47 protein-coding genes and 1 pseudogene (2 of these 48 only partly in view) are annotated in these 56,441 nt (G+C 71.6%); 23 read left to right on the top strand and 25 right to left on the bottom strand.

Annotated elements, in window-relative coordinates; translation table 11 throughout:
• Together ACZ7GZ_RS01330 and ACZ7GZ_RS01325 are read right to left on the bottom strand one after the other, a co-directional pair.
• Positions 1–761, bottom strand: partial view of a metal ABC transporter ATP-binding protein gene (locus ACZ7GZ_RS01330; RefSeq protein ID WP_471019706.1) — the 5' portion only. The gene continues 7 nt to the left of window position 1, outside the view; only the first 761 of its 768 coding nucleotides appear in the window; its start codon is at positions 759–761; the stop codon falls past the left edge of the window.
• A gap of 20 nt (positions 762–781) precedes the next feature.
• The gene (locus ACZ7GZ_RS01325) at positions 782–1,741 is read right to left on the bottom strand and encodes a metal ABC transporter substrate-binding protein (RefSeq protein WP_471019704.1); all 960 of its coding nucleotides are present in this window, start codon (positions 1,739–1,741) and stop codon (positions 782–784) included.
• A 170-nt stretch (positions 1,742–1,911) separates the two neighbouring features.
• On the opposite strand from ACZ7GZ_RS01325, the gene ACZ7GZ_RS01320 reads away from it, so the two are divergent.
• On the top strand, positions 1,912–3,294 hold the full coding sequence (locus ACZ7GZ_RS01320) for a glycine--tRNA ligase (RefSeq protein ID WP_471019701.1): 1,383 nt from the start codon (positions 1,912–1,914) through the stop codon (positions 3,292–3,294).
• A 66-nt stretch (positions 3,295–3,360) separates the two neighbouring features.
• Here the strand turns inward: ACZ7GZ_RS01320 and ACZ7GZ_RS01315 are convergent, their stop codons facing one another.
• Positions 3,361–4,476, bottom strand: a complete 1,116-nt coding sequence (locus ACZ7GZ_RS01315) for an endonuclease/exonuclease/phosphatase family protein (RefSeq protein ID WP_471019698.1) — start codon at positions 4,474–4,476, stop codon at positions 3,361–3,363.
• Positions 4,477–4,708: 232 nt separating this feature from the next.
• Between ACZ7GZ_RS01315 and ACZ7GZ_RS01310 the strand changes: the two genes are divergently transcribed.
• From ACZ7GZ_RS01310 to ACZ7GZ_RS01300, 3 genes and pseudogenes are all read left to right on the top strand, one after another.
• Positions 4,709–5,320, top strand: a complete 612-nt coding sequence (locus ACZ7GZ_RS01310; RefSeq protein WP_471019696.1) for a LysE family translocator — start codon at positions 4,709–4,711, stop codon at positions 5,318–5,320.
• 80 nt (positions 5,321–5,400) lie between these two features.
• On the top strand, positions 5,401–6,423 hold the full coding sequence (locus ACZ7GZ_RS01305) for an aldo/keto reductase (protein WP_471019694.1): 1,023 nt from the start codon (positions 5,401–5,403) through the stop codon (positions 6,421–6,423).
• Positions 6,424–6,449: 26 nt separating this feature from the next.
• Positions 6,450–7,065: pseudogene (locus ACZ7GZ_RS01300) on the top strand (TetR/AcrR family transcriptional regulator).
• On the opposite strand, the gene ACZ7GZ_RS01295 reads toward ACZ7GZ_RS01300, so the two are convergent.
• The 3 genes from ACZ7GZ_RS01295 to ACZ7GZ_RS01285 form a co-directional block, all read right to left on the bottom strand.
• Complete coding sequence (locus ACZ7GZ_RS01295) at positions 7,046–7,456, bottom strand: hypothetical protein (RefSeq protein WP_471019692.1); 411 nt, start codon at positions 7,454–7,456, stop codon at positions 7,046–7,048. The pseudogene ACZ7GZ_RS01300 and the gene ACZ7GZ_RS01295 sit on opposite strands and share 20 nt — an antisense overlap.
• Before the next feature lie 110 nt (positions 7,457–7,566).
• Positions 7,567–7,791, bottom strand: coding sequence for a hypothetical protein (locus ACZ7GZ_RS01290; RefSeq protein WP_471019689.1), 225 nt, complete (start codon positions 7,789–7,791; stop codon positions 7,567–7,569).
• 94 nt (positions 7,792–7,885) lie between these two features.
• The gene (locus tag ACZ7GZ_RS01285; RefSeq protein ID WP_471019687.1) at positions 7,886–9,313 is read right to left on the bottom strand and encodes an MFS transporter; all 1,428 of its coding nucleotides are present in this window, start codon (positions 9,311–9,313) and stop codon (positions 7,886–7,888) included.
• A gap of 271 nt (positions 9,314–9,584) precedes the next feature.
• Here ACZ7GZ_RS01285 and ACZ7GZ_RS01280 point away from each other — a divergent pair, with 271 nt between their 5' ends.
• On the top strand, positions 9,585–10,475 hold the full coding sequence (locus ACZ7GZ_RS01280; RefSeq protein ID WP_471019685.1) for a helix-turn-helix transcriptional regulator: 891 nt from the start codon (positions 9,585–9,587) through the stop codon (positions 10,473–10,475).
• 216 nt (positions 10,476–10,691) lie between these two features.
• Here the strand turns inward: ACZ7GZ_RS01280 and ACZ7GZ_RS01275 are convergent, their stop codons facing one another.
• Together ACZ7GZ_RS01275 and ACZ7GZ_RS01270 are read right to left on the bottom strand one after the other, a co-directional pair.
• On the bottom strand, positions 10,692–12,134 hold the full coding sequence (locus tag ACZ7GZ_RS01275; RefSeq protein WP_471019682.1) for an MFS transporter: 1,443 nt from the start codon (positions 12,132–12,134) through the stop codon (positions 10,692–10,694).
• A gap of 96 nt (positions 12,135–12,230) precedes the next feature.
• Positions 12,231–13,649, bottom strand: a complete 1,419-nt coding sequence (locus ACZ7GZ_RS01270) for an MFS transporter (protein ID WP_471019681.1) — start codon at positions 13,647–13,649, stop codon at positions 12,231–12,233.
• Between the two features lie 107 nt (positions 13,650–13,756).
• On the opposite strand from ACZ7GZ_RS01270, the gene ACZ7GZ_RS01265 reads away from it, so the two are divergent.
• Together ACZ7GZ_RS01265 and dusB are read left to right on the top strand one after the other, a co-directional pair.
• The gene (locus tag ACZ7GZ_RS01265) at positions 13,757–14,632 is read left to right on the top strand and encodes a helix-turn-helix transcriptional regulator (RefSeq protein WP_471019679.1); all 876 of its coding nucleotides are present in this window, start codon (positions 13,757–13,759) and stop codon (positions 14,630–14,632) included.
• A gap of 52 nt (positions 14,633–14,684) precedes the next feature.
• A complete protein-coding gene (gene dusB, locus ACZ7GZ_RS01260; RefSeq protein ID WP_471019677.1) occupies positions 14,685–15,815 on the top strand; it encodes a tRNA dihydrouridine synthase DusB in 1,131 nt (376 codons plus the stop codon).
• Here dusB and ACZ7GZ_RS01255 read toward each other — a convergent pair whose 3' ends face one another.
• The 3 genes from ACZ7GZ_RS01255 to ACZ7GZ_RS01245 all read right to left on the bottom strand — a co-directional run bounded on the left by ACZ7GZ_RS01255 (position 15,816) and on the right by ACZ7GZ_RS01245 (position 21,272).
• The gene (locus ACZ7GZ_RS01255; protein WP_471020171.1) at positions 15,816–17,384 is read right to left on the bottom strand and encodes an alkaline phosphatase family protein; all 1,569 of its coding nucleotides are present in this window, start codon (positions 17,382–17,384) and stop codon (positions 15,816–15,818) included. It lies immediately after the preceding gene.
• Positions 17,385–17,727: 343 nt separating this feature from the next.
• A complete protein-coding gene (locus tag ACZ7GZ_RS01250) occupies positions 17,728–19,665 on the bottom strand; it encodes an amylo-alpha-1,6-glucosidase (RefSeq protein ID WP_471019674.1) in 1,938 nt (645 codons plus the stop codon).
• Positions 19,662–21,272, bottom strand: a complete 1,611-nt coding sequence (locus tag ACZ7GZ_RS01245) for an MGH1-like glycoside hydrolase domain-containing protein (protein WP_471019671.1) — start codon at positions 21,270–21,272, stop codon at positions 19,662–19,664. Before ACZ7GZ_RS01245 ends, ACZ7GZ_RS01250 begins: the two co-directional genes overlap by 4 nt.
• 131 nt (positions 21,273–21,403) lie before the next feature.
• On the opposite strand from ACZ7GZ_RS01245, the gene ACZ7GZ_RS01240 reads away from it, so the two are divergent.
• The 6 genes from ACZ7GZ_RS01240 to ACZ7GZ_RS01215 all read left to right on the top strand — a co-directional run bounded on the left by ACZ7GZ_RS01240 (position 21,404) and on the right by ACZ7GZ_RS01215 (position 29,924).
• Complete coding sequence (locus tag ACZ7GZ_RS01240) at positions 21,404–22,624, top strand: ROK family protein (RefSeq protein ID WP_471019669.1); 1,221 nt, start codon at positions 21,404–21,406, stop codon at positions 22,622–22,624.
• Positions 22,625–23,029: 405 nt separating this feature from the next.
• Complete coding sequence (gene ppdK, locus ACZ7GZ_RS01235) at positions 23,030–25,750, top strand: pyruvate, phosphate dikinase (RefSeq protein WP_471019666.1); 2,721 nt, start codon at positions 23,030–23,032, stop codon at positions 25,748–25,750.
• Between the two features lie 714 nt (positions 25,751–26,464).
• Positions 26,465–26,722: a hypothetical protein gene (locus tag ACZ7GZ_RS01230; RefSeq protein ID WP_471019663.1), complete on the top strand. Its 258-nt coding sequence runs from the start codon at positions 26,465–26,467 to the stop codon at positions 26,720–26,722.
• Between the two features lie 35 nt (positions 26,723–26,757).
• Positions 26,758–26,955 carry a hypothetical protein gene (locus tag ACZ7GZ_RS01225; protein WP_471019660.1) on the top strand — a complete coding sequence of 66 codons (198 nt, stop codon included), beginning with the start codon at positions 26,758–26,760 and terminating at the stop codon, positions 26,953–26,955.
• 11 nt (positions 26,956–26,966) lie between these two features.
• Positions 26,967–27,647 carry an ABC transporter ATP-binding protein gene (locus ACZ7GZ_RS01220; RefSeq protein WP_471019657.1) on the top strand — a complete coding sequence of 227 codons (681 nt, stop codon included), beginning with the start codon at positions 26,967–26,969 and terminating at the stop codon, positions 27,645–27,647.
• A 330-nt stretch (positions 27,648–27,977) separates the two neighbouring features.
• Positions 27,978–29,924 carry an FtsX-like permease family protein gene (locus ACZ7GZ_RS01215; protein WP_471019655.1) on the top strand — a complete coding sequence of 649 codons (1,947 nt, stop codon included), beginning with the start codon at positions 27,978–27,980 and terminating at the stop codon, positions 29,922–29,924.
• A 56-nt stretch (positions 29,925–29,980) separates the two neighbouring features.
• Here ACZ7GZ_RS01215 and ACZ7GZ_RS01210 read toward each other — a convergent pair whose 3' ends face one another.
• Positions 29,981–30,655 carry a TetR/AcrR family transcriptional regulator gene (locus tag ACZ7GZ_RS01210; RefSeq protein ID WP_471019652.1) on the bottom strand — a complete coding sequence of 225 codons (675 nt, stop codon included), beginning with the start codon at positions 30,653–30,655 and terminating at the stop codon, positions 29,981–29,983.
• Between the two features lie 68 nt (positions 30,656–30,723).
• Between ACZ7GZ_RS01210 and ACZ7GZ_RS01205 the strand changes: the two genes are divergently transcribed.
• A complete protein-coding gene (locus ACZ7GZ_RS01205) occupies positions 30,724–32,256 on the top strand; it encodes an MFS transporter (protein ID WP_471019650.1) in 1,533 nt (510 codons plus the stop codon).
• The gene (locus tag ACZ7GZ_RS01200) at positions 32,253–32,651 is read left to right on the top strand and encodes a cupin domain-containing protein (protein WP_471019647.1); all 399 of its coding nucleotides are present in this window, start codon (positions 32,253–32,255) and stop codon (positions 32,649–32,651) included. The genes ACZ7GZ_RS01205 and ACZ7GZ_RS01200 overlap by 4 nt, the downstream gene beginning before the upstream one ends.
• 80 nt (positions 32,652–32,731) lie before the next feature.
• Here the strand turns inward: ACZ7GZ_RS01200 and ACZ7GZ_RS01195 are convergent, their stop codons facing one another.
• A complete protein-coding gene (locus tag ACZ7GZ_RS01195; protein ID WP_471019645.1) occupies positions 32,732–33,262 on the bottom strand; it encodes a DUF4232 domain-containing protein in 531 nt (176 codons plus the stop codon).
• Between the two features lie 206 nt (positions 33,263–33,468).
• On the opposite strand from ACZ7GZ_RS01195, the gene ACZ7GZ_RS01190 reads away from it, so the two are divergent.
• From ACZ7GZ_RS01190 to ACZ7GZ_RS01180, 3 genes are read left to right on the top strand one after another with little or no spacing between them, the layout of a single operon-like run.
• On the top strand, positions 33,469–34,746 hold the full coding sequence (locus ACZ7GZ_RS01190) for an ABC transporter substrate-binding protein (protein WP_471019642.1): 1,278 nt from the start codon (positions 33,469–33,471) through the stop codon (positions 34,744–34,746).
• Positions 34,743–35,645, top strand: coding sequence for a carbohydrate ABC transporter permease (locus ACZ7GZ_RS01185; RefSeq protein WP_471019639.1), 903 nt, complete (start codon positions 34,743–34,745; stop codon positions 35,643–35,645). The genes ACZ7GZ_RS01190 and ACZ7GZ_RS01185 overlap by 4 nt, the downstream gene beginning before the upstream one ends.
• Positions 35,638–36,471, top strand: coding sequence for a carbohydrate ABC transporter permease (locus ACZ7GZ_RS01180; RefSeq protein ID WP_471019637.1), 834 nt, complete (start codon positions 35,638–35,640; stop codon positions 36,469–36,471). The genes ACZ7GZ_RS01185 and ACZ7GZ_RS01180 overlap by 8 nt, the downstream gene beginning before the upstream one ends.
• A 6-nt stretch (positions 36,472–36,477) precedes the next feature.
• On the opposite strand, the gene ACZ7GZ_RS01175 is transcribed toward ACZ7GZ_RS01180, so the two are convergent.
• The 8 genes from ACZ7GZ_RS01175 to ACZ7GZ_RS01140 all read right to left on the bottom strand — a co-directional run bounded on the left by ACZ7GZ_RS01175 (position 36,478) and on the right by ACZ7GZ_RS01140 (position 45,648).
• Positions 36,478–37,257, bottom strand: coding sequence for an SDR family NAD(P)-dependent oxidoreductase (locus ACZ7GZ_RS01175; RefSeq protein WP_471019634.1), 780 nt, complete (start codon positions 37,255–37,257; stop codon positions 36,478–36,480).
• A 74-nt stretch (positions 37,258–37,331) separates the two neighbouring features.
• Positions 37,332–37,916 (bottom strand): TetR/AcrR family transcriptional regulator, encoded by a 585-nt coding sequence (locus tag ACZ7GZ_RS01170; RefSeq protein ID WP_471019631.1) that lies wholly within the window; start codon positions 37,914–37,916, stop codon positions 37,332–37,334.
• Between the two features lie 61 nt (positions 37,917–37,977).
• Positions 37,978–38,328, bottom strand: coding sequence for a nitrite reductase small subunit NirD (nirD, locus tag ACZ7GZ_RS01165; protein ID WP_471019629.1), 351 nt, complete (start codon positions 38,326–38,328; stop codon positions 37,978–37,980).
• Positions 38,325–40,937, bottom strand: a complete 2,613-nt coding sequence (nirB, locus tag ACZ7GZ_RS01160) for a nitrite reductase large subunit NirB (RefSeq protein ID WP_471019626.1) — start codon at positions 40,935–40,937, stop codon at positions 38,325–38,327. The genes nirD and nirB overlap by 4 nt, the downstream gene beginning before the upstream one ends.
• The gene (locus tag ACZ7GZ_RS01155) at positions 40,937–42,151 is read right to left on the bottom strand and encodes an NAD(P)/FAD-dependent oxidoreductase (protein WP_471019624.1); all 1,215 of its coding nucleotides are present in this window, start codon (positions 42,149–42,151) and stop codon (positions 40,937–40,939) included. Before ACZ7GZ_RS01155 ends, nirB begins: the two co-directional genes overlap by 1 nt.
• 224 nt (positions 42,152–42,375) lie before the next feature.
• Positions 42,376–43,014, bottom strand: a complete 639-nt coding sequence (locus tag ACZ7GZ_RS01150; RefSeq protein ID WP_471019621.1) for a class F sortase — start codon at positions 43,012–43,014, stop codon at positions 42,376–42,378.
• 199 nt (positions 43,015–43,213) lie between these two features.
• Positions 43,214–43,723: a hypothetical protein gene (locus ACZ7GZ_RS01145; RefSeq protein ID WP_471019618.1), complete on the bottom strand. Its 510-nt coding sequence runs from the start codon at positions 43,721–43,723 to the stop codon at positions 43,214–43,216.
• Positions 43,724–43,995: 272 nt separating this feature from the next.
• The gene (locus ACZ7GZ_RS01140; protein WP_471019615.1) at positions 43,996–45,648 is read right to left on the bottom strand and encodes a M4 family metallopeptidase; all 1,653 of its coding nucleotides are present in this window, start codon (positions 45,646–45,648) and stop codon (positions 43,996–43,998) included.
• A gap of 139 nt (positions 45,649–45,787) precedes the next feature.
• On the opposite strand from ACZ7GZ_RS01140, the gene ACZ7GZ_RS01135 reads away from it, so the two are divergent.
• Positions 45,788–46,231 (top strand): gamma-glutamylcyclotransferase family protein, encoded by a 444-nt coding sequence (locus ACZ7GZ_RS01135; RefSeq protein WP_471019614.1) that lies wholly within the window; start codon positions 45,788–45,790, stop codon positions 46,229–46,231.
• A gap of 94 nt (positions 46,232–46,325) precedes the next feature.
• Here ACZ7GZ_RS01135 and ACZ7GZ_RS01130 read toward each other — a convergent pair whose 3' ends face one another.
• The 4 genes from ACZ7GZ_RS01130 to ACZ7GZ_RS01115 all read right to left on the bottom strand — a co-directional run bounded on the left by ACZ7GZ_RS01130 (position 46,326) and on the right by ACZ7GZ_RS01115 (position 51,576).
• Positions 46,326–47,156, bottom strand: coding sequence for an arylamine N-acetyltransferase family protein (locus tag ACZ7GZ_RS01130; RefSeq protein WP_471019612.1), 831 nt, complete (start codon positions 47,154–47,156; stop codon positions 46,326–46,328).
• Between the two features lie 57 nt (positions 47,157–47,213).
• Positions 47,214–49,307, bottom strand: a complete 2,094-nt coding sequence (locus tag ACZ7GZ_RS01125; protein ID WP_471019611.1) for a molybdopterin oxidoreductase family protein — start codon at positions 49,305–49,307, stop codon at positions 47,214–47,216.
• A gap of 116 nt (positions 49,308–49,423) precedes the next feature.
• The gene (locus ACZ7GZ_RS01120) at positions 49,424–50,893 is read right to left on the bottom strand and encodes a membrane-associated oxidoreductase (protein ID WP_471019609.1); all 1,470 of its coding nucleotides are present in this window, start codon (positions 50,891–50,893) and stop codon (positions 49,424–49,426) included.
• A gap of 2 nt (positions 50,894–50,895) precedes the next feature.
• Positions 50,896–51,576 carry a SanA/YdcF family protein gene (locus ACZ7GZ_RS01115; protein WP_471019607.1) on the bottom strand — a complete coding sequence of 227 codons (681 nt, stop codon included), beginning with the start codon at positions 51,574–51,576 and terminating at the stop codon, positions 50,896–50,898.
• A gap of 155 nt (positions 51,577–51,731) precedes the next feature.
• Here ACZ7GZ_RS01115 and ACZ7GZ_RS01110 point away from each other — a divergent pair, with 155 nt between their 5' ends.
• From ACZ7GZ_RS01110 to dnaG, 4 genes are all read left to right on the top strand, one after another.
• Positions 51,732–52,586: a sirohydrochlorin chelatase gene (locus tag ACZ7GZ_RS01110; protein WP_471019604.1), complete on the top strand. Its 855-nt coding sequence runs from the start codon at positions 51,732–51,734 to the stop codon at positions 52,584–52,586.
• A gap of 39 nt (positions 52,587–52,625) precedes the next feature.
• On the top strand, positions 52,626–53,894 hold the full coding sequence (locus tag ACZ7GZ_RS01105) for a deoxyguanosinetriphosphate triphosphohydrolase (RefSeq protein WP_471019603.1): 1,269 nt from the start codon (positions 52,626–52,628) through the stop codon (positions 53,892–53,894).
• A gap of 104 nt (positions 53,895–53,998) precedes the next feature.
• Complete coding sequence (locus ACZ7GZ_RS01100) at positions 53,999–55,270, top strand: NAD(P)/FAD-dependent oxidoreductase (RefSeq protein WP_471019601.1); 1,272 nt, start codon at positions 53,999–54,001, stop codon at positions 55,268–55,270.
• Between the two features lie 41 nt (positions 55,271–55,311).
• On the top strand, positions 55,312–56,441 hold the 5' portion of the coding sequence (gene dnaG / locus ACZ7GZ_RS01095; protein WP_471019598.1) for a DNA primase. The gene runs 778 nt beyond the window's last position; 1,130 of the gene's 1,908 nt are visible here — the first part of the coding sequence; its start codon is at positions 55,312–55,314; its stop codon lies beyond the right edge, outside the window.

The raw sequence follows: 56,441 nt of genomic DNA, 5'->3' as shown, positions 1-56,441 counted from the left end.
AGCAGTCCCGTGCGGATCGGTTCGGCGCCCGCGGGTGCGTGCGGGTGTACGTGGTCGTGGCCGGGCAGGGCATGCTGGCCGACCGCGCGGGGCGGCGGGCCGTCGTGCAGCACGCAGCCGTCGCGCAGGACGACCGCCCGGTCGATCAGGGGTTCCAGCGGCCCGAGTTCGTGCAGGACCAGCAGGACCGTCGTACCGGCGGCCACCTGCTCCCGGAGCGTGTGCGCCAGCACCTCCTGGCTGGCCAGGTCGACGCCCGCCATCGGCTCGTCCATGATCAGCAGTTCGGGTTCGGCGACCAGCGCACGGGCGATCAGCACCCGCTGGTGCTGGCCGCCGGACAGGGCGTTCACCGGGTCCTTGGCGCGGTCCGCCATGCCGACCAGTTCCAGGGCCCGGTGCACGGCCGCCCGGTCGGCCTTGCGGAAGACGCCGAAGCGGGTGCGGGAGAGGCGGCCGGAGGAGACGATCTCGGTGACCGTCGCGGGGACGCCGCCGGCGGCCGTCGTGCGCTGCGGTACGTAGCCCACGCGCGCCCAGTCGCGGAAGGAGCGGCGCGGGGTGCCGAACAGCTCGACCGTGCCGCCGCTGACCGGGACCTGGCCGATGATCGTGCGGACCGCCGTGGACTTGCCGGAGCCGTTGGCGCCGAGCAGTGCGACGACCTCGCCGCGGCCGACGGTGAGGTCGATGCCGCGCAGCACGGGACGCGCGCCGAGTTCGGCGGTGACCCCGCGCAGGGCTATGACGGGCTCTGCCATGATCCTGCCTTCCCTGTCGGTCACTTGGCGCCCAGGGCCTGCTGGAGCGCCTTGAGGTTGGCCTGCTGGACGGAGAGGTAGTCCCTGCCGCGGGACTTGGTGGTGATGCCCTCGAGCGGGTCCAGGACGTCCGTCTTCAGGCCGGCGTCGTTCGCGATGGTCTTCGCGGTCTTGTCGCTGACGAGCGTCTCGTAGAAGACGGTGGAGACGCCGTCGGCCTTGGCCATCGTCTCCAGGTCCCTGACCCGGGCGGTGCTGGGCTCCGACTCGGGGTCGAGGCCGTTGATGGCCTCCTCGGTCAGGCCGTAGCGCTCGGCGAGATAGCCGAAGGCGGCGTGGGTGGTGACGAAGACCTTGGTCTTCGTGTGTGCCAGTCCGTCCCTGAACCGCTGGTCCAGGCCGTTCAGCTGGCCGACCAGGGCCGCGGTGTTCTTCTTGTAGTCGGCCGCGTGCTCCGGGTCGGCCTTCTCGAAGACCTTGCCGACGCCCTCGGCGACCTGGGCGTAGCGCACCGGGTCGAGCCAGATGTGCGGGTCCTTGCCCGCCGACTCCTCGCCTTGGTGGCTGTCGTGCGCGGCCGCGTGGCCGCCGACCTCGTTGCCGTGGTCCTCCAGCGTGGTCAGGGAGGCCGCGTCGATCTTCGTCTTCACCGGGGACTGGGCCACCGCGTCGTCGACGGAGGGCTGGAGGTTCTTCAGGTACAGGACCGCGTCGGAGTCCTCGAGCCCCGCGATCTGCCGGGGGCTGAGCTCCAGGTCGTGCGGCTCCTGGCCGGGGGAGGTCAGACTGGTGACGTGGACGTGGTCCCCGCCGATGCGCTCGGCGAGGAAGGCCATGGGATAGAAGGACGCTACGACGTCGAACTTGCCGGTGTTCGCCGCTTGTGCCGTGTCCCCGGAGCAGGCGGTGAGGGTGCCGAGGCCGAGGGCGGTCACGGCGGTGACCGCGGCGGCGGGTATGAGGCGTCGTCGTACGTTCATGACAGTCATTTTCAACAAATATGGAAACCGTTGTCAACAAGGCCTGCCGGGGCTGCTTAACAGGGGCCGATTTGGCCGTGGGGGAGCCTGCGCCGGTAACCTGAATCATTCGCAAGCTGGAAGCATCTCGCTTCAACGCCAGTCGCCGTAATCGTCATGAAGAGAGCACCGTGGCCGCCGACAAGATCGACACCATCGTCAGCCTGAGCAAGCGCCGTGGCTTCGTTTTCCCGTGCAGTGAGATCTACGGCGGACAGCGCGCCGCCTGGGACTACGGACCGCTGGGTGTCGAGCTCAAGGAGAACATCAAGCGCCAGTGGTGGCGCTACATGGTGACGTCGCGCGAGGACGTGGTCGGTATCGACTCGTCCGTCATCCTGGCCTCCGAGGTCTGGGTCGCGTCCGGCCACGTCGCCACCTTCACGGACCCGCTGACCGAGTGCACCGCGTGTCACAAGCGGTTCCGCGCCGACCACCTGGAAGAGGCGTACGAGGAGAAGAAGGGCCACGCCCCGGCGAACGGCCTGGCCGACATCAACTGCCCGAACTGCGGCAACAAGGGCCAGTTCACCGAGCCCAAGCAGTTCTCGGGTCTGCTGTCGACGCACCTCGGCCCGACCCAGGACTCCGGCTCGGTCGCGTACCTCCGCCCCGAGACCGCCCAGGGCATCTTCACCAACTTCGCCCAGGTGCAGACCACCTCGCGCCGCAAGCCGCCGTTCGGTATCGCGCAGATGGGCAAGTCCTTCCGCAACGAGATCACGCCCGGCAACTTCATCTTCCGCACCCGCGAGTTCGAGCAGATGGAGATGGAGTTCTTCGTCAAGCCGGGCGAGGACGAGAAGTGGCAGGAGTACTGGATGGAGCAGCGCTGGAACTGGTACACCGGCCTGGGCCTGCGCACTGAGAACATGCGCTGGTACGAGCACCCGAAGGAGAAGCTCTCCCACTACTCCAAGCGCACCGCCGACATCGAGTACCGCTTCCAGTTCGGCGGCAGCGAGTGGGGCGAGCTGGAGGGTGTCGCCAACCGCACCGACTACGACCTCGGCGCCCACTCCAAGGCCTCCGGCCAGGACCTCTCCTACTTCGACCAGGAGGCCGGCGAGCGCTGGACGCCGTACGTCATCGAGCCCGCGGCGGGTGTCGGCCGTACGATGCTGGCCTTCCTGCTCGACGCCTACGTCGAGGACGAGGCGCCGAACGCCAAGGGCAAGATGGAGAAGCGCACGGTGCTGCGGCTCGACCACCGCCTGGCCCCGGTGAAGGTCGCGGTTCTGCCGCTGTCCCGCAACCCGGAGCTGTCCCCGAAGGCGAAGGGTCTCGCCCAGGCGCTGCGGCAGAACTGGAACATCGAGTTCGACGACGCCGGTGCGATCGGCCGCCGTTACCGCCGCCAGGACGAGATCGGTACGCCGTACTGCGTGACCGTCGACTTCGACACGCTCGAGGACAACGCCGTCACGGTGCGCGAGCGGGACTCGATGAAGCAGGAGCGCGTGTCGCTGGACCAGATCGAGGGGTACCTGGCTCAGCGTCTGCTGGGCTGCTGACCTTCGGCCTTCGGCCTTCGCCCACCGCCCACCCGGCTCGCTCGGGTGGGCGGTGGGCGTTCTGGGTCACAGGTTCAGGTCCACGTACAGCGCCGCGTGGTCGGATGCCTCGTCGGTCTTCGACGTCACGCTGTCGAAGTGGTTCGGGTGCGCGAAGATGCCCCGCGTCTCCAGGCCCACCTTCTGCACCTTCGACCACAGGTCGGGCGGAAGCAGGATGTAGTCCAGCTTGTCCCGCTTCGAGTGGCAGGTGCCGTGGGTGCCCGGGTCTCCCTGGTAGGAGGAGTGGCTCATCACGTCGCGCAGTGCGGGTGTGCTGTCCAGCAGCACCCCGACGGGCTTGCTGTCCGGGAAGTCGTTGAGGTCCCCGGCGACCACGACGTTCGGGGTGCGCTTCAGCGCGGCCCGGTAGATCTCGGCGACCCGTTCCGCCTGGGCCAGGCGCAGCTCCGGGTCGTCGTTGAACTTGCTCTTGAGGTGGTTGCCGAGGACCACCAGGCTCTCCCCGCCGCCGAGTTGGATCTCGTACTCGGGGCAGTCGCGGCTGAACAGGGGCTTCGTCGGGTCCGCCGGGTCCGGGTCGAAGAGGTGCGGCCGGATGGAGGTGATCGGGAGGCGGCTGAGGATCCCGATGTCGATGCCCCGCGGGTCGTTGCCGTCGATCAGCAGACCGAAGGGGTACGGCTGCCGGCCCAGGCCCAGGACATGCTGGTTGAAGCGCTCCAGGGTGAGCCGGTCCTCGACCTCGGGCACCAGCAGGACGTCGGCGTTGACCTCTCTGACCACCCGCCCGGTGTTCGTCACCGCCGCCATGTCCAGGTCGTCCTGCCCGAGTTCGGCCCAGCCGGCCCACGCGCCGCGGCCGCCGGCGCGGATCGGCAGCTCCGTGGGGTGGGACCCCGGCGCAGGCGTGTCGAAGAGCCCGCTGCCCTTCCCGGGGCGGTTCTGGTTGACGTAGATGAGCGGGGGGTTGTCGGGGTCGCTGCTGTAGGCCTGGTACGCGAGGATGAGGTCGGCGATCTCCTTCTTGTCCGACTCGCTGTACGTCGCCTTGTCCAGGAGAGCGACCAACTTGTCGAAATCGTCGAGGACCTGCTTCCGCTGTGCCGCGTCGGACAGGCGGAAGACGGAGGGGCGGCGGAAGAGGTTCTCGGTGTTGAAGGTGGCGATACGGACGGCCATGGCAGGCCTCCTTCGGGCGGCGCGAGGACACCGCACGACCGGCGGCAGGCGCCGCCGAAGTGACTGCTCGCCGACAACTCCCATTGTCCGAGGGGCGGCGAACCGTGTCCAACGGAGTCGATCCCCCTCGTGCCGGCTGTTTGCCGATGGGGTCGCCGCTCACCGATTGGTCCCGTGAACCGCTCGGCGTTTGGCCCTGTCTCCCGGGCCGCGCCGGCGGCAGGGTGACCCCATGAGCCTCACCTTCCTCCTCACCGCCCTCGTCGTCGTCGCCACCCCCGGCACCGGTGTCGTCTACACCCTCGCCGCCGCCCTCTCGCACGGCCGTCGCGCGAGTGTCGTCGCGGCCTTCGCCTGCGCGCTCGGGATCGTGCCCCACGTGCTGGCCACGGTCACCGGGCTCGCCGCGCTGCTGAACGCGAGTGCGACCTCCTTCCAGGTCGTCAAGTACGCCGGTGTCGCCTACCTGGTGTACATGGCGTGGGCGACGCTGCGGGCCAAGGAGGCGATCACCGTCGAGCAGCACATCCCGCCCCGCTCCTCGGCGCAGGTGATCGTCCGGGGTGTGCTGACCAATCTGCTCAACCCCAAGCTGACGATCTTCTTCCTCGCCTTTCTGCCCCAGTTCGTGAACCCGGCCGACCCGCACGCGCTCCCGCGCATGCTCGGGCTGAGCGGTGTCTTCATGCTGCTGACGTTCCTCGTCTTCGCCCTGTACGGCGTCCTCGCCGCCTCCGTGCGCAGCCACGTCGTCTCGCGGCCGAAGGTCATGGCCTGGCTGCGGCGGAGCTTCGCCGGGTCCTTCCTCGCCCTCGGCGCCAAGCTGGCCTGCACGGCCCGGTGAGCCCAGGGCCGGGCCGCACGTCCGACAGATATGGAATGACAGATATTGAAATCTGTCAGCTGTCATGGCAAGGTGAGGGCATGACGATGCGAACCCGAACCCTCGGAACCACCGGACCCCAGGTCTCCGCCCTCGGCCTCGGCTGTATGGGCATGTCCGCGCTGTACGGCGAGGCCGACCGCGCGGAGTCCGTCGCGACCATCCATGCCGCCCTGGAAGCGGGCGTCACCCTGCTGGACACCGGCGACTTCTACGCCATGGGGCACAACGAGATGCTGATCGGCGAGGCCCTGCGCACCGCCCCGGCCGCCCGCCGCGAACAGGCCCTGGTCAGCGTGAAGTTCGGTGCCCTGCGCGACCCGCAGGGCAACTGGAGCGGCTACGACGGCCGCCCGGCCGCCGTGAAGAACTTCGCCGCCTACTCCCTGCAGCGCCTCGGCGTCGACCACATCGACGTCTACCGGATCGCCCGCCTCGACCCGGACGTGCCGATCGAGGAGACCGTCGGCGCGATCGCCGAACTGATCGAGAAGGGATACGTCCGGCACGTCGGCCTCAGCGAGGTCGGCGCCGACACCGTCCGGCGGGCCGCCGCCACCGCCCCCGTCTGCGATCTGCAGATCGAGTACTCGCTCATCTCCCGCGGCATCGAGCGGGACATCCTGCCCACCACCCGCGAGCTGGGCATCGGCATCACCGCCTACGGCGTGCTCTCCCGCGGCCTGATCTCCGGCCACTTCACCCGCGACCGGCAGCTGGCCGCGAACGACTTCCGCGCCCACTCGCCCCGCTTCCAGGGCGAGAACCTCCAGCACAACCTGAACCTGGTCGAGGCCCTGCGCAAGATCGCCGAGCAGAAGGGTGTCAGCGTCGCGCAGATCGCCATCGCCTGGGTGCTCTCCCAGGGCCTGCGGCAGGACACGACCATCGTGCCGTTGGTCGGGGCCCGCACCCGCGAGCGGCTGGCCGAGTCGCTGGGCGCGCTGGACGTCACCCTGGACGCGGCCGACCTGACGGCGATCGAGGAGGCCGTACCGGCGGACGCGGCGGCCGGCGACCGCTACCCGGCCACGCAGATGGCACACCTCGACAGCGAGCGCTGACCGGGACGCCGGGTACGGTCTAGGGCATGGCACCGACCAGCGAGACCCTGACCGCCGAGCGCATCCTCGAAGCGACCGAGGAGGTGCTGCGCCGCCACGGCCCGGCCAAGGCCACCGTGGTCGACGTGGCCCGCGCGCTCGGCGTCAGCCACGGCAGTGTCTACCGGCACTTCCGCACCAAGGCGGCGCTGCGCGAGGCGGTCACCAAGCGGTGGCTGGACCGGACGTCGGAGAAGCTGGCCGTCATCGTCGCCGGGGACGGCACTCCCGAGGAGCGGCTGCGGGCCTGGCTGGCGGCCCTGTTCGAGGCCAAGCGGCACAAGGCGGGCGACGACCCCGAACTCTTCGCCACCTACACGGTGCTGACCGACGAGAACGGCACGGCGGTCGGCGAGCACATCGCCGACCTGACCGCGCAGCTGACCCGGATCATCGCGGCAGGGGCCGGGGGGGGGGGGGGGGCCGCCGCCCCCCCCCCCCCCCCCCCCCCCCCCCCCCGCCGCGGCCCGGGCCGTCTTCCAGGCCACCGGCCGTTTCCACGACCCCTGTCACGCCCGGGAATGGACCGCTCCCGGCGTCGACGAGGAGTTCACGGCCGTCGTGGACCTGCTGATACGGGGGCTCAGCTCACCGTCACGCTGACGGTGGGCGAGTAGACCTTTCCGGACATGGTCACGCTGGCGACGCGCACCTTCTCCGTGCCCGGGGTGCTGAGCGTGGCGGTCAGGGAGTATGAGCTGCCGTTCTTGGTCTTGGAGGTCACCTTCAGCGGGATCCACTTGCCGGACTTCTCGTGCTGGAGCACCAGCGGGGAACCGACCTTCAGGCCGGTGGTGTTGCCGGAGAACTTCACCGAGTCACCGGCCTTCACCGAGGTCTTGTCGGCCGTGATGGTGATCGTGGCCTTCGCGGGGCTGACGATGGGCGTGCTCCCGGCGGCGAATGCTCCGGACGTTCCGCCGGAGAGCAGTGCCACGGAGAGTGCGCCGGCGCCGAGCGCGCGGCCGTAGCGGTGGCGGAGTACCGAGGTCATGTTCGTCTCCTGTCGCTCGATGAACCTTTCCCAGGCTGAACCGGCTTTGCGGAAGCGGCCACTCGAACGGGTAAGAGAGCAGGTCAAACAGGGTTTGGAGATCCGGCGTCCTACTTCGGCGGCTGCCGGGCCGTCGCCGGGTCGACCGTCGCCTGATGGGCCTCGGTCAGATGTTCCTCCGCCTTCAGCCAGGGCAGGAACTGGGCACCCTTGTGCCAGCCGCAGGTGTCGCAGCTGACCGTGCGCTGCACCCCCGTGCGCTGGACCCGCACGACGTGCTCCCGGCCGTGCTGGTCCCAGCGACTCACCTTGCTCGTGCCGGCGTTGTGCGGCATGTTCCCTCCCCGGGCTCGGCACACAGGAGTGTGCGGCAAGAGCAACGTCAACGGGGGCGGCTTCACCCGGGATTGTCCAAGCCGTGTCCTCGGCTCAGCCGACCTCGCGGGGCAGGCGCAGGCTGAGCAGGCCGGTCAGCGCGATCCCGGCCAGCTGCACCAGCAGCGTGGTGACCAGCGCGTCCCGCATGCCCAGGCTCTCTGAGAGGGTGAGGAACAGGGTGCCGAGCGTGGCCACGCCGAGGGCGAGCGCGGACTGCTGGGTGGTGACCATCACACCGCTGCCGACACCGGCCCGGGCCGGCGGCACCTCCGACATCACGAGCCGCATCACGTTGGGCAGTTGGAGTGCCTGTCCGGCGCCGGCCACGGCCGCACCCGGCAGCAGCGAGCCGACGTCCAGATGCGGCCAGTCCCGCCAGGCGGCCAGCACGATCAGCAGCACGCCCACGCCCTGCACGACGGAACCGGCGGTGACGACCCGGCTGCCGTAGCGGCCGATCAGCCGGGGCCCGGCCAGGGAGACGAACAGGAACGCCACAGCCATCGGTGCGAGGGCCAGCCCGGCCGGCACCGGCCCGAGCCGGGCGCCCTGCTGCAGCGCCAGCGCGATCACGAACATGAACCCGCTGAAGCCGATGGAGAACGGCACCATCAGCACCAGGCCGCGCCGCAGCGAGGCCAGCGCCAGCAGGCTCGGCGGGACCAGCGGGGTCCGGCCCGCCCGGTCGGCCCGCCGCTCCACGGCCCAGAACGCGCCGGCGGCGAACGGGAACGCGCCCAGCGACAGCCACGTCCACAACGGCCAGCCCGCGGCCCGTCCCTCGGTGAGCGGGGCGAGCAGCGTCAGCAGGGACACCGCGAGCAGGAGTGTGCCGGGGCCGTCCACGGGTTCGGGGTGCTGCGAGCGGGTCTCGGGTACGACGCGCACGGCGAGGACGAGACCGAGCACGACCACGGGCACGTTGACGAGGAACACCGACCGCCAGCCGGTCCCGGCGACATCGGCGGCGACGAGCACCCCGCCGAGTATCTGCCCCGTGACCATGGACAGTCCGGCGGTGGCGCCGTACAGGCTCATGGCCTTCGCGCGGCGTGCGCCGTGCGTGGTGGCCTGGATGGTGGCGAGCACCTGCGGCAGCATCGCGGCGGCCGAGGCGCCCTGCGCGACCCGTGCCGCGACCAGGCTCCAGGCGTCGGGGGCCAGCCCGCAGGCCAGCGAGGTCAGTCCGAACGCGGCCATGCCGCCGAGGAACAGCCGGCGCCGCCCGAACAGGTCCCCGAGCCGCCCGCCGAGCACCAGCAGCACGGCGTAGGCGACCCCGTACCCGGCCACGACCAGCTCCAGCACGGCCTCGCCGGCGGCGAGATCGGCGCCCATGGCCGGCAGGGCGACGTTGACGATGAAGAAGTCGACCAGCGGCAGCGCCGCGGCCAGCAGAACGGAGAACAGCCCGAGCCCGCCGAGTGCGGGCGGTGCGGCCGTCGCGGGAACGGCCCGGGTGGTGACGGTTTCACTCATGGCCATGAGCCTGCGCCACCGCCGAGACTGGTACCAGAGTGTCCTGATCCTGGTAGAAGAAGTACCCGGCAACAGGATGAGGGGGCGGGGCCGGGCCGCGCTTCCTCGCGCAGGCGGGCCTTTCCGTGGTATCGGCGTCCGGACAGCTGGACCGGCCGTTGGGTAGGCCGAGCGGCAGCTCTCCTCGACGGCCCAGGCTGGTACCAGGGCGTCCTGATCCTGGTGGAAGGACCACCTGGCAACAGGATGAGGATGCGGGCACCCTGGAGCCATGACGACGACGGCCACCGCCCGGGAGACCACCGCACAGCCGACCCGGGGCTCGGAGATCCGGCGGCACGAGCTGGCCGCGTTCCTGCGCAGCCGCCGCGAGCGCATCGCCCCCGAGCAAGTGGGCCTGCCGCGCGGCGCCCGGCGCCGCACCCCCGGCCTGCGACGGGAGGAGGTCGCGCACCTCTCCGCGGTCGGCGTCACCTGGTACACCTGGCTCGAACAGGCCCGTGACATCCAGGTCTCGGTGCAGGTCCTGGACGCCCTGGCCCGCACCCTGATGCTGGACGCCAGCGAACGCGCCCACCTCTTCCAGCTGGCCGGCGCCGCCGATCCGACCCCCGCGGCGAGCTGTCCGAGCGTCACTTCGGCGCTGCGCGAGATGCTGCGGCAGCTGGAGCCGATCCCGGCCTGCATCCAGAACAGCCGGTACGACATCCTCGCCTACAACCGCACCTACGGCCGCCTCCTGTGCGACCTGGACGCGCTGCCGGCGGAGGACCGCAACTGCATGGTCCTCGTGTACACGAACACGGAGTGGCAGGCGTCGGTCGTGCATCTGGAGGAGACCCAGCGCCTGATGGCCGCCCGGCTGCGCGCGTCCCTGGCCGGCCACCTCGGCGAGCCGGCCTGGAAGATGCTGCTGAAACGGCTGGAGGAGTCCCCGAAGTTCCGCGCGAACTGGGAGCGTTACGAGGTGATGGGCGTCCGCTCCAAGACCAAGGAGTTCCTCAACTCCCATGTCGGTCACCTCAAGCTGGAGCACACGGACCTGTGGCTGGGCCCCGAACTGGGCGCCCGCATGGTGACGTACTCCCCGGCCGACGAGGAGTCCCGCGAGAGGCTGGAGAGGCTGTACGACATCGCCCTCGGCACCGCGGCCGGGGTCTGAGCCGCCCTCGGCACCGCGGCCGGGGTCTGAGAGGCAGAGGGGGAGGCGGGGGGCGCTGCCCCGCAAGGAGCCCGCCGCATCGCCGTCGACGGCACGGCCTACCGCCGGCGCCAGTGTCACCGGCCGGCCTCTGCCGGGTTCCGGCCCGTGCGCCGTGCGCGTTCGCCGTCGAGCACGCGGACCCCACGGCCGACACCGCCCGCCCGGACGGGCGCGTCAGGACGCTCCGACCGGCTGGCGGATCTCCGTCGACTCCAGCTTCTCGGCTGTGCGTTCCGCGGTGCGGTGGGCCCAGTGGCCGCTGGTGAGGAGGCCGAGGAGGAGGACGGCCAGGCCGCAGGCGGTGAGGATCCACCAGCCGGGGCGGGCCGCCGAGACGAACACGGACTTGTACGACGACGTGCCGATACCGGAGGCCAGGACCGCGCCGACCACCGCGACGCCGAGGGTCTGGCCCAGCTGCCGGCTCGTGGAGGCGACCGCGGCGGCGACCCCGGCCTGGGCGCGCGGCATGCCGGAGACGGCCGTGTTGGTGATCGGGGCGTTCACGAAGCCGAAGCCGATGCCGAAGAGGACGTAGCCGACGAGGAGGGTGGCGTTGGACGTCTCCGCCTCGAAGGCCGCGAAGAGGACGCAGCTCGCCGTCATCGCCGTACCGGCCACCAGGAGGGGCAGGCGCGGGCCGCGGCTGCCCACCAGACGGCCGGACAGGGGCGCGCACAGGAACGTCGGCGCGGCCATCGGCAGCATCCACAGGCCCGCGTGCAGGGCGTCCAGGTCGCGGACGTTCTGCAGGTAGAGCGTGGACAGGAACAGGAAGCCGCCCAGCGCCGCGAACGCGCTGACCGCGATCACCGTGGCGCCGCTGAACGGAGCCGAGCGGAAGAAGCGCAGGTCGATGAGGGGCTCGGGGCGCCGGGGCTCGTACCGGAGCAGGCCGAGGAGGGCCACGAAGGCGATCGCCATGAACGGAGCCACCGCGGTCCAGCCGGCGTCCGGGGCCGCGATGATCGCGTACGTCAGCGAGCCGAACAGGGCGATGACCAGCAGCTGGCCGACCGGATCGGGGCGGCGTGCCTTCGGTGCGCGGGACTCCGGGACGAAGCGGAGGGTGAGGAGGAGGGCGGCGAGACCGACCGGGAGGTTGACCCAGAAGATCGCGCGCCAGCCCACCGACTGGACGAGGAGGCCGCCCACCAGCGGGCCCGCCGCCATCGAGATGCCGACCACCGCACCCCACGCGCCGATCGCGCGGGCGCGCTCACGGGCGTCGGTGAAGGTGTTGGTGATGATCGACATGGCGACCGGGTTGAGCATCGAGCCGCCGATCGCCTGCACCATGCGGAACACCACCAGCAGGGTCAGGGTCGGCGCGAGGGAGCACAGCAGTGAGCCGGCGGAGAAGACCACCAGACCGGCCATGAAGACCCGCTTGCGGCCGATGCGGTCGGCCGTCGAGCCCGCGAGCATCAGGAGCGAGGCGAGCACCAGCGTGTAGGCGTCCAGGGTCCACTGCAGGCCGGAGGTGGTGGCGTGCAGGTCGCGCTGCATGGAGGGCAGTGCCACGTTCAGCACGGTGTTGTCCAGGCTCACGATCAGCAGGCTCATACAGCAGATCGCGAGCACCAGCAGACGGCGGTGGTGGGTCAACTCGGGCATGGATGCGATCGTACGCCTATGTCGATAGTGCGTCTAACTAATAGTGTGCCTAATTAATGCGCACTACACGATCATCGTGGGGACTCCTGGCCGCGGCTATCCCAGTACCCGGGGCAGCCGCAGGCCAAGCCACCCCAGCCCCAGCAATCCCGCCGCCTGCACCGCCAGCACCACCGCCAGCGCCTGACGCATGCCGAGACCGGGAACGAGGGACAGGAACAGCGAACCGAGCGTCGCCACCCCGACCGCCAGGCACGACTGCTGCAGCGTGGCCGCGAGCCCACTGCCCGCACCCGCCAGCCGCGCCGGGATCGCCGCCAGCAGGATCCGGTAGTAGAGCGGCAGCTGCAGGCCCTGGCCCAGCCCGCACAGCACCAGGCCGGGGGAGAGCGCGAGCGGGCTCAGACGGGGCCAGGGGCCCAGGAGCGCGGTCGCCGTCACCGTCACCAGACCCACGATGTGCACCGCCGCGGCCAGCGTCACCGTCCGCCCGCCGAACCGCCGCGCGGCACGCGGCGCCAGCATCGACGCGGCGAACTGCGCCACCCCCATCGGCACCAGCGTCAGCCCCGCCCGCAGGGCCCCGTACCTCAGGCCCTGCTGCAGGGTCACCGCGCTCACGAACATCCAGCCGGCGAAGCCGACGAACACCGGCAGCCCCAGCAGCAGGCCCCGGCGGACCTCCGGGGCGGTGAGCAGGGACGGCGGCAGCAACGGGCTGGCGCCGGCCCGCTCGCCGTGCCGCTCCACGCCGTAGAACCCCGCCGCGAGCAGCGGCGCCGCGCACAGCAGCAGCACCGACCACAGCGGCCAGCCCGCCGCCCGGCCCTCGGTCAGCGGCAGCAGCAGCGCGATCAGCGCGGCCGCCAGGAGCGCCGTACCGGCGAGGTCACCGCGCGCGGGCCGCTCGGCCCGGCTGTCCGGTACCGACCGCAGCGCACAGACCAGGGCGGCGACGGCCACCGGCACGTTCACCAGGAACACCGCGCGCCAGCCGGTGCCCGCCGGATCCGCGGCGACCAGCACCCCGCCCAGCACCTGCCCGAGCACGACGGACACCCCGCCGACCGAGCCGTACAGGGCGACCGCCCGGGCCCGCCGCTCACCGGACGTCGTCGCGTGGATGGTGGCCAGCACCTGCGGCAGCAGTGCCGCCGACGCGGCGCCCTGCGCGGCCCGCGCCGCCACCAGCCACCAGGCGTCCGGCGCGAGCCCGCAGGCCAGCGAGGTCAGCCCGAAGGCGGCCACGCCCCACAGGAACATCCGCCGCCGGCCGTAGGTGTCGCCGAGCCGGCCGCCGAGGACCAGCAGCACGGCGTACGCCACCGCGTAACCGGCCACCACCATCTCCAGCGTGGCCGCCGGGGCGTGCAGATCGTCCTCGATCGTCGGCAGGGCGACGTTGACGACGAAGAAGTCGATCATCGGCAGCGCGGTCCCGAGAAGGAGCGTGAGGAGGCCGAGGGCAGTGAGGCCGCGGGGCGGGGCTGCCGTCCGCAGAGAGGTCGTCGTCATGGTCACGCCCCGACTCTCCGGCAGCTCCCAGCCGGGTACCAGGCGGTGGTCATCCAGGTACCGGCACCAACTGGAATCCGGGTACGACGGGACGGCACCCTTGGCGCATGACCATCGCAGCGCCGGAACACCGCACGGAACAGCCCAGGGCGCAGCACATCCGGCGCCGGGAACTGGCCGCCTTCCTGCGCAGCCGCCGCGAGCGCGTCACCCCGGAGCAGGTCGGCCTGCCGCGCGGCCCGCGCAGGCGCACCCCCGGCCTGCGCCGCGAGGAGGTCGCCCAGCTCTCCGCCGTCGGCGTCACCTGGTACACGTGGATCGAGCAGGCCCGCGCCACCCATGTCTCCGCGCAGGTACTGGACGCCGTCGCCCGCGCCCTGCTCATGGACCCGACCGAGCGCGCCCACCTCTTCGCCCTCGCCGGGACCGCGGACCCGCGCATCGACCCCGAGTGCCCGGTCGTCCCCGCATCCGCGCGGAAGGTCGTCGAACGGCTCGCGCCCTACCCCGCCTCCCTGCAGAACGCCCGCTACGACGTCCTCGCCGCCAACCGCCCCTTCGCCCAGCTCTTCGGCGACCTCGCCGAGCTGCCCGTGGCCGACCGGAACTGTCTGTGGCTGCTGACCACCAGCGAGCGCTGGAAGCGGGACTTCCTCGACCGGGACGAGATGCTGCGCGACCTGATCGCCAAGTACCGGGTGGCCATGGCGGAGCACGTGGCCGAGCCCGTGTGGAAGGAGCACCGGGACCGGCTGCTGGCGGCCTCCGAGGAGTTCCGCGCGCTGTGGGAACGGCACGAGGTCGCGCCGCTGTCCCCGCACGTCAAGCGGTACCGGCACCCGGTGGTCGGCCTGGTCCGCCTGGAGCACCGCACCATGTGGCTGGCCCCGCAGTCACCGGCCCACCGGGTGATCGCGTACATCCCCGCCGACGAGGAGACCGAGCAGCGGCTGGAGCGGCTGGCGGAGCTGGCGGACGCGTGAGGGACAATGGGGGTTCGCCCCTGTGCCGTAGATCCGTCCCGGAGCCCTGACGATGACCCACCCGCTCTCCATCGGCCCGCACGCCGTCGTACCGCCCGTCGTGCTCGCACCCATGGCGGGGATCACCAACGCGCCCTTCCGCACCCTGTGCCGGGAGTTCAGCGGCGGCAAGGGCCTGTTCGTGAGCGAGATGATCACGACCCGGGCGCTGGTCGAGCGCAACGAGAAGACCATGCAGCTGATCAGGTTCGACGCGAGCGAGCAGCCGCGCTCGATCCAGCTGTACGGGGTCGACCCGGCGACGGTCGGCAAGGCCGTCCGCATGATCGCGGAGGAGGACCTCGCCGACCACATCGACCTGAACTTCGGCTGCCCGGTCCCGAAGGTCACCAGGAAGGGCGGCGGCTCGGCCCTCCCGTACAAGCGGAACCTGCTGCGGGCGATCCTGCGCGAGGCCGTCTCCGGCGCCGGTGACCTGCCGGTGACGATGAAGATGCGCAAGGGCATCGACGACGCTCACATCACCTACCTCGACGCCGGCCGTATCGCCGTCGAGGAGGGCGTCACGGCGATCGCGCTGCACGGTCGTACGGCCGCCCAGCACTACGGCGGCACCGCCGACTGGGAGGCGATCGCCCGGCTGAAGGAGCATGTGCCGGAGATTCCGGTGCTCGGCAACGGCGACATCTGGTCGGCCGAGGACGCCCTGCGGATGGTCCGCGAGACCGGGTGCGACGGGGTGGTCGTCGGGCGCGGGTGCCTGGGGCGGCCGTGGCTGTTCGCGGACCTCGTGGCGGCCTTCGAGGGGCGTACGTCCTTCGCACGCCCGGCCCTGCGCGAGGTGGCCGACGTCATGGTCCGGCACGCCACCCTCCTCGGCGAGTGGATCGGCGACGAGTCCAAGGGCGTCGTCGACTTCCGCAAGCACGTCGCCTGGTACCTGAAGGGCTTCGCGGTCGGCTCGGAGATGCGCAAGCGGCTCGCGATCACGTCCTCGCTGGCGGAGCTGCGGGCGGGGCTGGACGAGCTGGACCTCGACCAGCCGTGGCCGTCCGGCGCGGACGGGCCCCGCGGCCGTACGTCCGGCAACAACCGGGTGGTGCTGCCGGACGGCTGGCTGAAGGACCCGTACGACTGCGCGGGCGTGAGCGAGGACGCGGAGCTGGACACCTCCGGCGGCTGATCAGCCCTTCTTCGGGTGCGGGGTCGAGCCGTATGCCGTCAGGAAGCGGTCGCGGAACGCGCTCATCTTCCAGACCGGGGCGTTGTGGGCCGGGCGCAGGCCGTCCGTCCACCCCCACCCGGCGAGCTTGTCCAGCACCTTCGGGTCCTTGGCGACGATCGAGACCGGCACGTCACGGCTGGCGTGGTTGCCGCTGACCCGGGCGATCGGCTGGTGGTCGCCGAGGAAGACCAGCACCGTGTCCTTGGAGCCGTAGCGCTCCAGCCACTGGGTCAGCGCGGTCACCGAGTACTGGATCGACTTGCCGTACTCCTGGCGGGACTTGGTGGTGTCCGCTATGACGTCGGCCGGCTTGTTGCCCGTGGCCTGGATGCCCTTGAAGACCGAGCCGTCGCCCAGCTGGTCCCAGCCGACCATCTTCGGGATCGGCGCCCAGGGCTGATGGCTGGAGGTGAGGATCAGCAGGGACATGCGCGCCTTGCCGTCGGCGGGTTTCCTGCTGTGCACCCGGTCCTGGTACTGCTGCAGCGCGTACTGGTCGGGCATGGTGGACCAGCTGAACTTCGGTCCCTTGTAGCCGAGTTCGAAGGCGTTGTAGACCTTGTCGAGGCCGTACCACTTCTGCTCCGGCCACGCCTTCTGGACACCCGGCATGACCCCGACCGTGTCGAACGCGCCGGTCTTCTTGAACGCCTCGGTGAGGCTGAGGTGGTCGCTGGCCATGACCGTGCGGTAGCGCTGCTGGTTGCTGATCCACAGGCCGGACATGGTGGTGGAGTGACCGAGCCAGCTGCTGCCGCCGTAGGTCGCCGAGGTCAGCCAGCCGCTCTTGGCATGGAACCCGGCCTTGGCCAGCGCCTTGGTGCGGGCGTCGAGCGTGCCGTCCACACCGGGCGCCATGATCGGGTCCTCGATCGCGCTGCGGCCGTAACTCTCGATGAACGTGAAGACCATGTCCTTGCCGCGCAGATCCGGGACCAGCTGGCTGCCCGGGGTGTTGCCGAAGGCGTCGACCCTGGCCACCTTCCGGAACTCCGCCTCGTCCTTGAGGGTGTCGGAGATGCGCCGGGCCTGGGTCTTCAGCGCCGTGGCGGTGGTGTCGGAGGCGACCGGCACGCCGGAGACCTGCAGGCCGAGCGAGGTGCAGGTGATCCAGACGACGCCCGCGACCAGCGTGCCCCGGGTCGCGACACCGGGGTGCCGGGCGAGCAGGTTGCTCAGCCGGACCATGGCCAGCGCCAGCAGCACGCACAGCAGCAGGACCGCCGCGATCACACCGGCCACGGCGGCGAGGGTCTCCGTACGGCCCAGGGAGTCCTCCAGATACGACTCCGCGTCACCGAACAGGCTCCAGTCGAGGATCACGTTGAAGGGGCGGCCGAGGTACTGGTTGAAGCCCATGTCGAGCGCGTTCAGCACCGTCATCGCGGCCAGCGCCACGCCGGACACGGCAGCCAGCACCACCCGTGGCCGGCGCGGCAGCGCGAGCATCACCGCCGCGCCGATGACGGCTTCGGCCGGTAGACGGAAGAACTTCCCGGGCCCCAGCCGCACAACCGAGTCCGGCATCACGAGCGCGGCGACGACGAGCGCGGCGGCGAGCACGGTCACGGTGACGGACACGGCTCGGGTGGCCGTGGGATGAGCCTCGCGCCACCGCCGAACGCGCGCCGACAGGGCGGTCCAGGGGCGCCGGAGGGGCCGGGGGCCGGGCAGGGGGGCCGGGGAGTGCTCCGGCCCGCCCTCTTCGCCTTCCGCTACGGCTGATTCGCGCGTGCTCACGTCCTGAGACAACCCGGCGTCCTTCCCTGCGAGACCGATCCGCCCTCCCGTACGGCGACTCCCCGGCCCCTGTTCAGGGCACTAAGCAAACACCGGGCAAATAGCGCCCCCCGACGACACCCCGACGGCCCTAGACCCCGCCCACCGCCGTCAACAGAGCAAGCGGTGCCGCAGCCGACCGGCTCTCCCGCACACACGCATGCGGATACGGCACCGGCTCCGGATGCGTGTCCCGGCCGTACCCCGCCAGCACCTCCGGCAACCGGTACCCCGCCACCGCCGCCGCATCCACCAGCGCATGCGCCACCGCCCGGGCCTCGTCGTGCAGCCCGTACCGCGCAAGCCCCAACGTGATCAACGCGTTGTCATGGGGCCACACAGAGCCCCGGTGATACGACAGCGGGTGGTACGCCGCCTGCCCCGCGGCCAGCGTCCGCACCCCCCACCCGGAGAAGAAGTCCGGCTCCAGCAGCCGTCGGCCCACCACCTCGCCGTACTCCTTGTCCAGCAGCCCGGACCACAGCAGATGCCCGGCGTCGGAGGCCAGCGCGTCGATCTGGTGGCCCTCCCCGTCCAGCGCGAGCGCCGGGAAGGAGTGCTCCTCCATCCAGAAGTCCCGCTGGAAACGGTCCCGGAGATCGGCCGCCGCCTGCTCCAGCAGGGCCGCGTACGTCTCGTCGCCCCACGCCGAGCGCGCCAGCCACGCCCCGCGGCGCAGCGCGTCGTACGCGTAGCCCTGCGCGCCCGCCGCCATCACGGCGCCGGTGGGCCGGCTGCCGTCGGCGCAGCAGATCGCGCCGGGGGAGTCCTTCCAGTTCTGGTTGGCGAGGCCGCCCTCGTCGGCGCGGTAGACGAGGTAGCCGCGCGAGGTCAGGCCGCCGTGGTCGAGCATCCAGCCGATGGCGGCCCGGGCGTGGGGCTCCAGCCGGCGGGCCGGTCCGGTGTCCCCGGTCTGCTCGGTGTACGCGCCGAGCAGGACCAGGAACAGCGGGGTCGCGTCGACCGAGCCGTAGTACCGCCGGAACGGCACCTGCCCGAAGTGCGCCAGCTCGCCGTGCCGTACCTCGTGGACGATCTTGCCGGGCTGGGCGACCGGGGACAGGCCGGCGCCGGTCGCCTGGGTCGCGGCGAGGGCGGGCAGCGTGGCGGCGGCCAGTTCCGGGCGGTACGGCAGCGCGAACAGGGAGGTGAGCAGGGCGTCCCGGCCGAGGAGGGCGAGGAACCAGGGGGCGCCGCCGGACGGGACGCGCAGTTCCTCGCCGTCCGGTCCGGTGGCCGGCACCTGGAGCGCGGCCAGGTCGGCGAGGCCCCGCGCGCAGGCCTCCGCCAGCTCCGGCCAGCCGGTGGGGAAGGCCACACCCTCCATGAACTCCGCTTCCGCACTGCGGAGTTGTTCGTTCACAGCCGCGGGATCGCGGGGCACGCGCAGGGCGCGCCGCTCACCGTGCGGCCGGGCGATGACGCGCAGCACCAGCTCGGCCGTGCCGTGCGGCGCCAGGGCGAGGGTCCACACCAGGCGGCGGGCGCCGGTGCCGGTCTCCTCCACGGCGTCGGGGGCGGGGTCGGCCGTGATGGTCGTACAGGACCGCCATTCGGCGCGGCGGTACGTGAACTCGATGCCGTCGTCGAGGACTTCGCGGGAGCGTACGGCGCCCGCCTTGGCGTAGGTGCGGTGGTCGGAGCGCAGCTCGAACTGGTCGGTGAAGTCGGCGTCGGCGGTGATGGCGAGGCGGACCGTCGTCGGCACCGGACGGTTGCTGGTCACCCGGAGCGATTCGACGAAGGAGCTGTCGCCCACGGCCTGCCGGCGGAAGAGCGTGTGCGCGGGGGGTTCCTGCCGGCCGCCGCGCGGGACCAGCACACAGCGGGCCGCGTCGGCGTCGGCGACCGGGGTGAGCACCTCGGGCACGGCGCCGTCGACGGTGAGCTGCCAGCGGCTGAGGTGCCGGGCGTCCCGTACGAACAAGCCGTCCGGGGAGCCGCTGCCCCGGACCCCGCTGATGTCGCCCCGGTCGCCCACGGCGGCGAACGTCGTCCCGTGCACGAGCAGATGATGCCGGTCCGTCATCCCCGGTCGCCTCCTTCGTCTTTTCTGTCGAACGTGCCGGTGGCCGGCTTGGACACGCCCTCGCGGGCGCCCTTGAGAAGCTCTTGGTGCAGCTCGTGGTGCAGGTCGAGGGCGAGCGCGGCGGTCCAGCCGAAGCCGGTCGCACCGCAGGCCTCACCGGTGCGGGGGTCGACGTACTCCGCGAAACCGGTGGCTTCGGCGAGGTGCAGCACGGCCGCGCGCAGGGCGTCGGCCCGCTCCCGCTCGCCGTGCACGCGCAGGCCCCGCTCCAGCAGCCAGCTCGTGTTGAACCAGGCCGGGCCGCGCCAGTACCGGTGCGGGTCGAAGGCCTCGCCGAGGAGGTCGTAGCTGGGCACGAGCCGGGTGCGGTCGCCGAGCCCGAAGTGCGGTCCGCACAGGGTGCGGACGAGCGCGGCGGCGATCTCGCGCGGCAGGCCGGGGAGGAGGAGCGGCACCAGACCGGAGACACTCCGCTCGCGGATCAGACCGAAGGTGCCCGGTGCGGAGGCCGGTCCGGGGCCGTGTGCTTGTGGGGCCGGTCGGGGGCCGTGTGCTTCCGGGGCCGGTCCGGGGCCGTGTGGCCGCCGGGCCGGCCCCGGGCCGTCGCCCGGGCCGGCTCCCGCGCGGACCGGGCTCCCGTCCCGCGCGGCGGCCCGCAGGTCCCGGCACAGGAACATGCCCTCCGCCGGGTCCCACAGCCGCTCCACCAGCGCCGCCGTCAGCCGTTCGGCGCGCGCGTGCCGGGCGGTGCCGGCCGCGCCCAGCTCCTCGGCGATCCGGGCCAGCGCGTGTTCGGAGGCGATGAGCAGGGCGTTGAAAGCGGGGTCCTCGACGGTGAACTCCCCGCCGCGATCGGCGTACCCCGCGTCCCGGTAGTCGGCGGCCAGCCGCACGTACCGTCCGTAGTCCAGATCCGTCGGCCGGTCCTCGGGCGCGCCGTGGTCGAGGTCGGCGCGCCGGAAGGAGCGGGCCGGGGCGGGCGTGACCCGGGCGAGCGGGGCGTCCCAGCAGGGGCTGTTGTCCATGCCCTGCTCCCACGGGTGGACGACCGACACCAGCCCCGCGCCGCCCAGGTCCCGCCGGTGCAGCAGATAGCGGTGCCAGGCGGCCAGGCGCGGGTAGACCCGGGCCAGGAAGCCGCGCGCCCGGGACAGACCGGGGTCGGCGCGGTGCACCAGCCAGGCCGCCAGCGCGTGCACCGGTGGCTGCACGATGCCCGACGTCTGTACGGTGCGCGGGGCGCCGGCCGTGCGGCCGGCGGTGACGGAGCGCCAGAAGTCGGGGCTGGGGAAGTAGGCGTCGAGCGGTACGGAGGGATTGAACACGATGTGCGGGACGCGCCCGTCGGCCCACTGGGCGGCGAGCAGCGTCTCCAGCTCGGTCTGGGCCCGCAGCGGTGCGAGGTGCCGGAGTCCGATCGCGATGAATGCGCTGTCCCAGGACCACTGGTGCGGATACAGGTTCCGGGAGGGGACCGTGGAGCGGCCCGTCCAGTTCGCGTCGAGCACCCGGGCCGCCGCGACGCGCAGCGACGTGCCGGGGGCCGGGGGGCCGTATGCGCTCTCGTACTCCGTGGGACGGGCGGTGAGCTGCGTGCTGCGATCCACTCGGGGCTCCCCGAAGACGAAGACACCCGGCCGGCCCGGCCGGGTTCGGTGGCAACGACCGTAGAGTTACGTCTATTTAACACGCAAAACTCACTATGTAATGCAGACTTGGGAAACACAAGGGGGTGCGCATGACCGGACGTCCGGGAAGGACCGTCAGAGCCGGCGGCCAGGCCGGCGCAGGAGAACTGCTCGAACTGGTGCGCACCGGGCGGGCCGTGACACGCGGTGCTCTCCAGCAGGCGACCGGACTGTCCCGCGCGACCGTCGGCCAGCGCCTGGACCGGCTGTTCCGGGCCGGCTGGCTGCGCGAGGGCGCCGGCGGCCCGGTCGGCTCGCCGCTCGGCGGCCGCCCCTCCATCACCCTGGAGTTCGACGGCTCCCATGCCGTCGTCCTCTCCGGTGACCTGGACACCCGGCACGCCCGCGTGGCCGTCCTCACGCTGACCGGCGACATCCTCGCCGAACACTCGGGGACCCTGGTCGTCGAGGAAGGACCGGAGGCCGTGCTCGGTGAACTCGGCTACCGGTTCGCCGAGTTGCTGGAGAAGGCGGGCCATGCGGCGGCGGACGTCTGCGGCATCGGACTCGCCGTTCCCGGCCCGGTGGACAGCGGGACCGGCCGGGTGGTGCAGCCGCCGATGATGCCGGGCTGGGACGGCTACGACATACGCGGCCGCCTCTCCCGCGCCTTCACCGAGCACACCGGAACCGGCCCGGTCCCCGTCCTCGTGGACAACGACGCCAACCTGATGGCCTACGGCGAACAACGCGCCGGGCACCCCGACTGCGCGGCCTTCGTACTGGTCAAGGTGTCCACGGGCATCGGCGCCGGGGTGGTCGTGGACGGCGCGATCTACCGGGGGATCGACGGCGGCGCGGGCGACATCGGGCACATCCGGGTCGGCACGGACGCGCTGTGCCGCTGCGGTTCGTACGGCTGTCTCGCCGCCGTCGCGAGCGGGGGTGCCGTGGCCCGGCGGCTGGCGGACAGCGGGGTGCCGGCCGCCTCCGGCGCGGACGTACGGGACCTGCTGGCCGCCGGGCACCCGGGGGCGGCGGCGCTGGCCCGGGAGGCGGGCCGGCAGGTCGGGGACGTCCTGGCCACCGTCGTCACCCTGCTCAACCCGGGCGTGCTGATGATCGCGGGCGATCTGGCCGGGACCCCCTTCCTCACCGGGGTGCGCGAGCTGCTCTACCAGCGGGCGCTGCCGCGCTCCACGGCCCACCTCGACGTCGTCACCTCCCGGCTGGGGGAGCGGGCGGCGCTCATCGGAGCGGGTGCGCTGGTCGTGGAACACCTCTACGCGCCGGAGCGGGTCGAGGAGCGGCTGCTGGCGCTGGGCGTGTGACGTCGGTTTTTTCGCCCTGACCAGCGTCCGCATGGTGAAATGCGGCGCACTGTGGCAGCGTGATTCTCGCCACCCTTGATAAGGGTTGCGCTCAGATGAGCGGATCTTGGGCGACTGCACTTCTCCAAAGGGTGGCACTCGGTGCCACCCGCCGATCGTTCATCGACCGAAATCAGGCGTGCCGAGGGCCGCTCATCTGAGCGGAAAAGCCGCTCTTGGGAGGTGTATGCGTTCAAGAAGTGAAAACATGCGCCTGTCTCGGCTTGCCAAGCTTTGACTTTCGATCCGCTGGCGGACGAGTGGTTACAGGCGTATGACGCGCAAGTGGACGTACCCATGCGCCTTCGATCTGGGTATGTTCCTGGCCGTCAGGGCAGCCACCGTGGCCTCAAGGAGTCGAGACCCGTGTCGGAAAACAAAGAACCCCACGTAGTGAAGTTCGTTTACGACTTCACCGAGGGCAACAAGGACCTCAAGGACCTCCTCGGCGGCAAGGGCGCCAACCTCGCCGAGATGACCAACCTCGGTCTGCCGGTCCCTCCCGGCTTCACCATCACCACCGAGGCCTGCAAGGTCTACCTGGAGAGCGGTGCGGAGCCCGCGGCACTGCGTGACGAGGTGAGTGCGCACCTCGACGCCCTCGAGTCCCGCATGGGCAAGAAGCTCGGCCAGCCCGACAACCCCCTGCTGGTCTCGGTCCGCTCGGGCGCCAAGTTCTCCATGCCCGGCATGATGGACACGGTCCTGAACATCGGCCTCTCCGACAAGTCGGTGCAGGGCCTGGCCAAGCAGGCCGGCGACGACCGCTTCGCCTGGGACTCCTACCGCCGCCTGATCCAGATGTTCGGCAAGACCGTCCTCGGCGTCGACGGCGACCTCTTCGAGGAGGCCCTCGACAAGGCGAAGGAGGCCAAGAAGGTCACGGTCGACACCGACCTGGAGGCCGCCGACCTGAAGAAGCTGGTCACCACCTTCAAGAAGATCGTCAAGAAGGAGGCGGGCCGGGACTTCCCGCAGGACCCGCGCGAGCAGATGGACCTCGCCATCAAGGCGGTCTTCGACTCGTGGAACGGCGACCGCGCCAAGCTCTACCGCCGCCAGGAGCGCATCCCGCACGACCTCGGTACCGCCGTCAACGTCTGCTCGATGGTCTTCGGCAACCTGGGCCCGGACTCCGGCACCGGCGTGGCCTTCACCCGTGACCCCGCCTCCGGCCACCAGGGCGTCTACGGCGACTACCTGCAGAACGCCCAGGGCGAGGACGTGGTCGCGGGCATCCGCAACACCGTCCCGCTCGCGGAGCTGGAGTCGATCGACAAGAAGTCGTACGACCAGCTCATGCAGATCATGGAGACCCTGGAGAACCACTACAAGGATCTCTGCGACATCGAGTTCACCATCGAGCGCGGTCAGCTCTGGATGCTCCAGACCCGCGTCGGCAAGCGCACGGCGGGCGCGGCCTTCCGCATCGCGACCCAGCTGGTCGACCAGGGCCTGATCGACGAGACGGAGGCGCTCCAGCGCGTCACCGGCGCCCAGCTGGCCCAGCTGATGTTCCCGCGCTTCGACGAGCAGGCGAAGGTCGACAAGGTCGCGCGCGGCATCGCCGCATCCCCTGGCGCCGCGGTGGGCAGGGCGGTCTTCGACTCCTACACCGCCGTCAAGTGGTCTCGCTCGGGCGAGAAGGTCATCCTGGTCCGCCGTGAGACGAACCCGGACGACCTGGACGGCATGATCGCGGCGGAGGGCATCCTCACCTCGCGCGGCGGCAAGACGTCCCACGCGGCCGTGGTCGCGCGCGGCATGGGCAAGACCTGTGTCTGCGGCGCCGAGGAGCTGGAGGTCGACACCAAGCGCCGCAGGATGACCGTCCCCGGCGGCCACGTCGTGGAAGAGGGCGACCTGATCTCCATCGACGGCTCGTCCGGCAAGGTCTACCTGGGCGAGGTCCCGGTCGTCCCGTCCCCGGTCGTGGAGTACTTCGAGGGCCGCATGCATCCCGGTGCCGACGACGCTGACGAGCTGGTCGAGGCGGTCCACCGCATGATGGCCTTCGCCGACCGCAAGCGCCGCCTGCGGGTGCGCGCCAACGCCGACAACGCGGAAGACGCCCTGCGCGCCCGCCGCTTCGGCGCCCAGGGCATCGGCCTGTGCCGCACGGAGCACATGTTCCTCGGCGAGCGCCGCGAGATGGTCGAGAAGCTGATCCTCGCCGACACCGAGGAGGAGCGCGAGGCGGCCCTGCGGGAGCTGCTGCCGCTGCAGAAGAAGGACTTCGTCGAACTGTTCGAGGCGATGGACGGCCTTCCGGTGACGGTCCGTCTCCTCGACCCCCCGCTGCACGAGTTCCTCCCCGACATCACGGAACTCTCGGTCCGCGTGGCCCTGGCCGAGTCCCGCCAGGAGCCGCACGAGAACGAGCTGCGCCTGCTCCAGGCGGTGCACCGTCTGCACGAGCAGAACCCGATGCTGGGTCTGCGCGGTGTACGCCTGGGTCTCGTCATCCCCGGCCTGTTCACGATGCAGGTCCGCGCGATCGCCGAGGCCGCCGCGTCCCGCAAGTCGGCGAAGGGCGACCCGCGCGCGGAGATCATGATCCCGCTCGTCGGTACGGTCCAGGAGCTGGAGATCGTCCGCGATGAGGCCGACAAGGTCATCGCGGAGGTCGAGGCGGCGACGGGCACGCAGCTCAAGCTCGCCATCGGCACGATGATCGAACTCCCGCGGGCGGCCCTGACGGCCGGCCAGATCGCCGAGGCGGCGGAGTTCTTCTCCTTCGGCACGAACGACCTGACGCAGACGGTGTGGGGCTTCAGCCGGGACGACGTCGAGGCGTCCTTCTTCACGGCGTACCTGGAAAAGGGAATCTTCGGCGTCTCCCCCTTCGAGACGATCGACAAGGACGGCGTGGGTTCCCTGGTGAAGTCGGCGGCGGAGGCGGGCCGCCGCACCCGCCCCGACCTGAAGCTCGGCGTCTGCGGCGAGCACGGCGGTGACCCCGAGTCCGTCCACTTCTTCCACGAGGTCGGCCTGGACTACGTCTCCTGCTCCCCGTTCCGTATCCCGGTCGCCCGCCTGGAGGCGGGCCGCGCGGCGACGAACTCGGCGGGCAGCGACCACCGCTAGGCCCTCCGGGCCACTTGACCCCGGAGCCGCCGCTGGTCCCCGACCCTCACCGATCGGCGGCGGCTCCGGCGCACGAAGGAGAGGCGGCACCCTGTGCGGGGGTGCCGCCTCTCCGTGCATCGTCTGCGGCGAGTGTCAAGCTACGTCGCTGACCAGGCAATGTGGTGCTTGTTGGCGTTGGTTGCCGTTGGACCGGTCCGAAGCCGTTGTGCCCTCCAGGTGCGGTGTCGTCACCGCCCACCTGAGCGAAGACATGATCCGCATCCTCCACGGCCGAGAACTGATCACCACTCTCCGCCGCGTGACCAGGAAGGAGGTGGCGGTCCGCAAGTCCGGCGAACACAACCGCCGGAAGATCGTCTAGGCCAGACGTCAAGCATCACCCGATCCCGACCCGTACGCGCCCCCGGCTGACCTGCCGCGTGAACCTACACGGACGCCCCCGTACGCAGCACGTGCCCAGGCGCTGATGTCCGGCGGCAGGCACTTCGCGCTCGGGTGCTGGGTGCCGAAGATGCCACGATGCCGAGAGCGGGCCCGCGCTTGGCGACCTCGGCTGCGGTCGGTGTGGGTCGCGTCTTCCTGCTCCCGCTCCGCATCCCTGTCGCCCGCCGGGCGGGGCCTGCGGGCACGCGATGCGTGGCTTGTTTCGGCCGGTGTCCTGTTTTGGATCACCTGATGTGGTGGTCGGACGGGGACGTAAGGATTCGGCACGTGATCGCGACGCTACTTTCTGTAACTCCGGCTGCAGGTGGGCTGTCGGGGACACAGGAGAGGTGGCGTATGAACAGGGCAGTAGTGGGCCTGGTGGCGGCGGGGGTCTTCTTCGCGGGGGCGGGGACGGCGTTTGCGTCGTCGTGGCAGCGGCTGCCCGATCTGGCGGTGAAGAGGAGCGTGGCTCTCGAGGGAGGCCACTACCGGTTCAACCCGGCGGTGCGGAACCACGGTTCTTCGAGTGGACCGGATATCTGAACGACGTTGCTCCCAGCGACGGTCACAACGGATATGTGCAAGTCCGAGTCGAAGGCCATGACTGGACCCGCTACTACGGCAAGCAGGGCCAGAGGGTGTACCTGCACCACTCCAACTGGGACGGTGCCCAGCGGTACACGAATGACGCGTATCTTCGCGTCTGCCTCGACAGGGGAACGCTCCGGCCGGACAACTGCTCTCATGAACTGCACTTCATGGGTCACAACGGCTGAGTGGATTCACGATGTCCGAAGTCCTTGCTGCACAGGGAGTCCATCTCTCCTACGGCTCGTCGCAGGCCGTGAAGGGAGCGAACGTCACGCTCCGGCGCGGCGAGATCGCCGCCGTCACCGGTCCCAGTGGGTCGGGGAAGTCCTCCCTCCTTTACTGCCTCGCCGGTGTCCTGCCTGTCAGTCACGGCGAAGTCCTTTTCGAAGGGCGTGTGTTGGGCGAGCTCAGCGATGGTGAACTGAGCTCGCTGCGGCGCGACCGGTTCGGCTTCGTCTTCCAGTACGGCGAGCTTCTGCCCGAACTGACCGTGGAGGAGAACGCGGCGCTGCCGCTCCGGCTGGCCGGGCGCCGCAAGGCGGAGGCGTTCGCTGCCGCCCGGGACGTGCTCGGCCGGCTGGGTCTCGAAGAACTGCGGGACCGCCGCCCTTCGCAGGTGTCGGGGGGACAGAGCCAGCGGATCGCCGTGGCACGTGCGCTCGTGCACCAGCCAGCAGTTGTCTTCGCCGACGAGCCGACCGGTTCACTCGACAGTGCCAACGCGCAAGCGGTGCTGCAGGAGTTCCTCACACTGGCCCGTTCCCAGCGGGCGGCCGTCGTGCTCGTCACACACGACACCGATGTCGCTGCCCGAGCCGACACCAGATACACCATGGTCGACGGCGTCCTCACACTGCAGGGACGGTCGGCCCGGTGAAGGAACTCGGCTTGGGGCTGCGGCTGTTGCTGGGTAGTGGACGCGGAAACCGGGCCCGCTTCGCGCTCATGGCGCTGGGCGGCTCGATCGGCGTGTGCTGCCTCGCGATCGTGCTCGCGATCCCCGGCATCCTCGCGGCGCAGGACGGTCGCGTCGCGGCCCGTCAGCCAGTGGCCGCACATGGTGTGTCCGCCGCGGAGAAAAACACTCTCCCGCTGTGGCTGGAGCGGACCGACCCCTACGGTTCAAGGCCCCTCACCCGCATTTTCATGGCCCGCGGAACCAGGGCGTTTGAGCCGCCACCGGGGTTGAAAGCCATCCCCGCTCGCGGTGAAGTCTTCGTGTCCCCCCCGGCTGCACGAACTACTCCGCGCCGAGCCAGGCCTGGCGCAACGCCTGCCTGGCCGGGAAACAGGGCTCATCGGCGCGCAGGGGCTCGCACGCCCCGAGGAACTGGTCGCCTACGTCGGCATGGGTCGTGGCGAACTGCCGGACGGCTGGTACTTCTCCGGGTTCGGGACGAGCCGGGCACCGACCAGGACCGTGGAGCCGTCCACGCTCGACATCCTGCGCTTCACGATGGCCGGCATCGTTCTGCTGCCCCTCGCGGTGTTTCTCTCCGTGTGCGCTCGCCTGTCCGCCGCCGAGCGGGCCCGCAGGCTGGCCGCTCTTCGTCTGCTGGGGATGAGCGCCAAGGAGGTGCAGAGGGTCAACGCCGCAGAGACGGTAGCGGCGGCCGGACTCGGCGCCCTCCTCGGGCTGGGTGAGTACTGGGTCCTGAACCAGCTCGTCTCCCGGGTGGGACTCCCCCGATTCACGTGGTACCCGAGCGACGGGGCGTTGACCGGCTCGACGCTCATGGCATGCCTGGTGGGGTGCCCGACGCTCGCCTGGTTCGTGGCGCGGGCAAGTGCGCGGAAGGCCGCGGCCAATCCGCTGGCCGTGCGCAGGACAGCAGTGGAGAAGCGGCCTTCCGCCTGGGGTTTTCTCCCTCTGGTCGCGGGGACCGGTATCGCTGCCGGATACTGCCTCGCCGGCGCCACCGGGCACGCTCCCCAGGGCACAGGGCCGTCTTCGGTGCTTATTCCGTCGGCTGTCCTTCTCATCGGTGTCGGCCTCGTGACGACCTTGCCGTCCACGTGCCGGTACGTCGCCCGGCGAGTCGCCCGGTCCACCGGCTCTGTCGCCCTCGGGCTCGCCATGCGGCGCAACGAGGCCGAGCCGGGTGGGGCACTCCGGGTGGCGGCGGGCCTGGTCGTGTTGGTGTTCGCGGCTTCTTTGGCCCAAGGCATCCTGATCGAGCTGGATCAGGTCAGCAAGAACACATCCCCGATCCAGGACTACGACATCCGCTACGCGCAGCTGACCACCGCCCAGCGGCAATCCCTCGAGCGACTGCCGGGCGTTCGCGCCCATGTCGTCACCATGGAGTCGTCGCTCGTCGGTGCGTCCGAGATGGCCTGGTCCCCCCGCGTTGTCCTGGCCACGTGCGCCCAGCTTCGGGCGGTGACGTCGCGGGTCGGTGAGTGTACTGACCGGCAACCCTCGCGACTGTGGGGCACCACGGGGCCTCAGGGCGCACCGGCCGAGGCTGGAGGGAAGCTTCTTCTCCCGCTGGGCCGCGGCTATCGCAACGTGACGATCACGGTTCCGAAGCGAACGGTCCGGTACCGCGAGTTCCAGGACGCCTGGGTCCTCGGCGGTCAGTCGATCCTCGTTCCACCTTCCGAACTGCCCCCGGGCGCACGTCCTGAGAGCGCAACCTTCACATTGGTCAGCAACTCCGACCCGGACACAGTGCGCAGAGTCCTCGACGGCATCGGTCATGTCGCTCCGACGATCGACGTGATTCCTCAGGGACTGAACATCACGGCTCTCCAGCAGATCGCGGTCGTCAAGACGCTCCTCGGCCTCGGCATGGTCCTCGGCGCCGTCATCGCCGTTGCCGCCTACGTCGTCGCCACCACCGACCGCGCAGTGGAGCGGCGCCCCCAGGTCACCGCGCTGGCCCTGCTCGGCGCCCGCCCGCGCACGCTGCGGGCCGTGCAGATCACCCAGGTCCTCCTGCCCCTGACGGTGGGACTGCTGCTCGCCGTCGTGACGGGCAAGATGGCCGAGTCGAGTTATCTGGTCACCGGTGGCGGCACGGTGTTCTGGGACGGTGCCGGGCTTCCGCTTCTGCTCGTCGGCACCCTGTGCGTCGTAGCCGTGGCCGCGCTTGGCTCATTGCCCCTCGTCGGGCGGCGCATCGATCCGGAATTGATCCGGCGGGACTGAGCGCCAGCGGCAGTGTGGGGCGGTGCCCGGTGCGGGTGCCGCCCCCGGGGTGTTGGTCAGGCCGTGTCGGAAAGGAGGCCGTTCACCAGGGCGCGCAGACCGGGGGCGTACGTGTCCTCGGCGGTCAGCGGGGCCCAGCGGCCGGCGACCTCCGCCAGGCGGGGCAGTTCGGCCGGGTCGAGGTCGGCGAAGACGCGGTCGCGGTAGGTGGGGCGGTCGTCGGTCGCGCGCCGGCGGGTGGCGGTCGCGCGGACCACGATCTCCCCGGCGGTGTAGTACCAGATCGTCCGGTAGCCGTGCACGGCCTGCTCCAGGGGCAGCCCGCAGTCCGTCAGACCGTCCACTATCTGCTCGACGAACCACAGCGCGGACGTCGACATCAGGTCGTCCGCCGTCAGGACGTCCACGGCCCAGGGGCAGGCGGCCAGCACCTCGTGGATCGCGGTCGCGGCGGCGATGACGCGTTCACGCGGGTCGGTGGGGGGAGCGGACGGGCGGCGCAGGTGCTGCGCGGCGTAGTCGTCCAGGAGCAGGAGGAGCAGTTCCTCCTTGTCGCGGACGTGGTGGTAGAGCGCCATGGGCGTGCTGCCGATCTCGGAGGCGAGCCTGCGCATGGTCAGCCGGTCCACGCCTTCCTCCGCCACGACACGGAGTGCCGTCCGGATGATGTCCGTACGGGAGATACGGGCAGGTCGGCCGGTGGTCTTGCGGGGTGCAGGCGGTGGCGGCATGGCTCCCATCATGCCCTCGTCATCCCCGGGCAATCGACAACGGGGCCTGATCGCGCTAGTTTTCTTACATGTATAGAAACTTACGAGGCAGCCCTGCGGCCGTGCTCGCTGCCGCTGCCGTAGCCCAGTTCGTCGTCGCTCTCGACATGGCCGTGGTCAATGTCGCGCTTCCAGCGATCCGCACCTCCCTCGGCTTCGCCCCGCTCGACCTGGCCTGGGTCGTGCATGTGTACGCGCTCACCTTCGGTGGGTTTCTGCTGCTCGGCGGCCGGGCCTGCGACCTGTACGGCCCGCGTCGGCTGTTCGTGGCGGGGCTGGTCTGCTTCGGTGTCTGCTCGCTCGCCGGTGGACTCGCCCAGGAACCCTGGCAGTTGGTGGCCGCCCGCGCGGGGCAGGGCGTGGGTGCCGCCGCCACCGCGCCCGCCGCGCTGGCTCTGCTGACCACCACCTTCACGGACGGCCCCCGGCGCGTCCGCGCCCTCGGAGTGTGGAGCGGGATGAACGCCGTGGGCGGCGCACTGGGTGTGCTCGCGGGCGGAGTGCTCACCGAGTACGCGGGCTGGCGCTGGGTGATGCTGGTCAATCTGCCCATCGTGGCGACGGCGCTCGCGCTCGTCCGCGTGGCCGTACCGACCGGGCCGGGGCCGGTCCGGCGCGAGCGGCTGGATGTGCTCGGAGCACTGCTGGGGACCGGTGGTACGGGGCTGCTGGTGTTCGGTGTCGTACGGACCGATGTCCAAGGGTGGGCGTCACCGAGGACGTTGACGACGCTCGGCGGCGCCGCCGTGCTGCTGGTCGCGTTCGTCCTCGTCGAATCCCGGGTCCCCGTCCCGCTGTTGCGGCTCGGCCTGCTGCGCAGCCGCTGGGTGGTCGGTGCCGATCTGCTGGTGTTCCTCGCCGCGGCCGGGCAGTTCACCGCGTTCTATTTCGTCTCCCTGTACCTCCAGCAGGTCCTGGGCCTCGGCGCCGCCGCGACCGGTGCCGCGTTCCTGCCGTTCTGCGCGGGCTCGGTGGCGGCCACCGTCGTCGCAACCCGCATCGCCGCGGCCCGCTCGCCCCGCGCCGCCCTGGTGCCGGGCGCCCTGCTCGCCGCCGCGGGCATGGCCTGGTACTCCCGGATCAGCCCGCACGGCGGCTTCCTCACCGACGTGCTCGGGCCGTCCCTGCTCACCAGCGTCGGCATCGGGCTGCTCTTCGCGCCGGCGGCCGCCGCGGCGACGACCGGTGTCCGGCCCGGCGAGGCCGGGATGGCCTCCGGACTGTTCAACAGCGCACGCCAGCTCGGTGGTTGCATCGGTGTGGCCACCCTGGCCACGGTCGCCGCACACCGCACGGGCGCGGCCTCCGGCCCCGGCGCGCTCAACGACGGCTACGCCCTCGGCCTGGCCGTCACCGCCGCCCTCTTCCTGCTCGCGGCGGCCGTGGCGATCTGCGTGCTGCCCCGCCACCCGAGCCGGAGTCCGAGCGCCGGTGCGAGTCCGAGTAGCAGTCCGAGTCCCCATAGCAGTGCCAGTCCGAATAGCAGTGCCAGTCCGAGTAGCAGCGCGAGTCCGAGTAGCGGTGCGCGTCCGCGTACACGCGTGGAAGGGACACCGTCATGACGATCACGCCCGTCGACCTCTTCTCCTCGATGCTGGACTTCCGGCCCGACGGCGACGTCCGTTCCGGCGCCCGGCGGATGACGGACGGCGGCCCCGGTGACTGGCAGGTCGCGGCCTTCCACGTCGAGACCGGTGCCGAGGTGCACGCCGATCACTGGGAGGTGCATCCCGACGCGGAGGAAGCCGTGTGCTGCCTGGCCGGCGGCGTGCGGCTGTATCTCCGTCCCACCGTCGAGGGCGGTGCCGAGGAGATGGTGCGGCTGGCGGCGGGTACGGCCGTGATCGTGCCCCGTGGCCGCTGGCACCGCCTCGAACTGGACGCCCCGAGCGATCTGATGTCGATCACCCGCCGGCGTGGCTCACGTCTGGAGAAGCGCACCGGTCCGGGTGACTGATCCGCACCGCCGGGAAGCGCGGGGGCGGTCCCCCGGTCCCGCGCTTCCCGGCGGTCCCTTCAGCTCGTCTGGCGGCTCCCTCAGAAGTTGCCCTGGAGGTTCACCGGGCCGACCTGGAAGACGCCGGAGCAGGTCGTCCAGGGGGCCGGGACCAGGGTCGCGGTGTGCGAGGCCGGCGGGTAGACCCGCAGGTAGGAGCCGGTGCGCAGGCAGGGCCCGCCCACCGGGCCGTTGGTGGTGCGCACGATCGCCGAGGCGGAGTGGGCCGGGGCGAGCGTGACAGTGCCGTAGGGGCTGCCGCTGTGGGTGGCGGCCGGCCCGATCTGGTGGTGCGCGGTGTCCAGGACGCTGACGCCCGGATAGCCGCGCAGGGCGCAGCCGGTCGTGCTGGTGTTGGTGAACCGGACCGACCAGTACAGCGACCCCGCCGCGCCCTCCTTGTGGCCCATGGAGAGGTACAGATCGCTCGTGGTGCAGGTCCGGGCGGCGGTCGAGGCCCGGGGCGCCGCCGCGGGTGCCGACGGGGTCGCGCTCCACGCCGCTCCCGCGGCCGTCAGAGCCAGGAGAGCGGCGGTCAGTGCGGCGGCCGCGCCTCGCGCAGATGCAAACATGTCGTGTCCGCCTCCATCAGGCGAATCGGTGGATGAAGGTCACTGTGTTGGATGCGCTCCGGCTCGGAAAAGTTGTGCCGCCCGAGTATCCATTCCACGCGTTCCCCGACACACAGCCGCAACCCCTCTTTCGTAATCGGCGTGCATGGTTGATCGTTGGGCCGTGCATCGATGACGAAGACGACCGACGTCAGGGGGCACCGACGATGACGATCAGCCGCAGGGCGCTACTGGCCGCGGGAGCCGGGGCGGCGGGTGCCGGGTTACTCGCCGGCTGCGGTTCCCACACCGGGCGTGACGGCGGGGACGCCGGCGGGACGCAGCTGTCGCAGTGGTACCACCAGTACGGCGAGGCCGGCACCGAGCAGGCCGTCGAGCGGTACGCCGCCGCCTACAAGAAGGCACGGGTCACGGTGCAGTGGCGGCCCGGGAACTACGACCAGCAGACCGCCGCCGCCCTGCTCACCGACTCCGGACCGGACGTCTTCGAGGTGAACGGGCCCACGCTCGACCAGATCCAGGGCGGTCAGGTCGTCGACCTGACCGGTCTGATCGAGGGCGTCAGGGGCGACTTCAGTCCGGCCGTGCTCACGCCGAAGACGTACGACGGGAGGGTGTGGGGCATTCCGCAGGTCGTCGACATGCAGATGCTCTATTACCGGAAGAGCCTGCTGAAGGACGCCGGGGTCGAGCCGCCCGCCACGCTCGACGCCCTCGTGGACGCCGCGCGCAAGCTCACCGGCAGCAAGGTCAAGGGGCTGTTCCTGGGCAACGACGGGGGAGCGGGTGTGCTCGGCGGCACGCCCCTGTACGCCGCCGGGCTCCAGCTCGTCACCGAGGCCGGGAAGGTCGGCTTCGACGACCCCGCCGCCGCCCGCACCCTCGGCAAGCTGCACCAGCTGTACGCCGACAGGTCCCTCCTCCTCGGCGCGCCCGCCGACTGGGCCGACCCCTCCGCCTTCATCCAGGGGCTGACCGCGATGCAGTGGTCCGGGCTGTGGGCGCTGCCGCAGATCCAGAAGGAACTCGGCGACGACTTCGGCGTGCTGCCGTTTCCCGCGGACGGCAGCCACGGCAAGCCCTCCGTACCCGTCGGAGCCTACGGCGCCGCCGTCAGTGCGCGCGGCAGGCACCAGGAGGCCGCCAAGGAGTTCGTGAAGTGGCTGTGGGTGGACCGGACCGACTACCAGGAGGACTTCGCGCTGTCCTACGGCTTTCACATCCCGGCCAGGATCTCCCTGGCCGGGAAGGCGGCCAGGTTGCGGTCGGGTGCCGCCGCCGACGCCGTCCGCTTCACCACCGACCACGGCTACGCCCAGCCCCTGCTGTGGACCCCCGCCTCGCAGACCGCCTACCAGGACGCGCTCAGCCGGATCATCACGAGCGGGGCCGATCCGGCGAGTGAACTGCGGGCCGTCGTACGGAAGGTGACCGGCGAGCTCGACCGTGTGAAGAACGCGAAGAAGGCGAAGAAGACGTCGTGAGGCGCCGCAGGACCCTGTGGTTCTGGGTGTTCGTGGGGCCGTTCGCGTTCGGGCTCGCGCTGTTCACCTACGTTCCGCTGCTGTGGAGCGTGGGCCTCGGCTTCTTCGACGCGCACAACACCGTCACGCCCACGCACTTCGTCGGGCTGGACAACTACACGGCGATGCTGGAGGACGACGCGTTCGTCGGCAGTCTGCGGACCTTCCTCGTCTTCACCGCCTTCATCGTGCCGGTGACCTACGTGTGCTCGCTCTCCCTCGCCCTGATGGTGAACCGGCTGAGGCGCGCCCGCGCGTTCTTCCGGTCGGTCTTCTTCCTTCCGGCCGCGTGCAGTTATGTCGTCGCCGCGCTGGTGTGGAAGATGTCGATCTTCAACGGGGTGCGGTTCGGGCTGGCCAACACCGTGCTCGGGTGGTTCGGGGGTGATCCCGTCGCCTGGCTGGCCGGCACCGATCCGCCCTGGTACTGGCTGGTCATCGTCACGGTACGGCTGTGGCTGCAGGCCGGGTTCTACATGGTCCTGTTCCTGGCCGGGCTGCAGCGGATCGATCCGGTGCTGTACGAGGCCGCCGCCGTGGACGGGGCCCGGCCGGGGTGGACGGTGCTGCGGCACATCACCCTGCCCCAGCTGCGGGCCACCTCGGTCGCGGTGGTGCTGCTGCTCGTCGTCAACGCCTTCCAGGCCTTCGACGAGTTCTACAACCTGCTGTCCGACGCGAGGGGGTATCCGCCGTACGCCCGGCCGCCGCTGGTCTACCTCTACTACACCGCCCTCGGACAGGGGCAGAATCTCGGGCTCGGCAGCGCGGGCGCGGTGATCCTCGCGCTGATCATCGCCGTTGTCACGGTGGGGCAGGCGCGGTGGCTGAAACCGGGAAGGACGGACGCCGATGGATGACGCCCTGGTGCGGGCCGGGCGGGCGCTGCGGCTGGTGCTGCTCGTCGTGCTCGCGCTCGTCTTCCTGATCCCGTTCTATCTGCTGGTGCGCAACGGCCTGTCCAGCGAGCAGGACCTCACCTCGCCCGAATGGACGTTCCTCCCGGGCGAGTTGAGGTGGGGCAACGTCCGGGAGCTGTTCTCCGACCCGTCCGTGCCCTTCGCCCGCTCCCTGCTCAACTCCGCGCTGATCGCCGTCGCGACGACGCTGGGCACCCTGCTCCTCGCGTCCCTCGCGGGCTACGGCCTCGCCCGCATCCCGTACCGGCACGCGAACAAGGTCTTCTACGGCGTCCTCGGCACCCTGCTGGTCCCGGCCGCCGTCACCTTCGTACCGAGCTTCGTGCTGGTGTCGTCGCTGGGCTGGATCTCCACCCTGCGCGGACTGATCATCCCCACGCTGTTCTCGGCGTTCGCCTGCTTCGTCTTCCGGCAGTACTTCCTGGGATTCCCGCGGGAGTTGGAGGACGCGGCGCAGGTCGACGGACTCGGGTACTGGCGCACGTACTGGCTGGTGGTCGTGCCGAACGCGCGGCCGGTGTTCGCGGCGGTCGGCACGATCGTCTTTCTCGGCGCGTGGAACTCCTTCCTGTGGCCGCTGGTGATCGGGCAGGACCGGAGCGCCTGGACGGTCCAGGTGGCGCTGTCGTCGTTCACGACGTCCCAGGTGATCCGGCTGCACGAGCTGTTCGTCGCGGCCGTCGTGTCGATCCTTCCGCTGCTGCTGGTGTTCCTGTGCTTCCAGCGGTGGATCGTGGCGGGGGTGGAGCGGTCGGGGATCGACTGAACCGGGTCAGGCCGTCGAGCCGCCGTCCACCACCAGGTCGGTGCCGACGACCGAGGCCGCGTCGTCCGAGGCCAGGTAGAGCACGGCGGCGGCGATCTCCTCGACGGTGGAGACCCGGCCGAGCGGGGCCTCGGCGCGCATCCGGGCGGCCCGGTCGTCCTCCGTCTCGCCGGGCTTGAAGGACATGTCCGTGGCGGTGGGGCCGGGGCTGACGGCGTTGATGCGCACACCGTCGGCGATGTGGTCGAGGGCGGCGCTGCGGCTGAGCACCGACACGGCCGCCTTGGTGACGGCGTAGCCGGTGGTGCCGCGCAGCCGGCTGTGGACGCCGATCCGGGAGGCGATGTTCACGATGGCCCCGCCGTTCGGCTGGGTCCGCATCCGGGCGACTTCGGCCTGGAGGGCGAGGAGGACGCCGGTGACGTTGATGTCGAGCATCGTCCGCCAGTCCTCCTCGGCCAGGTCCGCCGCGGGCCGCCCGCGCCCGGTCATGACGCCGGCGTTGTTCACCGCCACGTCCAGGGAGCCGAACCGGTCCACGGCGGCGGACACCAGGGCCCGCAGGTCGCCGGCGCTGGTGACGTCCGCGGTGACCGCCAGCGCCTCGCCGCCCGCCTGCTCGATCAGGGCCGCCGTCTCCTCCAGCGGCTCCCTGCGGCGCCCGGCGACGACCACGTCCGCGCCCTCGCGGGCGAAGGCGAGGGCGATGCCCCGTCCGATGCCGGTGCCGGCCCCGGTGACGAGGGCCGTCCGGCCGGAGAAGCGGTTGCGCGCGGTGATGGCCACGATCTCCCCTTTTCTTGACCGATCGGTTCAGTATGAGGGCGGCAGAAACGCCCTCCGGACGGAGGGCGTCGTGGTCAGTCGAGCAGCGTCAGCGCCTGCTCCGCCGCGTCGTGGACGCGGGCCGGGTCGAACGAGGCCCTGCCGACCACCCGCAGGCCCTGCAGCAGCACGAGCAGGGTGCGGGCGAGGGCGAGGGGAGCGCGGTCCGCGGCCAGTTCGCCCTGCGCCTGCGCACGGACCAGGGCGGAGTGCAGCAGGGTCTCCAGGTGGTCCCAGCTCTGCTCCACCCGGCGGGCGGCGGCCGAGTCGTGCGCGGCCAGTTCGACCGCCGTGTTGGTGACCAGGCAGCCCTGCCGCCGGGTCACCTCGGCCGTGGCCTCGGCGGCGAACCGCCGCACCACCGCGCGTACCGCCGGCAGCACCGGGCCGGGCCGGGACAGCTCCCGGGTCAGCAGCGGGTTCTGGGTCTGCCCGTACCGCTCCAGCGCCCGCAGGTACAGCTCGTGCTTGCTGCCGAACGTCGCGTACAGGCTCGCCCTGCCGATGCCCAGGTGCCCGACCAGGTCGGCCATCGACGTCGCCTCGTAGCCGCGCCGCCAGAACAGCTCCAGGGCTGACTGCAGCGCGGCGTCCGGATCGAACTCCTTGGTCCTGGCCACGAACCGCAGCCTAGGTTTTTCTGGAACGATCGGTCAAGTGAGATGCTCGGGTGAGCAGAGCCTAGGCGGCCCGTACCTCGTACGCCGCCACCCGCACTGCCTCGTCGTCCAGGCACTGCCCGCTGATCAGGTCGAAGCGCTGCTTCAGCAGGGGCGAGGCCACGAACGGGCGGTCCCGGTGGGTGCCGGTCAGACCGCGGGAGAGGACGGCCGCGCCGGTGAAGGGGTCGCGGTTGTCGACGGCGTACAGCCGGTCGGTGCGGTCGCGGAAGAGGGCCACCTGGCGGCCGTCCGGCAGCAGGGCGGCCACCCCGCGGCCCGGGGCGAGCGCGCTCAGGTCGCAGGCCGTGAACCAGCCGTCGGCCAGCCGGAGTTGAACCTTCAGGTCGGTGGTCTCGAGAGCCAGGGTCATCGCTGGGCGCTTCCTTCCAGGACGTCGTCGGCGGATCGCATGCCGATGGACAGCAGCGGCAGGTCGGGCTTGATCTGGTCGCGCTCGGGGACGAAGGCGACGACCGGGTCGGGGGTGTCCGGGGCGTTCACGAAGGACACGAACCGGGCGAGCTTCTCGGGGTCGTTGACGGTCTCGGCCCACTCGTCGCGGTAGTGGGCGACGTGCGCCCGCATCAGCTGCTCCAGTTCGTCGCAGATGCCGAGCGAGTCGTGCACCACCACGTCCCGTACGTGGTCCAGGCCGCCGGGGATCCGCTCCAGCCAGGTGCTCGTGCGCTCCAGCCGTTCGGCGGTGCGGATGTAGAACATCAGGAACCGGTCGATGAGACGGACGAGTTCGGCGTCGGACAGGTCCTGAGCCAGCAGGTCCGCGTGGCGCGGGGTGGCGCCGCCGTTGCCGCCGACGTACAGGTTCCAGCCGTTGGAGGTGGCGATGACCCCGAAGTCCTTCGACTGGGCCTCGGCGCACTCGCGGGCGCATCCGGAGACGGCGGACTTGAGCTTGTGCGGCGACCTCAGGCCCCGGTAGCGCAGCTCCAGGTCGATCGCCATCCTGACGGAGTCCTGGACGCCGTAGCGGCACCAGGTGGAGCCCACACAGGACTTCACCGTGCGCAGCGCCTTGCCGTAGGCGTGTCCGGACTCGAAGCCGGCGTCCACCAGGCGCGCCCAGATCAGGGGCAGTTGCTCGACCCGCGCCCCGAACATGTCGATCCGCTGGCCACCGGTGATCTTCGTGTAGAGGCCGAAGTCCCGGGCGATCTCGCCGATCACGATCAGCTTCTCGGGGGCGATCTCGCCGCCGGGGATGCGCGGCACGACCGAGTACGAGCCGTTCTTCTGCAGGTTGGCCAGGAAGTGGTCGTTGGTGTCCTGCAGAGCCGCCTGCTCGCCGTCCAGGACGTAGCCGCTCGCGCCGATCGCCGGGGCGAGGGAGGCGATGATCGAGCCGACGGCCGGCTTGCAGGTCTCACAGCCGTCGCCGCCCCGGGCGCCCTCACGGCCGTAGCGGTCCAGCAGCTCCTGGTACGACGTGACGCGCAGGGCGAGGACGATCTCGTAGAGCTCCTCGCGGGTCTGGGCGAAGCAGCCGCACAGGCCCTTGTCGACCTCGATCCCGGACGCCTCCAGCTCGGCGTCGACGAGCTGGCCGAGCACCTTGACGCAGGAGCCGCAGCCGGTACCGGCCTTGGTGCACTTCTTCACCTCGGGCACGGTGGTGCACTTGTGCTCCGTCACCGCCCCGCGGATCGTGCCCTTGCTGACGTTGTGGCAGGAGCAGATGACCGCCTCGTCCGGGAGGGCGGACGGGCCGAGCTGGGCCCCCGAGTCGGCTCCGGCGGGCAGGACGAGCGACTCGGGGGAGATGGGCGGCACCGAGCCGGTCAGCGCGCGCAGGGTGCCGTACGCCTCGGCGTCACCGACCATGATGCCGCCGAGCAGCGTGCCGTCCGCGCCGATGACCAGCTTCTTGTACAGTCCGGCGCGGGAGTCGGAGTAGACGACGTCGAGGCAGTCCTCGGTGGTGCCGTGCGCGTCGCCGAAGGACGCCACGTCCACGCCGAGCAGCTTCAGCTTGGTGGACAGGTCGGCGCCGGTGAACTCCGCCTCGTCCTGGGCGAGGGTCGCGGCGGCCGTCTCCGCCTGCTCGTACCCGGGCGCCACCAGGCCGTACACCCGGCCGTCCGCCGCCAGCGCGCACTCGCCGATCGCGAAGACGTTCGGGTCGGTGACCGTACGGCACTGCTCGTCCACCGTGATGCCGCCGCGCTCGCCGACGGCGAGACCGCAGTCCCGGGCCAGCTGGTCGCGGGGCCGCACACCGGCGCTGAACACCACCATGTCGGCGGGGAGTTCGGAACCGTCGGACAGCTTCATGCCGCTGACCGAGCCGTCCTCACCGGTGACGATCTCCTGCGTGCCCACACCCGTGTGCACGGTCAGGCCCATGCCCTCGATGGTCCGCAGCAGCGCCGCGCCACCGCCCTCGTCGACCTGCACCGGCATCAGACGCGGCGCGAACTCCACGATGTGGGTGTTCAGCCCGAGGCCCTTGAGCGCACCGGCCGCCTCCAGACCCAGCAGCCCGCCGCCGACCACGGCGCCGGTGGTCGCCCGCGTCTTCGCGTATTCCTCGATGGCGAGCAGGTCCTCGATGGTCCGGTAGACGAAACAGCCCTCGGCGTCCTTGTTCGGCACCGGCGGCACGAACGGGTAGGAGCCGGTGGCGAGAACGAGGGTGTCGTACCCGAAGACCCTGCCGGACCTGGCCGTGACCTGCCGCGCCGCGCGGTCGATCGTCTCCGCCGGGTCGCCGACGTACAGCTCGATGCCGTGCGTGTCGATGAACTCCATGTCGGTCATGGAGAGGTCCTCGGCCGTCCGGCCCGAGAAGTACGAGGTGAGAGCTACGCGGTCGTACGCCGGACGTGGCTCCTCGCACAGCACGACCACGCGGTGCGTGGCGGTCAGGCCGCGCTCGGCGAGCGCTTCGAGGAAGCGCTGGCCGACCATGCCGTGGCCGACGAGCACGATCGTGGGGGTGTCCGTGCGGGTGTCCGTGGACATCAGGAGCCTCCGTCGTTGGTGAGCAGGTGGAGCAGGGGGCCGTCGTCGGGGAGCGGCTCTGCTCCCTCCCAGGCGCGGGCGAGCGCGCCGACGGTGCCGAGTTCGCCGACGAGGACCCCGCCGACCAGGCGGTCGTCGCGGACGACGACCTTGCGGTAGGTGCCGCGGGTGGCGTCGGCGAGCCGTACGACGTCGTCGCCGGGGCGCGCCTCGGTCTCGCCGAACGCGGCCAGGTCGAAGGGGGAGCCCGTTCCGGTGAGGGTCAGCCGGGTCAGGGAACGGGTGCCGCGGTATCGCGCGTCCGTGTCTCCGGCGAGCAACTCGGCGAGCGCGTCGGCCTGTTCCAGCGCCGGGGCGGCCAGGCCGTAGACCGTGCCGTCGTGCTGGACGCAGTCGCCGACGGCGTGGATGTGCGGGTCGGAGGTGCGCAGCGCGTCGTCGACCAGGACGCCGTGGTGGACGGCGAGACCGGCCTGCTCGGCGAGTCCGGTGCGCGGGCGCACCCCGCAGGCGAGTACCACGAGGTCGGCGTCGAGCGCGTACCCGTCGGCCATCTCCACGGATCGGACGGCCCCCGCGAGGCAGCGCACGTCCCGCACCCGGCACTCGGTGTGCACCTCGACGCCCAGGTCCGTGAGGTGCCGCAGCACCAGCCGGGACGCGTCCGGGTCGAGCTGGCCTTCCATGAGCCGCTCGGCCTGCTGGGCGAGGACCACCTGCGCGCCGCGCACGGCGAGCGCGCGGGCGGCGGAGACGCCGAGCAGCCCGCCGCCGACGACGACCGCGCGCACACCCGGCCGGACCGCCTTGGCCAGCCCCAGGCAGTCGTCCATCGTGCGGAACGCGTGGACGCCCTCGGGAAGCTGGTGGTCGGGCGTGAACAGACCGCGCAGCGGCGGCAGTACGGGGTTGGAGCCGGTGGCGAGGACCAGTGTGTCGTATGCGATCGAGCCACCGTCGGCGCAGTGGACGGTCCGGGCGGCCCGGTCGATGCCGGTGACCCGGGCCCGGAGCAGCCCCGCCGGCGCCGGAAGGGCGATCACCTCGGGGGCGTAGCGGCCGGCCAGCACCTCCGCGAGCAGCACCCGGTTGTACGGCGGGTGCTCCTCCTCGCCGACGAGCAGCGCGGGCGCGCCCAGCTCACCGAGCCGCCGGGCGAGCCGTACGCCCGCGAGGCCGGCGCCGATCACCACCACACGCGTATTCGAGGTCATGCCCTTGAGCGTGCGGTCCCGACGTTACCCGGCCGCATCACCTCTGTTTCCCGTGAGGAACGCTGCCCTCAGCGGGGGCGGGCGGGGGGTGTGAGGGGTCCGTGGGCGGGGCGGGGAGGGCTGTGAGGCGGGCGCGGGTCTGCGGGGATCGACGTGGCGGCGGACGGCACCGGCGCGCGAGACGCCACGACGGCGCCGTAGACGACCGACGGCCCGGACGTCCCCTAACGGCTCCCCGTCAGATGGGCGAACACCACCACGTTGCCCTGATAGCCCGTGGCCTTCGAGTAGCCGCCGCCGCAGGTGATGACGCGGAGTTCGGGGCGGGGCGCCGCGCCGTACACCTTGTCGTCGGGGAAGTCGCGGGCCGCGTACACCTCCACCGCGTCCACGGTGAACACGGCCACGCTGCCGTCCCGGCGGTCCACCTCGATGCGGGCGCCCCGCTTGAGTGCGCCCAGGTCGTAGAAGACGGCGGGGCCCTCGGTGTCGTCGACGTGCCCGGCGACGATCGCGGTGCCCGTCTCGCCGGGCATGGTGCCGGACTCGTACCAGCCGGCCAGGTTCCTCTCCCGCGCGGGCGGCACGTCCAGGCTGCCGGACGCAGTGAGGGACAGGCCCATCAGCGGGGCGTTCACACGGATCGCGGGGATGCGGATGCGCAGGGGCGGGGACGGCGCGAGCGCGGGGGCCGTGAGGCGCTCCTCGCCCGGATCCGGGCGGCCCTCGGCGGCGGCCGGCTGCGGTGGCGTGTCCGTCCCGGCACCGTCGCCGAGCAGCCACACCCCGCAACCGAGGGCCACGACGGTGAGCGCGGCTATCGCGGTGTCGCCGAGCCGGTCACGCCTGGCGCTCCTGCGCATACGAACCCCTCTCCCGGGGGCGGGCCCCCGAATCCCGGGGGACGATCCCGAATCCCGGGGACGACCCCGGACCGCGGGGACGATCCCCGGACCGCGGGGGCGGCCCCGAAGGTCCCTTCCCCCTCCGGGCCGCGAGGGGCATCGGACCCGGAGGGGGCGGGACATGCGGTACCGGCCGACGGACAGCGGAGGGTGTCCGTCAGATCCCGTCGCCTCTCGCCCGGCGATGCAGGAGCCAGGTACCGCCCGCGGCGGCGACGGCCAGTGCCGCCACTCCCGCCGTGGTCTGCACGGGGCCGGGGCCGAGTGCGCCGCCGACCCCCGTCTTCACGCTTCCCCGCGGCTGCACCTGCTCGTGCGCCGCGCTCAACGCCACCACCAGATCGCCCTTCACCTGCCGGTCGCCCTCCGCGCAGGTGGCGACGATCTCGTACGTCCCCGGCTGCGCGCTCGGCGGCACCTGGAACTGGCCGATCGCCTCGCCCTCGTGCGAGCTGGGCGCCAGGGTGAAGGTGCCGGCACCGACCGCGCCCGCGTCCCCGGTCGCCGAGCCCTTGTCCCCGCACGCGGCGGTGTTCACCGTGACCTGGCCGCCGGGAGTCACCGTCGAGGGGTACACGTCCAGGCTTCCGGTGCCCGCGGCGTGGGCGGGTGCCGCGGCTGCCACGACGAGCGCGGTACCGGTCAGCAGACGGGCGGTGCGGCGCATGGTGCTCCCCGGGGCTTCGGGTCTCGGTCCGTTCGTTACCGAGGTAAGTCGCAGTCCGGCGGTTCCGCTCTCTGAGAGGCCGTCAGAAATGCGGTGAACGGGTGTCGCCCCCGGCCCCCACACGGACTAGCCCGCGCGAAGTCCGGGCAGGTCACGGGGCGTGTGCGGGCCCGTGCCAGATACCGGTGCGAAGAGAACACGAATGGCCGAGAGGGCCGGTGCCCGGCCAGGCACCTGCCCTCTCATGGTTCACGCTGCTCGGTTCACGCCGCTCAGTTGACGTTGACGGCGCTCCAGGCCGCCGCCACCGCGTTGTACTCGGTGCTGCCCGCGCCGTACAGGTCCTTGGCGGCGTTCAGGGTCGCCGTGCGGGCCCCGGCGTAGTTCGTCGAGGAGGTCATGTAGACCGTCAGCGCCCGGTACCAGATCTTGCCGACCTTGTCCCGGCCGATGCCGGTGACCGTGGAGCCGTTGTACGTCGGCGAGTTGTAGCTGACCCCGTTGATCGTCTTCGGCCCGCTGCCCTCCGCGAGGAGGTACGCGAAGTGGTTGGCGACGCCGGAGGAGTAGTGGACGTCGAGGTTGCCGACCGAACTGCTCCAGTAGTCCGCCGAGTTGCCGTCCTTGGACGGCTTGTCCATGAAACGCAGGGCGGGCTGGCCGAAGCCGGACTTCACGATCTTCTCGCCGATGAGGTAGTCACCGGGGTCGGAGGGGTTGTTCGCGTACCACTCGACCATCGTGCCGAGGATGTCCGAGGTGGCCTCGTTGAGCCCGCCGGACTCGCCCGAGTAGGTCAGGGCGGCGGTCTTGGAGGTGACCCCGTGGGTCATCTCGTGCCCGGCGACGTCGAGGGCCACCAGCGGCCCGAAGGTGGTCCCGTCACCGTCGCCGTACGTCATGCAGAAGCAACTGTCGTCCCAGAAGGCGTTGTTGTAGTTGCTGCCGTAGTGGACGCGGTTGTACGAGCCCTTGCCGTCGCCGCCGATGCCGTTGCGGCCCTGGACGTTCTTGTAGTAGTCCCAGGTCTCGTTGGTGCCGTACTGGGCGTCGACGGCGGCCGAGGCGCGGTCGGAGGTGGTGCCGCTGCCCCAGTGGTTGTCGGCGTCCGTGAACAGCGTCGCGGGCGCCCGGCTGAAGCAGATGCCGAAGAAGCACAGGTCGGTCTTGCCCTCCGCGTCACCGGTGAAGGTGTTGCCGCGGGTCGGGTCCTTGAGCTGGTACGACGATCCCGACTGGGTCGTCTGAAGCGGCACCGTCCCGCTGTACAGCGACTTGCCGTCGCCGGCGGCGGTCTCGATGCTGTCCCAGGCGTCGATCTGGGCGCCGGTGCGGGCGTCGGTCAGCACGGTCCGGGCGACCGGGTTGCCGAGCGAGTCCAGGCCCGCCGCGGTGGTGCGCCAGGCGAGCTTCGGCGTGCCGTGCAGGGCGTCGACGATCAGCTCGGGCTTGGCCTTCACCTGCTTCAGCGCGTTGCCGAGGTTGGCGGCGCGCAGGGCGTTCACGGCGAGGTCGGCGGCCTTGGGGGCCGAGACCTCCGGGACGATGGAGGGGAGGGATATCGCGGTGCGGGTCGCCCGGTTCGCGCTGCGGTAGGCACCGTCCCGGGCCAGGTGGACCACGAAGTCGCCGCCCAGTACGGGCAGTCCGTGGTAGGCGCGGTCGTAGCGGACGTGCTGGGTGCCGTCCTTGTCCACGATCACGTCGCGGACGCTGGGGTGCTCGGCGGAGGTCAGGCCCAGGCTCGTGGCATGGGCCAGGAGTGCCGACGCCGCGTTCTGGATCGCGGTGGCCCGGGTCGGTCTGGTGTCGGCGTGGGCGGCGGGGGAGAGGGTGACGGTCAGCAGGGTCGCGGTGGTGACGGCGACGCCGGCGGTGGCGGTGAGACGACGGGTTCCTCGGACGTGCTGGCGTATCCGGCTCATCTGTCTCCTCGGGGAGGCGCCGATCTGGGCGTGGGGGTGGCGCTGATGTCCACAGAGATTTAAGGGGCCCTGACATGTCATGTCCATAGCCGCTTCATGGAGATGTGTGAGGAGCCGAAGGGGGTACAGAATCGTTTCCGTGATCACTGAGGAGCCCGAGTCGTCCGGGACCCCGCTGCCGTTCTTCGTCTACGGCACCCTCCGCCCCGGCGAGGCCAACCACGACCTGTTCCTGCGGGGCCGCACCGCGTCGGAGGAACCGGCCCGGCTGCCCTGCGCGGCGCTCTACGACGGCCCCGGCTACCCCTACGCCGTCGAGCGCCCGGGCGGCGGGATCCGCGGCGAACTGGTCACCGCCCGGCCGGAGACCTACCCCGAACTGCTCGCCGCCCTGGACCACCTGGAGGAGTACGTGCCGGGCGACCCGCGCAACCTCTACGAACGCGTCGCCCGGAACGTCGTACGCACCACCGACGGCACCACCGTCCTGGCCTGGGTCTATCTGGCCGCCCCAGGTGTCGCCGCCCGGCTGCGGGCCGAGGGCAAGCCGATCGAGGACGGCGACTGGATCTCCCGCCGCTGAGCCGGACCGGCGGCGTCGGTTTTCGGCCCGGCGCCGGCGCCGGTGACGCACGCGTGCCGCGGCAGCCTTCCGAGCCCGGTGTCGTCCGCCGGACTCAGCCCAGCAACCTCAGCCCCTCCGGTACGGCGATCCCGAACCGCTCCTCCACCACGCGCCGGGCCTCCGCCTCGTCCGTCAGCTCGCGCTCGGTCACCGTGCCGTCGGCGCGGGTCTCGGTCAACCGGGCGCCGTCGAGGGCGAGATGGTGTTCGGCGGTGGTCCGCTGGAGATAGGGGCGGCGGGTGAAGGGGGAGCGTGGATGGGTGCCGACGTACCAGTTGAGCACCTCGTAGTCCGCGGCGGCGAACGGCTCCAGAGTGAAGGCGTACTGGCCCATCCACTCCCGCTGCTGCCGGTCGTACCGCTGCAACTCCCACAGCTCCAGCGGGCCTTCGTGCGGCAGGATCACCAGCCGGTGCCGGCGTCCCGCGCCCTCGGACTCGATGCCGGTCGCCAGGGGCATCGGCGCCAGCAGTGCGCCGATGGCGCCGAATCCCACGTCCGCCAGATACGACTCCGGCTCACCGGGCACCTCGACCCGCAGCAGCATGTGCGTCCGCGGCCGGCTCCCCGGTGTCTGCGCGCCCACTACCACCCGCCCCGTCAGCGGTGTCACCCGGAACCCCAGCGCCCTGAGGGCCAGCCACATGAGCGTGTTGTGCTCGTAGCAGTAGCCGCCGCGCCGGCCGCGGATCATCTTGGCCAGCAGATCGGCCGGGGCGAGCGAGGGGGCCCGGCCGGACACGGCGTCCAGGTTCTCGAAGGGCAGGGACAGCGCGTGCGCCAGGTGCACACCGCGCAGCGTCTCCAGGCCGGCCCGCCGGCTGCCCTGCCATCCGATCCGGTCCAGATAGGCGTCGAGGTCGAGCTGCTCGAAGTCGGACATACGTCGAACCTAACGCGCCCCGGCAGCTGCCCGCCGTGACCTGCGGACCGATCCGCGCTACTCCTGTGGCCCTACGACCTCCACCCGCACCGCGCACGACTTGAACTCCGGCATCCGGGACGTCGGGTCGAGGGCCGGGTTGGTGAGCGTGTTGGCGCGGCCCTCGCCCGGCCAGTGGAAGGGCATGAAAACGGTGTCGGGGCGGATGGCCGGGGTGATGCGGGCGGGGGCCACGGCTCGGCCGCGTCGGGAGACCACCGTGACCGGGCCGCCCTCCACCGCGCCGATGCGGGCCGCGAGCCGGGGGTGCAGTTCCACGAACGGACCGGGAGCGGCGGCGTTCAGCTCGGCGACCCGCCGGGTCTGCGCCCCGGACTGGTACTGGGACACCACCCGTCCGGTGGTCAGCAGCAGCGGATACTCGGCGTCGGGCTCCTCCGCCGTCGCCCGGTGCGTCACGGCGACGAACCGGGCTCGGCCGTCCTCCGTGGCGAAACGGTCCAGGAAGAGCCGGGGGGTGCCGGGGTGGGCCACCCCGGCCGTGCCCTCCGGGCACGGCCAGAACACCCCGTTCTCCCCTGCCAGGCGGCGGTAGGTGATCCCCGAGTAGTCGGCGGGGCCGCCGGCACTCGCCCGGCGCAGCTCCTCGAAGACCTCCTCGGGGTCCGTCGGGAAGCCCTTCTCCACGCCCAGCCGGGCCGACAGCCCGTGCAGGACGTACAGGTCGCTGCGGACCCCGGGCGGCGGGGTGACCGCCTGGCGGCGCAGCAGGACCCTGCCCTCCAGGCTGGTCGTGGTGCCCGCCTCCTCCGCCCACTGGGTGACCGGCAGTACGACGTCCGCCAGCTCCGCCGTCTCGGACAGGACGACGTCGGCCACCGCCAGGAAGTCCAGCGAGCGGAGCCGTTCCTCGATGTGGGCCGCGCGCGGCGCCGACACCACCGGGTTGGAGCCCATCAGCAGCAGCGCCCGTATGTCCGTGCCCAGGGCGTCGAGGAGTTCGTACGCGCTGCGTCCGGGGCCGGGGAGCGCGTCCGGGTCCACGCCCCACACGCCCGCCACATGCGCCCGCGCCGCCGGGTCGTCCAGCTTGCGGTAGCCGGGCAGCTGGTCGGCCTTCTGCCCGTGTTCGCGCCCGCCCTGCCCGTTGCCCTGCCCGGTCAGGCACCCGTACCCGGACAGCGGGCGGCCCGCCCGGCCGGTCGCCAGGCACAGGTTGATCCACGCGCCCACCGTGTCCGTCCCCTTGGACTGCTGCTCCGGCCCGCGCGCCGTGAGCACCATCGCCGACTCCGGCTCGCAGAACAGCCGTACCGCCTCCCGGAGCCGCGGAACGGACACCCCCGTGATCCGCTCCACCTGCTCCGGCCAGTGCGCCATCGCCGCCGCCCGTGCCTCCTCCCAGCCGGCGGTCCGCTCCCGGATGTACTCCTCGTCCGTCCGCCCCTCGGCCACCACCAGGTGCAACAGGCCCAGGGCCAGAGCCAGATCGGTGCCGGGGCGGGGTGCGAGGTGCAGGTCCGCCTGTTCGGCCGTCCTCGTACGGCGCGGGTCGACGACGATCAACGTGCCGCCGTTCTCCCGCAGTTCGGTGAAGAACCGCAGCGACGGCGGCATGGTCTCCGCGAGATTCGACCCGACCAGGACCACGCACCCCGTCTTCGGGATGTCCTCCAGCGGGAACGGCAGCCCCCGGTCGAGACCGAACGCCTTCGTGCCGGCCGCCGCCGCCGACGACATGCAGAAACGGCCGTTGTAGTCGATCTGCGAGGTGCCCAGCACCACCCGCGCGAACTTCCCCAGCGCGTACGCCTTCTCGTTGGTGAGCCCGCCCCCGCCGAACACGCCCAGCGCGTCGGCGCCGTACTCCTCGCGCGTGCCCCCGAGCCGCTCGGCGATCCGGTCCAGCGCCGCCTCCCAGCTCGCCTCGACCAGCCGGCCCCCGGACCGGACCAGCGGCGAGGTCAGCCGCACCGCGGGCGACAGCACCTGGGCCGCGGTGCGGCCCTTGCCGCACAGCGCGCCCCGGTTGACCGGGAAGTCCGTCCGCTCGGTCACCTCGACGCCCCCCTGTGGCAGGGGCGTGACATTCATCCCGCACTGCAGGGCGCAGTACGGGCAGTGGGTGGGCGTCGAGGCGATCGTTTCCATACCGCCAGCGTGCGTCCACCGTGTTACGGCCCCGGGCCGCTCCCGGTTACACGCCCGGCACGGCGACCTCCCCGCCGGGCCGGGGGCGAGGTGAGGTCCCGGGGCCCGGTCCGTGCCTACTGCCGGTTCAGGGAGCGGGTGACGCCCGCCGCGATCGTCGTCGCCAGCACCCAGCCGGCGGCGATCAGCAGATACGACAGCCACTGGTACCCGCCGCGCGGCGCGTACGCCCCCTCCTGGCCGAAGTCGATGATCGGCAGCAGCAGGTCGAGGGTGTAGAAGAGCGGGTTGAACGCGGGTGCCTCGGAGGGTTTGAGGGCGGGCGGATGGTGCAGTGCGAAGGCGAGCGTGCCGGTGCACAGCAGGAGCAGCAGCCAGCCCGCGGCCCGCATCGGGCGGAAGCCGTAGCCGACGGCCGCGTCCTGGAGGCAGCCCCACAGCCGGGCGTAGGGCGGCAGGGTGCCGCGGTGGCGGCGGAGCTTGGCCAGCTGGACGGTGCGGGCGGCGGCGTCGTCACCCACCGTGCGGTACGCCGAGGCCAGCTGCTCGTAGGGGTGCGGAAGGTAGCCGTCCGGCTCGCGTTCCAGCAGCGGAAGGCGCTGTTCGGCCGGGAGGTGCGGGGTCAGGACGCGGTAGCCGAGCCCGTCGATCCGGACCTGCCGGGGCCACACCTCGGGCGGTACGTGCAGCAGGTCGAGCTGGGCACGGCGCAGATTGACGGATCCCTCGATCGGCGCGGCCTCCCGCAGCCACAGCTCACCGATGACACTGCTGCTGGCGCGCAGGGCCTGGCCGTCCGGCTGGCACAGACTGGCGTGGGCGAGGTTGAGCTGACGGGGAATCCGGGCACCGCCCAGATTGACCCGGCCTCGGACGCGCAGCCGCATGCCGTGCAGGTCGGTGCCGACCGTCAGGACCTCGGCGTGCAGCGCGGTGGCTCCGGGGGCGTTCAGCTCCGCGTCGTTGAGGTTCACCTGGTTGCGGACGACCGTCCCGTTCAGGTGCACCCTTCCGTGCGCGACCAGCCCCGGGGCCCACACGTCCGCCCCCACCTCGGCGTGGTTGAGCTGCAGCACGGGCTCCTCGGGGACCTCACCGTCGGTGCCGAGCCGCGCCCCGTTGGCGAACAAGGCTCCGGACAGCTTCGCGCCCGCCAGCCGTACCGGACCCGTGATACGGCAGCAGGTGATCCGCAGTACCCCGTCGACGTGGAGGGTGCCCGCGGTGAGCCCCGGAAGGACCGAATCGGTCAGCACCAGGGCGGGGATCCTCGCCCCGTACAGGTTCGGGGTCTGGTCGAAGTGGCAGGCCCGCAGCCGGACCGGGTGCTCCACCTTCCCGTACATCAGATGGAGCACCCCGGTGATGCGCGCGCCCCACACCTTCAGACCGGCGATTCGCCCCTCCCGTACCGGGCCGTCCAGCAGCAGCTCCCGCAGCACCTCCGCCCGTAACGTGCGCTCGGGACCCCACGAGGCGCCCTGCGCGGGGTCCTCGTCGTCGCCCGCCCGGAAGTCGACCCCCTCGCCGAGCGGGAAGGCGTCCCGAACGCGGCGCTCGGCCGGCGTCAGTTCCGTGATCTCCATATTCAGTCCCGCGCCTGGGCCAGCGCCTTCGTGATCCCGTGTTCCCGCGGGCCCAGGAACGTCGGATCCGGGTGGAACACCGCGTCCAGCACCGCCTTGCCCGCCGCGAACACCTCGCGCGTACCGCCGTAGTACCAGGTCACGTCGTGCTTGTCGGCCACCCCGACCCCGTACGAGTCCACCCCCGCCGCCTCACACAGCGCCACCGCGCGCCGGATGTGGAAACCCTGGCTGACCAGCACCGCCCGGTGCACGCCGAAGACCTTCCTGGCCCGCACGCACGAGTCCCAGGTGTCGAACCCGGCGTAGTCGCTGACGATCCGCCGGTCCGGCACCCCGTGCTTCGTCAGGTACGCGCGCATGGCGTCGGGCTCGTCGTAGTCCTTGCGGCTGTTGTCCCCGGTGACCAGGACGACCTCGACCCGCCCGGCCCGGTACAGCTGCGCCGCCGCGTCCAGCCGGTGCGCGAGATACGGCGACGGCTCCCCGTTCCACAGTCCGGCCCCGAACACCATGGCGACCTGCGCCCGCGGGGCGTCCGCCGTCGTACGCAGCCGGTCCGCCGTGGACACGTACAGCCAGGTCACCGGCAGCAGCGCCAGCACACATCCGGCCATCACGGCCTGCACCAGCCGCCGCTGCCCCTGACGGGACCGCGGCAGCCGCGGTCGACGGATCTTCATACGTCCCCCCACGGATCGGCGTGTCGACCATGGAGGACGCCGGCGACACCGATCCGGTTCGCCTCACATCGAGCATCCGTACGACGTGAAGCCACGGAAAACGCTCGTGACGGCCCGGCAACGGCCCCGCAACCTGACCCCGGCAGGATCCTTCCATGACGGCGTCGCACCCTCCCCGCTCCGAGTCAGACATCCACCTCGACAGCACGGCGCACCTCATGAACAGCATCGGCCACCGGCTCGCCGGGCAGCTCCGGCTCGTCTCCCCGCCCGTCCGCCGCCGCCCCGCCCCGCCCGCGCTCGTCCTGGTCGCCCACGGCAGCCGCGACCCGCGCGCGCTGGAGACCGTACGCGCCGTTCGGGACCGGGTACGGGAACTGCGCCCCGGCCTCCCCGTCCACCTGGGCCACATCGAGCTGAACGAGCCCCTGCTCCCGGACACCCTCACCGCCCTCGGCGACGCCCCCGCCGTCCTGGTCCCGCTGCTCCTCTCCCGCGGCTACCACGTCAAACAGGACATCCCCGAGATGGCGGCCGCGGCGAAGGCGAGCACCCGGGTGACCGACCCACTGGGGCCGCACCCGCTCCTCGTGGAGACCCTGTACGACCGGCTCCTGGAGGCGGGCTGGCCGCCGGCGCCCGACGAGCCGACGCGCCGCACGAGCGCGGTGGTCCTCGCCGCCGCGGGCTCCCGCGACCCCGACTCGGCAGCGGACACCCGCCGCACGGCCCGCCTCCTGGCCGACCGCCTCGGGGTCCCGGTGGTCCCGGCCTACGCCTCGGCGGCGACCCCGGCCGTCCCGACCGCCGTACGGGCACTGGCGGCACACGGCCGGCACCGGGTGGCGGTCGCGTCGTACTTCACGGCCCCGGGGCGCTTCGCGACGCAGTGCGGTGAGCAGGCCCCATGGATCGCCTCGGCCCCGCTGGGAGCCCATCCGGCGATGGCCCGCTTGATCCTGCACAGATACGAGGAGGGCCTGGCAACACAGGGGACGGAAGCCGCCTAGGGGCGCGGGGCCGTGTCCGAGTGGGCTTAGTGTCGAGTCATGGAAGGCACTGTATGCAGCTACGACCCGGCTGACATGGAACGCTGGGCCACAGAACCGGACAAACGCCCCGGCCGCACCGCCTTCCAGCGCGACCGCGCCCGCATCCTCCACTCCGCCGCCCTGCGACGCCTCGCGGGCAAGACGCAGGTCGTCACGCCGGGAGCGCACAGCCAGGTCTGGGACGCCAGCCCCAGAACACGGCTCACCCACTCCCTGGAGTGCGCCCAGGTCGGCCGGGAGCTGGGTGCGGCCCTCGGCTGTGACCCCGACCTGGTGGAAGCCGCCTGCCTGGCCCACGACCTCGGCCACCCGCCCTTCGGCCACAACGGCGAACAGGCCCTGAACGGCTTCGCGGACGACTGCGGCGGCTTCGAGGGCAACGCCCAGTCCCTCAGACTCCTCACCCGCATCGAACCCAAACGGTTCACCGAGGACCGCTCGGTCGGCCTCAACCTGACCCGCGCCACCCTCGACGCCGCGACCAAGTACCCCTGGCCACGCGGAGCCCACCCCACGGACCCGGCGTCCGGGAAGTTCGGCGTCTACGAGGACGACCGCCCGGTCTTCGACTGGGTCAGGGCGCACGCCCCCGGCACCCGCACCTGCTTCGAGGCCCAGGTCATGGACTGGTCGGACGACGTGGCCTACTCGGTGCACGACGTCGAGGACGGCCTGCACGCCGGCCACATCGACCCCAACTGCCTGCACGCCGAGCCCGAGCGGCAGGCGGTGTTCGAGGTCGCCATCGGCCGCTACGTCCCCGCCGGCACCGACCCGGCCGAACTCTCCGCCGCCCTCGACCGGCTCCAGGACGAGGAGTGGTGGCCCCACGGCTACGACGGCACGGCGGTCGCGCAGGCTCGCCTGAAGGACGCGACCAGCCAGCTCATCGGCCGGTTCTGCCTGGCCGCCGAGAGCGCCACCCGCGCCGCGTACGGCAGCGGCCGGCTCACCCGCTACGGCGCCGAACTCGTCGTACCCCGCGCGGCCCGCATGGAGTGCGCGGTGCTCAAGGCGGTCGCGGACCGGTATGTGATGCAGCGCGCCGAGCAGGAGCGGCTGCGCGCGGACCAGCGGGTCGTCGTGGCGGAGCTGGCGGAGGCGCTGACCGCCCGCGCGCCGGACGGGCTGGATCCGCAGTTTCGGGCACTGTTCGACGGGGCAGGCGACGACCACGCGCGCAAGCGGGTGATCGTCGACCAGATCGCCTCCCTCACCGATGCCTCGGCGCGGTCGCTGCACGCGAGACTGACGGGGCATATGTGAGAGGAACGTGACCGGCGGTGGCCTGATCGGGTCACCCCCTCTTCCCGCAGCAGGCCGCGTGCGGGACGCTCGCATGTGGCGGCACCCTTACGAGGAGGCATCAAGTGGTCGACGCGGATCAGACATTCGTCATCGTCGGAGGCGGTCTCGCCGGCGCGAAGGCGGCCGAGACGCTCCGGGCGGAGGGCTTCACCGGCCGGGTGATACTGATCAGTGACGAGCGCGACCACCCCTACGAGCGCCCGCCCCTGTCCAAGGGCTATCTCCTCGGCAAGGAGGAGCGCGACAGCGTCTTCGTGCACGAGCCCGCCTGGTACGCGCAGAACGACATCGAGCTGCACCTCGGCCAGACCGTCGACCGCATCGACCGTACGGCGAAGACGGTCCGTTTCGGCGACGACGGCACCCTCGTGCGCTACGACAAGCTGCTGCTGGCCACCGGCGCCGAGCCCCGCCGCCTGGACATCCCGGGGACGGACCTGGCGGGCGTGCACCACCTGCGCCGGCTCGCGCACGCCGAGCGCCTCAAGGGCGTCCTCCAGCACCTCGGCCGGGACAACGGGCACCTCGTGATCGCGGGCGCCGGCTGGATCGGCCTGGAGGTCGCCGCGGCGGCCCGCGAGTACGGCGCGGAGGTGACCGTGATCGAGCACGGTCCGACCCCGCTGCACGGCGTCCTCGGCCCCGAGCTGGGCGGCGTCTTCGCGGAACTGCACCGCGAGCACGGCGTCCGCTTCCACTTCGGGCGGGAGCTCACCGAGATCGTCGGCCAGGACGGCATGGTCCTCGCGGCCCGCACCGACGACGGCGAGGAGCACCCGGCGCACGACGTCCTCGCGGCGATCGGCGCGGCACCGCGGGTCGCGCTCGCCGAGGCGGCGGGGCTGGAGATCGCCGACCGGGCACGGGGCGGCGGTGTCGTGGTGGACGAACGGCTGCGCACGTCCGACCCCGACATCTTCGCGGCCGGTGACGTGGCGGCCTTTCCGCTCGATCTCTTCGGGACGAGCGTCCGGGTGGAGCACTGGGCGAACGCGCTGAACGGCGGCCCGGCCGCGGCCCGCGCGATGCTCGGCCAGGACGTGACGTACGACCGGGTGCCGTACTTCTTCACCGACCAGTACGACCTGGGCATGGAGTACAGCGGCTGGGCGCCGCCCGGCTCGTACGACGAGGTGGTGATCCGGGGCGACGCGGGCAAGCGGGAGTTCATCGCGTTCTGGGTGAAGGAGGGCCGGGTCCTGGCCGGGATGAACGTGAACGTGTGGGATGTCACAGAGCAGATCCAGAAGCTGATCCGTTCCCGGGCCCGGGTCAACATCGAGGCACTGTCCGACCCCCACATCCCTCTCGACGATCTCGTCCCCACGACGTGACGGCCACCAGGACTGTCACAGCACCCCCGTAGAATTCACGCGTGGCAGGACGGATCAACGACGAGGACGTGAAGGCGGTACGGGACGCGGTCCCGATCGACGCCGTGGTCTCCGAGTACCTCCAGCTGCGCAACGCGGGCGGCGGCAACCTGAAGGGCCTGTGCCCGTTCCACGACGAGAAGTCGCCGTCCTTCCAGGTCAGCCCGAGCAAGGGACTCTTCCACTGCTTCGGCTGCCAGGAGGGCGGCGACACCATCACCTTCGTGATGAAGGTGGACCACCTCTCCTTCTCGGAGGCGGTGGAGCGGCTCGCCGCCCAGGCCGGCATCACGCTGCGCTACGAGGAGGGCGGGTACAACCCGGCCCACCAGCGCGGCGAGCGCATCCGCCTGGTGGAGGCGCACCAGGTCGCCGCGCAGTGGTACGCCGAGCAGCTCGCCACCGGCCCCGAGGCCGAGACCGGGCGGATCTTCCTCGCCGAGCGCGGCTTCGACCAGGCCGCCGCCGTCCACTTCGGCGTCGGCTACAGCCCCCAGGGCTGGGACCACCTCACCCGCTATCTGCGCGGCAAGGGCTTCACCGACAAGGAGCTGGTCCTCTCCGGCCTGTCCCAGGAGGGCCGCCGGGGTCCGATCGACCGGTTCCGGGGCCGCCTGATGTGGCCGATCCGGGACATCGGCGGCGAGGTCGTCGGCTTCGGCGCCCGCAAGCTGTACGAGGCGGACAACGGCCCGAAGTACCTGAACACCCCCGACACGGCGATCTACCGGAAGAGCCAGGTGCTGTACGGCATCGACCTGGCGAAGAAGGACATCGCGAAGGCCAGCCGGGCGGTCGTGGTCGAGGGCTACACGGACGTCATGGCCTGCCACCTCGCCGGTGTGACGACCGCGATCGCCACCTGCGGTACGGCCTTCGGCGGCGAGCACATCAAGATCCTCCGCCGCCTGCTCATGGACAACGGCTCGGCCCGCGTGATCTTCACCTTCGACGGCGACGCGGCCGGGCAGAAGGCCGCCCTGCGCGCCTTCGAGGACGACCAGAAGTTCGCCGCCGAGACGTACATCGCGATCGCGCCGGACGGCATGGACCCGTGCGAACTGCGTCTCGCGAAGGGCGACGAGGCGGTGGCGGACCTGGTCGAACCCCGCACGCCGCTCTTCGAGTTCGC

This window comes from Streptomyces sp. NPDC037288, from assembly GCF_055603265.1.
Note: the sequence above shows the minus strand (reverse complement) of the source record. Positions and strands in the feature narration are given on the sequence as shown.

Bases quoted from the DNA above. Each gene is read 5' to 3' on its own strand.
- ACZ7GZ_RS01325 (WP_471019704.1), bottom strand. From the start codon at position 1,741: ATGAACGTACGACGACGCCTCATACCCGCCGCCGCGGTCACCGCCGTG.
- ACZ7GZ_RS01315 (WP_471019698.1), bottom strand. From the start codon at position 4,476: ATGGCCGTCCGTATCGCCACCTTCAACACCGAGAACCTCTTCCGCCGC.
- ACZ7GZ_RS01310 (WP_471019696.1), top strand. From the start codon at position 4,709: ATGAGCCTCACCTTCCTCCTCACCGCCCTCGTCGTCGTCGCCACCCCC.
- ACZ7GZ_RS01305 (WP_471019694.1), top strand. From the start codon at position 5,401: ATGACGATGCGAACCCGAACCCTCGGAACCACCGGACCCCAGGTCTCC.
- ACZ7GZ_RS01295 (WP_471019692.1), bottom strand. From the start codon at position 7,456: ATGACCTCGGTACTCCGCCACCGCTACGGCCGCGCGCTCGGCGCCGGC.
- ACZ7GZ_RS01290 (WP_471019689.1), bottom strand. From the start codon at position 7,791: ATGCCGCACAACGCCGGCACGAGCAAGGTGAGTCGCTGGGACCAGCAC.
- ACZ7GZ_RS01285 (WP_471019687.1), bottom strand. From the start codon at position 9,313: ATGAGTGAAACCGTCACCACCCGGGCCGTTCCCGCGACGGCCGCACCG.
- ACZ7GZ_RS01280 (WP_471019685.1), top strand. From the start codon at position 9,585: ATGACGACGACGGCCACCGCCCGGGAGACCACCGCACAGCCGACCCGG.
- ACZ7GZ_RS01275 (WP_471019682.1), bottom strand. From the start codon at position 12,134: ATGCCCGAGTTGACCCACCACCGCCGTCTGCTGGTGCTCGCGATCTGC.
- ACZ7GZ_RS01270 (WP_471019681.1), bottom strand. From the start codon at position 13,649: ATGACGACGACCTCTCTGCGGACGGCAGCCCCGCCCCGCGGCCTCACT.
- ACZ7GZ_RS01265 (WP_471019679.1), top strand. From the start codon at position 13,757: ATGACCATCGCAGCGCCGGAACACCGCACGGAACAGCCCAGGGCGCAG.
- dusB (WP_471019677.1), top strand. From the start codon at position 14,685: ATGACCCACCCGCTCTCCATCGGCCCGCACGCCGTCGTACCGCCCGTC.
- ACZ7GZ_RS01255 (WP_471020171.1), bottom strand. From the start codon at position 17,384: ATGCCGGACTCGGTTGTGCGGCTGGGGCCCGGGAAGTTCTTCCGTCTA.
- ACZ7GZ_RS01250 (WP_471019674.1), bottom strand. From the start codon at position 19,665: ATGACGGACCGGCATCATCTGCTCGTGCACGGGACGACGTTCGCCGCC.
- ACZ7GZ_RS01240 (WP_471019669.1), top strand. From the start codon at position 21,404: ATGACCGGACGTCCGGGAAGGACCGTCAGAGCCGGCGGCCAGGCCGGC.
- ACZ7GZ_RS01220 (WP_471019657.1), top strand. From the start codon at position 26,967: ATGTCCGAAGTCCTTGCTGCACAGGGAGTCCATCTCTCCTACGGCTCG.
- ACZ7GZ_RS01210 (WP_471019652.1), bottom strand. From the start codon at position 30,655: ATGCCGCCACCGCCTGCACCCCGCAAGACCACCGGCCGACCTGCCCGT.
- ACZ7GZ_RS01205 (WP_471019650.1), top strand. From the start codon at position 30,724: ATGTATAGAAACTTACGAGGCAGCCCTGCGGCCGTGCTCGCTGCCGCT.
- ACZ7GZ_RS01200 (WP_471019647.1), top strand. From the start codon at position 32,253: ATGACGATCACGCCCGTCGACCTCTTCTCCTCGATGCTGGACTTCCGG.
- ACZ7GZ_RS01195 (WP_471019645.1), bottom strand. From the start codon at position 33,262: ATGTTTGCATCTGCGCGAGGCGCGGCCGCCGCACTGACCGCCGCTCTC.
- ACZ7GZ_RS01190 (WP_471019642.1), top strand. From the start codon at position 33,469: ATGACGATCAGCCGCAGGGCGCTACTGGCCGCGGGAGCCGGGGCGGCG.
- ACZ7GZ_RS01180 (WP_471019637.1), top strand. From the start codon at position 35,638: ATGGATGACGCCCTGGTGCGGGCCGGGCGGGCGCTGCGGCTGGTGCTG.
- nirD (WP_471019629.1), bottom strand. From the start codon at position 38,328: ATGACCCTGGCTCTCGAGACCACCGACCTGAAGGTTCAACTCCGGCTG.
- nirB (WP_471019626.1), bottom strand. From the start codon at position 40,937: ATGTCCACGGACACCCGCACGGACACCCCCACGATCGTGCTCGTCGGC.
- ACZ7GZ_RS01155 (WP_471019624.1), bottom strand. From the start codon at position 42,151: ATGACCTCGAATACGCGTGTGGTGGTGATCGGCGCCGGCCTCGCGGGC.
- ACZ7GZ_RS01150 (WP_471019621.1), bottom strand. From the start codon at position 43,014: ATGCGCAGGAGCGCCAGGCGTGACCGGCTCGGCGACACCGCGATAGCC.
- ACZ7GZ_RS01145 (WP_471019618.1), bottom strand. From the start codon at position 43,723: ATGCGCCGCACCGCCCGTCTGCTGACCGGTACCGCGCTCGTCGTGGCA.
- ACZ7GZ_RS01140 (WP_471019615.1), bottom strand. From the start codon at position 45,648: ATGAGCCGGATACGCCAGCACGTCCGAGGAACCCGTCGTCTCACCGCC.
- ACZ7GZ_RS01130 (WP_471019612.1), bottom strand. From the start codon at position 47,156: ATGTCCGACTTCGAGCAGCTCGACCTCGACGCCTATCTGGACCGGATC.
- ACZ7GZ_RS01125 (WP_471019611.1), bottom strand. From the start codon at position 49,307: ATGGAAACGATCGCCTCGACGCCCACCCACTGCCCGTACTGCGCCCTG.
- ACZ7GZ_RS01120 (WP_471019609.1), bottom strand. From the start codon at position 50,893: ATGGAGATCACGGAACTGACGCCGGCCGAGCGCCGCGTTCGGGACGCC.
- ACZ7GZ_RS01115 (WP_471019607.1), bottom strand. From the start codon at position 51,576: ATGAAGATCCGTCGACCGCGGCTGCCGCGGTCCCGTCAGGGGCAGCGG.
- ACZ7GZ_RS01110 (WP_471019604.1), top strand. From the start codon at position 51,732: ATGACGGCGTCGCACCCTCCCCGCTCCGAGTCAGACATCCACCTCGAC.
- ACZ7GZ_RS01105 (WP_471019603.1), top strand. From the start codon at position 52,626: ATGGAAGGCACTGTATGCAGCTACGACCCGGCTGACATGGAACGCTGG.